The sequence below is a fragment of the Natrinema sp. H-ect1 genome, from assembly GCF_041821105.1.
Lineage (GTDB): Archaea > Halobacteriota > Halobacteria > Halobacteriales > Natrialbaceae > Natrinema > Natrinema thermotolerans.
Genome location: NZ_JBGUBA010000003.1, coordinates 109,537 through 165,094 on the forward strand (window position 1 = coordinate 109,537; position 55,558 = coordinate 165,094).

Consider the following 55,558-nt stretch of genomic DNA (forward strand, 5'->3'; position numbering starts at 1 on the left):
CGCTCGCGGCGACCGTGATCGGCTTCGCGAGTGCAACCGCCGTCTTCGCGCCGATCGTCGTGACGCTGTACTTCCGCATCGAGGGCGTCCTCGAGGCGGTCGAGGCCCTGCCGCGTGAGCTGTCGATCACGGCCTTCGGGGCGACCCAGACCATCGAGGCCGGTGAGGTTCAATCGATGGCGGTCGATTCCCTGAGCGGCGTCGCGACCGACTTCGCGCTTTCCCTCCCGGTCCTCGCGATCAAGTTCGCGCTGTTTCTCGTCCTCATTTTCGGCGTCCTGCTCAAAGGCGACGAGGCGGGCCGGGCCGCCGTCGCGCCGATCCCCTACGACTATCGCGACGTCGTCTACGCGCTCGCCACGCGGGCTCGAGAAACGCTGTACGCGATCTACGTCCTGCAGGTCGCGACCTCGCTCGCGACGTTTGCCGTTGCCTACCCGCTGTTTTGGGCGCTGGGATACGAGGGCGCACTGACGCTCGCGATCGTCGCCGCCGTGTTACAGTTCGTCCCGATCATCGGGCCGAGCATGCTGATCACGCCGATCGCGCTCTATCAGGCGGTCGCCGGCGACCTCGTCGCGGCAGCCCTGATCGGCGTTCTCGGCCTCGTCCTCGTTGGCTGGCTCCCCGACGTCGTCGTCCGGCCGCGGCTGGCGCGTCGCTCCGCCGGCCTCCCCGGCAGCCTCTACTTCGTCGGCTTCACCGGTGGGCTCTTTACTCTCGGCCCGATCGGCGTCGTCGTCGGCCCGCTGCTGGTCGCCGTCTTCGTCGAGGCCGTCGACCTGCTGGCCGACGAGGTCAACACCGACGCCACGTTCAGCGAGATCATCGAAGCCGATCTCGAGTCCGATTCCGAGGACACCGAGACGACCTTCGAGGAGTCGAGTCCGCGGACGGCCGACGACTGAGGCCGGGATATCGCTGGCGCGGCCGGTCGCTGCCGGAGCGGGGCGAACGACACTTTGATCGAGTTGGAAAAAGTACACGTACGCATGAACCGTCAGCCCCCGCTTCCCGTCGCCCTCCTGGTCATGGGGATCGCGATCGCCTGTACGCTCGTCATCGCGTCCGGCTTCCTCGATCCCGAGTGGATGCTCGAGACGCTCGGACTCGAGCTGTATCTCGGTGCGATCGTCGGGATGCTGGGCTGTGGCGTCCTCTCGTTCTGGTTCGACCTCGCCGGGCCCATTCGCCGAGCGCTGTAACGCTGCCTTCGGTTCCCCGCTAATCGATATCGTCACCGTGCCGATCGCCGTCTTTCTCCCCACAATTTTTAGGATCCCCGTCATCCGTTCGGTATGGTCACCACTCGGACGCTTCTCAACGCCGTCATCGGTGCCGTCGTCGGTGTCGTCCTCTCGTTCATCCCGTTCTCGACCGTCCTCGGCGGCCTCGTCGCCGGGTTCCTCGAGGGGCCGGACGGCCGCGAGGGCGCAATCGTCGGTGCGCTGGCCGGTGCGATCGCGTTCCTGCCGATCGCGGGGCTGGGACTGCTCCTGTTCGGGCTCCTCGGAATCGGCCTCGCCGGCGGGGTTCCGCTCGAGGGGTTCGCGGTGGTCTCGGTCGTGATCGTCGTCGCCGGGTTCTTCGCGCTCGCCTACACGGTCGGGCCGTCCTTGCTCGGCGGCTATCTAGGCGCGTATCTCGCCCGTGAGTATCCCGACCAACACCACCGGACGCGGGCCACCATCGGCTACGAAACGGAGTCGGGTGGGGCTCCCCCCACCGAGGGCGCGCCGACGCGGGACCGCGAGTACGACCGCGACTCGGGAACCGCGGACTCGAGGGAGTTCGGTGCCGATCGAATCGACGACGAACGGGACGACGATCACGAACGGAACCGCGACCGGTTCTGATCACTCGTAGCGCAGCGCGTCGATCGGGTCCGTCCGCGCGGCCCGCCACGCGGGGTACAGCCCCGCGAGGACCCCGACGAGTATCCCCACGACGATCGCGAGCGCGACGTACTCGAGGGGGTAGACCAGCGGCAGATCGACGTATTCGGCCCCGACGTAGCCACCGATCAGGCCGAGTCCGGTCCCCAGAATCGCGCCGATCACCCCGAGGATGACCGCCTCGGTCAGGAACAGGCCCAAGACGTCGCGGTTCTGCGCGCCGACGGCTTTCATGATGCCGATCTCGCGGGTTCGCTCGGTGACGCTGACCAGCATAATGTTGGCGATGCCGATCGAGCCGACCAGCAGGGAGATGGCCGCGATGCCGACGATGAAGTTCCGTAACAGATCCAGCACGTCCTGGAGCTGCTGGAGCAGCTCCGTACTCGTCCGGAACGTGACCGCGAGGTCGTCGCCGAGGAACTCGCTGGCGTCGGACCGATCGCTCTCGAGGTAGTCGGTCGCGCTCTCGCGGGCGGCGTCGATATCGGCCTCGTCGTCGGAGGGGGCTTCGACGATGATCGCGAGGAAGCGGGCCTCGCCGCTCTCGCCGGCGCTTTCGTTGTCGCCGCCGTCGTCACCGCCGCCGGCTCCGAGTCCCGACGCTTGTTCCGTGTAGTAGGGATCGGTCGGGACGTACACCCGCGGCGAGGACTCGAACCCCTCGAAGGGGCTCTGTCCCTCGCTGGTGTCGGTGATCCCGACCACTTCGACGGTCCGTCGTTCGCCGCCGAGGATCGTCACGGTCAGTTCGTCGCCGACGGTGACGTTCTCCTCGAACTGGTTGGCCGCCGCCGGGTTGAGGACCGCCTCGCGTTCGCCCTGCCGGAACTGTCTGCCCTCGGCCAACCGCTCTTCGCGGATGTACGACGGTCCCGAGGCGATCAGTCCGTTCCCCTGGGCGACCGTCTCCTCGCCGTTCGAGATCGCTTGCGTCTGAATCGTCGCGTAGCCGTAGGCCGCCTCGACCTCGTCTAAGTCCCCGACCGCCGCGAGGTCGTCGTCCGTAAACACCGGTTGGGCACCCGCCAGCGGCCCGCCCTCGGTGTCGGGGTCGGCGGCCCAGCCGTAGACGTTGCGCTGATCGTCGGGACTGATGTCGCCAATGATACCGGCCTGTAGGCTCGCACCCAGTGTGACGAACGCGATCACCGCCGCGATCCCGATCACGATCCCCAGCGTCGTCAGCGCTGACCGGAGCTTATGGCCCCGGATCGAACGCCACGCCAGCCGTAGACTCTCGAGTGGGTTCACTCGGAATCGGCCTCCGTCGGCTCCGACGAACCCGTTCGGGAGGCCGGTTCCGCCGCGCCGTCGCCCGCGAGTTCCTCGATCCGTTCGATCCGCCCGTCGAGCAGGTGGACGATCCGGTCGGCCCGCTCGGCGACGTGGCGCTCGTGGGTAACGACGATCATCGTCGTCCCGGCGTCGTGGAACTCGTCGAAGAGATCCAGGATCTCGGCCTCGGTGTCGGTATCGAGGTTGCCGGAGGGCTCGTCGGCCAGCACGATCGCCGGGTCGTTGACCAGCGCCCGGGCCAGCGCGACCCGTTGGCGCTGGCCGCCCGACAGTTCGTTGGGCAGGTGATCCCCGCGGTCGGCAAGCCCGACCCGCTCGAGCAGGTCACGCGCTCGCTCGCGCCGTTCCGTCCGGTCGATCCCCTGAAACAGCTGCGGGAGGGCGACGTTCTCGACGGCGTTCAGTCGGGGCATGAGGTTGAACGTCTGGAAGACGAAGCCGACCTCGGTGCCCCGGAGGCGGGTCCGCTCGCGGTCGTCCAGCGTGTCGACTGCTCGACCACCGACGACGACCTCGCCCTCCGTCGGGGTGTCCAGACAGCCCACGAGGTTCATCAGCGTCGACTTGCCCGAGCCGCTGGGGCCCATGATCGCCGTGTAGGACCCTTCCGGTACCTCGAGCGAGACGCCGTCTAACGCGTGGACGGGCTCGCCGATCCGATAGGTCTTGCGGACGTCCGAGAGGGAGACGGCCGTCTCCGCCGTTGCCATGAGCGTTGATCGACGGACGGCTCAAAAAAAGTTCGGCGTAACGATGTGTCCGCGACGGCGGCCGACTGCACGGGCGTCGGGTCTCGGAGTCGGCGACGATCCGGTGGCGCTACCACTCGCCGCTCGTCGCGTCGCCGCCCATCGACTCCGCTGCCGTCTCGTCGCCTCGGAGGAGGACGTACGCGATGACGGCGAGGATACCGATCGGGAAGACGACGAACAGCAACGCGCCGACGCCGACGGCCCACGCGAGTTCGTTGTTCTCGCGTTTCGCGGCGTCCTTGTATACCCAGTAGGCGACGCCGACCGTGATCGCGACGGCGATGACGAAGCCGATCACCATCGCGGCGAGCATCGTCGTCGAGTCGACGGGGAGTTCTTCACCGCCGGACTGGAGCGGAAGGAGGGCGAGTTGCAACATTATACCACCCGGCTCGAGCGGCGGGTCGGTCGTCGAGCGGGACCATGTTGCCGATCGGGACCGGCGTAATCGGCGGGGTGGAGAGCAGGGTCTCGCATACAAGTGATTGTGTCCCAACAGGTACTATAGCTCTTCCGATCCGATTCCGTAATTGACAATACGTCCTCGCTGCCGGGACGGATATCGTAGCCGCTGAAGCGATTGACACACTGATTGCAACGCTGTCGTACGATCAGGTTCGCAGTGAGTTTCAGTGGCGACTATCGTTCCGGCATGCAGAAAGTTATTTGTCATCCAAAATAGTAGTATAGTTAAACAGTGCCCTCCATCGATATATCCAACGTGACGAAACGGTACGGTACCGAGACGGCACTCGACGGGCTCTCGCTGTCCGTCGAGCGCGGCGAAATATACGGCTTTCTCGGTCCCAACGGGGCCGGGAAGTCGACAACGATCAACCTCCTGTTGGACTTCATTCGGCCGACTACCGGCGAGGTTCGGGTGTTCGACCTCGATGCGCAGGCGGACTCCCTCGAGATCCGCCAGCGAACCGGTATCCTTCCCGAGGGCGCCGAACTCTACGAGCGCCTGACCGGCCGCCAGCACGTCCAGTTCGCGATCGAGTCCAAGGGGGCCGACGACGACCCCGACGAACTCATCGAGCGGGTCGGTCTCTCGCCCGACGCGGCCGCGAAGAAGGCCGGCGGCTACTCGAAGGGGATGGCCCAGCGGCTCACCTTCGCGACGGCCCTGGTCGGCGAGCCCGACCTCCTGATCTTAGACGAGCCCTCCACCGGCCTCGACCCCAACGGGGCTCGCCGAATGCGCGAGATCATCCGCGAGGAAAACGAACGCGGCGCGACCGTCTTCTTCTCGAGTCACGTCCTCGGGCAGGTCGAGGCGGTCTGTGACCGCGTCGGCATCCTCCGGGACGGCGACCTGATCACCGAGGACACCGTCGAGGGACTGCGCGACTCGATGCCCGACCAGACCAGACTCCGCGTGACCCTCGATCGGATCCCCGACGACTCGGATGCTGCCCTCGCAGCGGTCGAGGCGATCGACGGCGTCTCCTCGGTGACCCCGGAGGGACGGTCCCTCGTCGTCGCCTGCGAGGACCGCGCCAAGACCGAGGTCCTCCACGTCGTCGAGGAGTACGGCGTCACTGTCGAGGACTTCGAGACCGACGAGTCCTCGCTGGAGGACCTGTTCGTCGCCTACACTACGGGGGCCGACGGCGGCCGGGAGGTGGTTCGATGAGCGCGATCACCGTCGCGAAGAAGGACTTTCGTGACGCGGTCCGGTCGCGCCTGCTGCTGGGACTGACCGCGCTCTTTGCCCTGTTTACCGTCGGCGGAGCCGCGCTGGCCTCGTGGGCTTCCGGGTTGTTTTCGGAGGGTGGCGGCGAGTCGACGATCGGACTGATCTTCGCGTTGCAGACGCCGGCGGGCTTTCTCGTGCCCGTGATCGCACTGATCGTCGGCTACGGTGCGATCGCGGGCGAACGCGAGACCGGGAGCCTGAAGTTCCTGCTCGGACTGCCCCACCGCCGTCGGGACGTCGTCCTCGGGAAGGTCCTCGGTCGAACGGGCGTCGTCGCAGTGTCGATCCTGATCGGCTTCGCCGTCGGCCTGATCGGGCTCGTCGCCTTCGTCGGCGAGGTTTCGCCCGTCGACTATCTCGCCTTTACGCTGGTGACGGTCGCTTTCGGGTTCGTCTACGTCTGTCTCGGCGTCGGCATCTCCGCGATGACCCGGTCGACGACCAAGGCTGCCGTCGGCGCGATCGCACTCGTGGTCCTGTTCAAAGCCCTCTGGGGAATACTCTCACAGGTCCTGCTCTACGCCATCGAGGGAACGTTCCTTCCCGAGACGTTCCCCGGCTGGTACCTCGTCTTCAACTCCATCACGCCGGATGCCGCCTACGGCTCCGCGATCGGGTTCGTCCTCCGCGAATCGCAGTTCACCTCGGCGGGTGCCTACGAGTCACAGGGACTGATCGAGAGCGTGCCGCTGGTGGCCGAGCCGTGGTTCGGTTTCGTGATCCTCGCCGTCTGGGCGCTCCTGCCGCTGGCACTGGGTCTCTGGGGGTTCGGACGAGCGGATCTCTGAGCGGCCGACCGCGAATTACAACGTTTTTGCCCTCGCCGCTCCCGTGAGGAGGTATGAAGACGGCAGGTGGCTCCGACGCGGCGAAACGACGGGCCGGCGAACGCGCGGCCGAGGACGTCGCCGACGGGTTCGTCGTCGGCCTCGGCACCGGCTCGACGACCGCCTATGCGATCCGCGCGCTCGGCCGGGCCGTCGACGACGGCCTCGAGATCCGGGGGGTCCCGACCTCCTTCCAGTCCCGCCAGTTGGCCCTCGAGGTCGGCATCGAACTGACCGACCTCGACGCGGTCGACGGCCTCGATCTGGCGATCGACGGGGCGGATCAGGTCGTCGACGACGCGGACGCGGCCGCACACGGCGCGTTGATCAAGGGTGGCGGCGCGGCACACGCCCGCGAGAAACTCGTGGACGCGGCGGCCGACCGGTTCGTCGTCGTCGCCGACCCCTCGAAGCTGACCACTCGCCTCGAGCGGTCGGTCCCGGTCGCCGTCCTTCCGGACGCCCATACCGTCGTCGCGGACCGAATTCGGGACCTCGGCGGCGAGCCGACGCTCCGAGATGCCGGCGAGAAGGACGGCCCGGTCGTGACCGACAACGGCAATCTCGTCCTCGACTGTGCGTTCGGCGCGATCGACGATCCCGACGAACTGGCGGCGCGGCTCTCGGCGATTCCGGGTGTGGTCGAACACGGGCTGTTCGTCGGTATGGCCGACGCGACCTACGTCGGCACCGACGACGGCGTCGAGGTCCGCCGGTACTGAAACGGTTTCGGGCCGGAGCCCCTTACCGCGCCGGGAGCGGGGGCCGACCCGACGACTCCGCGATCTCGGATTCCCCTTCCTCAATCGCCGACTCCTCGTTCGTACTCCGTGAGAGCAGCGTCACGGTCAGATAGAGGACGCCAAGCAGCCGCGCCGCGGGCTCGACCCACGGCTGCAACTCGAGGTCGTCGGTGTTGGCATAGACCAGGTGCTGACTGAGGTCGATGATCGGCCGCGGGACGAGGACGAGCGTCAGCCCGGCGAGCCCGAGCAGCCCGGAAACCAGCGTCGATCCCTGCCGGCCGCGGACGAGCAGCCAGACGAAGACCAGCCCCTCGAGCCGAGCGCCGGCGAGCGCGAGCGGCCGCGGTTGGGGCTCGCCGGGGTTTCGGAGGCCGATCCGTTCGCAGGCGGCGATCACCGGTTCCGGTTTCACGATCTCGAGGAGGCCGAAGCCGATCAGCAGTCTGCGCAACATATCCGTCCGTATCACGGCATCGGGCAAAAAACTCGAGCCGGCAACGTCGCCGGGTGTCGGCCGGCGACAGCTACCGCTATCGACCGTAGCGTCCGAAAAAATTGGGGTGGCGTCCCTTACAGGTCGCGGGGCTGGACCGTCTTCCGGTCGTTGGCTTCCGCGCGTCGGGCGGCGTCCTCGAGAAGCTCGTCGACTTCCTCGTCGAGTGCGTCGTAGAAGTCGGAGGCAACGTTTTTGTCATCGAGCGCTTCCTTTACGGCGGCTTTGACGATAAGATCTGCCATACGGTGTATCGGTTTCGCATAACTCCATATAAGAATTTTGGTTAGCAGCGGAAATACGGGGGTTGCAGCGGTTGATTCGCCCGTTTCGACCACCGATCTCACCGGAAAGTATATGGCATATGAGTGGCGGCCCCGCCGAACGGGGGTCGCGAATCGGCTGAGTTGCCTCGCGCGCGGTCCTCCGGGGCTCGCACGTACGTTACGAGATCACAAGACCCTCGACGGCGTCCGCGCCGTGACTCGTCCCGGACCGACCGCCAGCCGACGCATTCGAGTACGTCGACCCCGGAACGGCGGTATGCGCGAACTCCTCGAGGCCGTGGCCGACGGCGACCTGTCGCCGGCCGAGGCCGAAGCCGAACTCAGGGGGTACGTGGTCGGCGAGGCGGGCCGGTTCGACGCGGCCCGTCGACAGCGCCGCGGGATCCCGGAAGCGATCTTCGCGGAGGGGAAGTCGGCCGAACAGGTCGTCGCGCTCGCCGAAACCGCCCTCGAGACGACGGGCCGAGCGCTGCTGACGCGTCTGTCGGAGCCGCAGTTCGACGCGCTCAGGGATCACTTCGCAGCGACCGCCCCCGACGCGACGCTCGAGCGCCGGAGCGCGACGGCGCGAGTGCTGGCTCCCGACTACGAGCCACCGTCGCTCGATGCGACGGTGGGGATCGCCACCGGCGGGACGGTCGACGAAGCGGTCGCCGACGAGGCCGAAACCGTCCTGCTGGACGCGGGCGTGACGGTCGATCGCGTCGACGACATCGGCGTCGCCGCGCTGTCCCGAACCCTCGACCAACTCGACCGGCTCCGCGGGGCCGACGTGTTGATCGTCGTCGCCGGCCGGGAGGGTGCGTTGCCAACCGTCGTCGCCGGCCTCGTCGATACGCCGGTCATCGGTGTCCCCGTCGCGAGCGGCTACGGCTACGGTGGCGACGGTGAGGCGGCGCTTGCCGGGATGCTCCAGTCCTGTACCGTCCTCTCGGTCGTCAACGTCGATGCGGGCTTCGTCGCCGGGGCACAGGCGACCCTCATCGCCCGTTCGATCGCCGCCGGCCGCGACTGAGCCCTACCCCGTTCGGCAAAAATAGTTTCCACAACCCAAAAGCCAAACAGTGTTTGGAGAAGGCTATTTAACCGTACACCCGGTATACCCTGATACCGGCTCCGGCCGGTGTGACCAATGCCCAAGTGTGACCACTGCGGCGCGCACGTTTCCGAACGGTTCGCACGCGTCTTCGCCGACGAACGCGGCGAGATCCACGCGTGTGTCAGTTGTTCGGCCAACGCCGGCATCGCTGAAGCCGCGAAAGAGCGCGCTCGCGGCACCTGACCATCGCGATCGATCACGACTACCACGCGCCCCCACGGACGAGACGCTTTTTAGGCTGGTCTCCCTGCTCACGACCGATGGCCGATCACGTCGTCTACGTCCTCGAGTGTGCCGATGGCTCCCTCTATACCGGCTACACGACCGACCTCGAGCGACGCGTCGCCGAACACGATGCGGGCGAGGGCGCGAAGTACACCCGCGGTCGGACGCCGGTCGAACTCCGCTACCACGAGCGCTTCGACTCGAAATCGGCGGCGATGTCCCGCGAGTACGAGATCAAACAACTCTCACGAACTGAGAAGGAACGGCTCGTGGGCCTCGAGTAACGCCGGTCACGACGAATGCCTCGCCGGTCATTTCCCTCTGACACACGCCGAAAAATAGATATCCATCGGGAATGACAGTTCTCTCGAGATGCAAATCGACGTCGTCGACGAACTCAGACAACCGGAGTACACCGGCGACAACCGGTGTGAGCCCTGTACAGTCCTGAACCTGGTTATCGCGGCGATACTCGGTTCGATCGTCGCCCGCAAATCCCGTCTCGGCGGACTGGTCGCCGTCGGCGTTTCGATCGCGCTGATCTACCTCCGTGGGTATCTCGTCCCCGGGACGCCGACGCTGACCAAGCGGTACCTCCCGCCTGCAGTACTGCGCTGGTTCGGCAAGGATCCCGAACCCGCGGTCGCGAGCGGCCTCGGCGGCGGCCCGACGACCGAAACCGACCGCGATTCGACGGCGGACGACGCGGTCACGTTCGACGAGGACGCGGCCGTCGCGACCGACGACACGACGTCAGCCGCCGACGGCGACGGGACCGCCGCTGCCGGAGCTGACGCCGATCCTGTCGCCGATCTCGAGACGTTCTTCCTCGAGAACGACGTCCTCGAGCCCTGCGAGGATCGCGACGATCTCTGTCTCACCGACGAGTTCGAAGCCGTCTGGTTCGGCGAGATCGACCCGCTCGCTGAGTCGGGGGTCGACGTCGAGGCGGCCGTCGACGCCTTCGGGTTCGACGCCGACCCCGAGCGGTTCGAACTCAGCGAACACGGGGAGGCATACCGACTGCTCTCGCAGACCGGCGCGGCCGGCCGCTGGCCTTCCCACGCCGCCCTGCTCGCCGACGTTGCCGCCAGCCGCGCGCTCGCGTCGTGGACCGACGACTGGGACGCCTATGCGCCCGAGACGAAAGGCGGGGTCCTCAACGGACTCCGGATGTTCCTCGAGACCTGTCCCTCCGGCGGCGACGTCCGGATGGGCGAGGAGGTCGTCGAGTCCTGCTGTAGCTCCCACGAAGTGATCGCGGTCACCTGCGAGGATACCGGCGAGCGGCTCTTCGAGCAGCGACTCGCGGACGTCGACGCCTGATCGCTTCCGACCGGCCCCGTCGTCCCGTCGCTTTTTTCGCGCCGGCCCTCGACCACCGGTGCATGGAGTCGATCAGCTTCGGTACCGACGGCTGGCGGGCGACGCTCGAGGAGTTCACGTCGCCCCGCGTTCGGATGGTGGGGCAAGCGGTCGCGACGTATCTCACCGACGAGGGCCTCGAGGGGCCGGTCGCAGTAGGGTACGACGCCCGCGAGGGTTCGCGGGGGTTCGCGGAGGAACTGGCACGGGTGCTGTGTGCCAACGGGTTCGACGTCCTGCTCGCCGATCGGGACCGACCGACGCCGCTCGTCGCCTACGCCATCGCCGACCGTGACCTCGCCGGCGGGCTGGTGATCACCGCTTCGCACAACCCGCCGGAGTACAACGGCGTCAAGTTCATCCCCGGCGACGGCGCGCCGGCCCTCCCCGACGTTACCGACGCCATCGCCGACCGGCTCGCCGAGCCAGATCCGCTCCCCGAGGCCGACCACGGGGCCGTCACCGAGGTCGACTTCGCAGGGCCACACGCCGACGCCGCCCTCGAGCTGGTCGAATCGATGGCCGGCGATGTCGACCTCGCCGACCGCACCGTCGCCTACGACGCCATGCACGGCAGCGGCCGCGGGACCACCGACGCCCTGCTCGAGCGGGCCGGCGCGTCCCTGGAGTGTCTGCGCTGCGAGCCCGACCCCGAGTTCGGCGGCGGCGCGCCGGAACCGGCCGCCGAGAACCTCGAGACGCTGATCGACCTCGTCACCGCCGACGACACCGCGCCGGAGCTGGGAATCGCCAACGACGGCGACGCCGACCGCATCGCCGTCGTCACGCCCGAGCGGGGCTATCTCGACGAGAACCTCTTTTTCGCCGCGCTCTACGACTACCTGCTCGAGACGGACTCGGGGCCGGCGGTCCGGACCGTCTCCACGACCTACCTGATCGACCGGGTCGCCGAGGCTCACGGGGAGTCGGTTCACGAGGTCCCGGTCGGCTTCAAGTGGGTCGCGCAGGCGATCGGCGAACACGACGCCCTCGTCGGCGGCGAGGAGTCGGGCGGGTTCACCGTCCGGGGCCACGTCCGCGAGAAGGACGGCGTCCTCATGGCCCTGCTCGCGGCCGTGATGCACGCCGCGGAGCCGATCGACGACCGGGTGGATCGCCTGCTCGAGGAACACGGAACAGTCGTTCAGGACAAGACCAGCGTCGACTGTCCCGACGACGAGAAGGCGCGGGTGGTCTCCGAACTCGAGGACGAAATCCCCGAGACAGTGGCCGGGACCGCCGTCGAGGACGTCAACACCGCCGACGGGTTCAAACTGCTGCTGGCCGACGGCTCGTGGCTGCTGGTGCGTCCCAGCGGGACCGAGCCCGTGCTGCGGATCTACGCCGAGGCCGAAGACGAGGCGCGGGTGGGGGCGTTGCTCGAGGCGGGTCGGGAACTGGTCGAACCGCTGGTTTGAGACACGGCCGCTGAGGCCATTTCTGTCCGCTCTCTGGCGTGGTTTCGAGTTCCGACGGCTCGTCGGCTCGTGTCACTTCCGCCAGATCGTGTCGAGTAACTCTCCCGTTTCCGGGTCGAACCGATACTCGTAGCCGTCGGTCGCGTAGCCACAGAGGTTGCCGTTGTCGAGCCAGATGTCGGTAAACGGCGGTGCCGACGCTGGCGCATCACTGTGGAGGTGGTCACCGACCCACCAGCGTTCTGTCCCGTCGCGATCGAACACGTAGGGATTCCGCCCGTCCGAATCCGGGTGGCTCGAGGTCTCGAGCATGACGGCGACGAGATCGTCGTCGATGGGGGAGAACCTTCCCGACCCAGCCGCCGTCGAATTCGATCTTCTCGCTGCCGAGGTAGAGGACGTTCGCCGAGACGCTCTCGAGTAGTTCACCGGAGTCCGGGTCAACGCGGTAGGCGTGCTGGTTCTTGTTCTGGACTCAGAGGGACCCGTCGGTCTGCCAAAGGCTCATGTAATAGGGCTCCTCGTCCTCAGGCGGTTCGTGTGGTGCTTCAGGGAGTATCCATTGTGGGTTTGCATCGCCATCGAAGCCAACTACGTTCCGATATTTGTTCTCTAACTCGAAGTCAGCGCCGCCAGTTTTATGACTCATATCGACCCCGAGGTCTTCCCAAAACTCGATGTCGGGATGGCACCAGCCGGTACGCAACGCGATCGCTGTATTATCGACGACCGTACAGCTTTGCGCTCCGTGAGAGAGGGAAATCGTTCGGTTGTTGATCACGATCTCGGAGTGTCCCGTGTTGATTTGCAGGATCATCGGTGTCCCCCGAGCCAGTAGCTTGCCCGCAGAGAAATCTGTGAGACAGTCTGAGAACTCCAAGAGAACGATACACCTTGTATGACGAGTACCATTCGATTATTTCCTGAATTTCTCCTCGATCTGCTTGCCGTTTTGGAGATCGAGCTTGTACTCCATCCCCTTCCAATCACTCGCCCAGAGATCACTCCCCTCTCGTCGAATTTGCACGTACGTATTGGCGTCGTTCGATGGTTCGAATACTGGTTCAGCTTTCCATACGAGACTCCCGTCCATATCGAACGCCCAGACGTTATCTCGAGCCGGGGAACGCCCAGTGGTATCTAATAGGACTACCGCCAGACCATTGATTTCCAAGACCGTTTCGATCTGATTTGGGAGTTCGATAGTTTTTCCATCGATCGTTAGCTCACGTCCGTTTGTAGTTACAATACTCATGGCTGAATTTCACGTTGATTATCGAAATTCTCCGAGGGGATTTTCTCGCGCAGTTCGAACTGGGTCGCTCCGCGCTGTCCGCCGAAGTTGGATTCAACAACACCAGTCCGCATTCTGGTACCTGCTGGAACGCCTACGTCAGACACGTAGACTGGTTCCTCAGGTAACGAGAATTTTTCTTGTATTTCGACAGGTTCTAGTCCTTCTATCTGATGCCTCCGCATGGTCCACGATCGCACTTGATTACTCTCTCTGTGAACCCTTACGAACTTCTCTTCCGTTTCAGTCACATATTCAACAGCTATTGTTCCGGAGGCATACGGGTCGTCGTAATTAGAAGGATACTCTGCATTCACCTCATCGGCTGCCCGAAGACGCTCTATGGCGTGACCGTTTTGGTCGAGATTGGTTGCCTGCCCGAGCGCACGATGAATAGCCTCCTGATCGATATCACCCTCGTCAAGACCACGCGCAATCCGTTGGATGTCGTCTTCGTCAATTATACGCTGATCGTATGCACGTACTATCCGGTCCGTTGTCGCAGCGTCGAGCGTATCACTTGCGGCGATTTGTTGGAAAACCGGACCTCCTTCTGAGGCGATTTCTGCTCCCTCGTCACCGTACCTGTTGGTGAATTCCCCGACTTTCCGTTGCTCATCGGGTGAGTAGCGGTTCAGTTTTCCCCCATCGATATCGTGTCGGCTGAGCAGTTTCGACACCTGATACTGCTTCCCGACCGTCGGTACCGGACTGAGTATCCGCTCACCGGTTTTCTTAGTGACGCCGATTCCTGTAGAGAGCCCACGCGAGAACTGCAGTTTCCCGTATCGAATTGGCGCTTTCGTGGCGTGGTCTACTCGGCCAGCCATCCGGGCCGCTTGGCGAATGCGTGGCCCGCTGAGTCGATCAACGGTCTTCTGGATCCGTTTGGAACTCTTGACTGCAGACCCGGCTTTTCCGACCGGAATCGCGCTTTCGATGACGAACCAAGCGATGTAGCCCTCGTACCAGCCTTGGCGATATGACTCGTAGTAACGATCTTCTGGATCGTGTGGGTTGTTATCATGCTGTTCCTTTTCGATCGACTCTGGCATCGCCGCAATAACCTCGTCCAAATTGACGATGGCGGCAGGAATCTCTCGCAAGGCAGCGATACTCTCGACCGGACTTTCGTACAGGGCTTGGACGGATTCGGCCGATTCACCGGCACCGTATGTGACCCCCTGTAGCGTCCCCAAATTTCGCTCTATCCTAGCGTCAGAGACGCCCTGAGCGCGAATTTCTTCCGAGGCTGCAGCCCAGACACCGTTTACTTCGACGGCAGGCACTTCGGTACTGCCGACTCCGTTGATAACTTCGTGTTCATCCTCGGCCTCGACCGTCACTAGCGACCCAGTGAAGGCGTCGGTGAACGTATCGACCGTCCCGATATCGAACTTGACATCCCCGCTCCTTCGTCTATTTCCTAGGGGAACCGTCTCTTCGACGTCACCGTTGTAAATGACCCGTGCTTCTTCGGGATCAGCCAGGCCGTCCACGGTGAATTCGACCTCGTAACTTCCGGCTACTCGTGCCTCCCAATCACGGAGATCCAACCCGGATACGTCCACGTTCGGATCGTTGAAGTCAGCGTCTTCGATTATGATTTCCGGAGAACTAACGTCGAACAGCGTCGGATCGTACTCGCCGCCTCGGTACGCCCAGTCAGGAATCCCGTCACCGGTCGTATCACGTGATTCGGGATCCGTCCCTAGTCGTCTTTCTTTGGCGTCCGATACCCCGTCGATGTCAGTGTAATTGCTAAGCGGATCGGGAGATGCGGTTTCGGTCTCGAGGAAATCACTTTCCGAGGCCTCTAGCTCATCGATACTATCCGCGTCTTGCAGTTTGGAAAGCAGTTCGAGCGAATCTTCACGGGAAGACGTGTACGTTATTTCCCAGCCTTCGAGTTGTTCAGCGTCCGTCAGTCCGTCACCAGTCGTATCGATCCGTGCAGGGTGGGCCTCGGCGTCGACGGCCTCGCCCTCGAGCTGCCACTGACCGTTGGAACCGGCCGCATCGTATCCCCATTCGATATCGACGATTTCGCTGTCACGAAGGCCGTTGCCGCTCGTATCAGCCCGGTTCGGGTCCAAGTTCAGCGGGGTGTTACGGACGCCGTCCTCGCCGACTGGCATCCGCAGGTCCAACCGCTCGACCTCGTCCGGGAAGCCGCTCCCGGTCGAATCGACCAGAATGCCGACGTAGTCGACCCTGAGTTCGGCGGTCCCCTGAGTTTCGATCCGAACCGTCACTTCTTCGCCCTCGAACTCGGAGAGGTCGGCCTCTTCAGTGATCCAATCGTCTGACTGGACAAGATTCAGGTGGACGAGCTTCGAGTCGGATTCTCCCTCAACGATGATCGTCGCGTTTCCGTCCGTGGCGGAACTCTTGACACGCGTTTCGAACCAGACGCGCTCCGCTCCCGCCGGAATCTCGGCAGTTCGCGTGAGTCGCGCGTGTTCCTCGGGAGACTGCGTCGCGATGTCGTGCGACGACTGCTCTATGGCGGCGCTTCCTAACCCTCCCAATGGTAATGGGGGAAGTTCCACACAGCCGACAATCGGCAAACAGAGTTCCGGCGGATCGGTCACCTCGTTTCCGTCGTCGGCTCCGTCCTCGTCGTCACTGCCGTCGTCACCGCCGCCACCGATGCCGCCACCGCTGCCACCGTCGTTCTCGTCGTCTTCGGCCTGGCTTTCGAGGACTGCCGTCCCGTTGACCACCGACACGGAACCGGTCCGATCCCAGCCGTCTACGGATTGGAAGTCGTCCAACTGCGGCCACCCGGGCGACGCTCTGTCCTGATAGGACTGGCTGGCCCCGGCTTCGGCGACCGTGAAGTACGAGAACTCGGAAACGGTCGTCGTCGCAGTCAGATTGTCGGGATCGATATCGGTTTCGACCGCGTGCCACCGCTCGTCCGAACTCGGATCCCATTTGTAAATGGTCAGGTTCCCGTCAGTGTTCTCTAACACCGTCTCGTTGATCGGGACCCGTACTTCGGCTTGGTCGAACGACGTCTCGTTAACGATCCGAACCATCGGACCGGCGCGGTACTGACTCCCGGTCTCGGTCGATCGGTTCGCGACCGAAATCAGGCTCTTGTGAACGCCGTCTCCTTCGACATCGACGGTAACGTTGGACTCCGAATCGGTCACCGAGGCTCGAGCGTACTCGTCGGGAGCGGGCAGATCCCAGTGTATGTCTCGCTCCTCGATCCGAATTTCGAGCGTCTCTTCGACGCTTCGACCCGGATTGTCGCTCGACGTTACAGTAACCGTGACCGTCTGGTTCTCCGGACGAGGACCGAGATCGAGTTCCGTACTGCCAGTGGTTCTCGATATCGTCGCTTGCGATCCGAACTCGATCGGCTCCGTGGTCCCGTTCTCGAGTGTGACGTTCGCTTCGTCGAAGGCGTGGGCGCGAGCGTCGGTGACTACGGCCTCGAGACGAACGTGGATCGATTCGTTCTCCTCGAAGGCGTGTCCCTGCCGTAGCGTTAACCGAGGCTCGGTGTGTTTCGCGATCGTTTCGAGCGCTCGCTCGGCGTGTCGCCACGCCGTTCTGTGGTGCGTAATGCCGTTCGCGTGCGACTGAATCGTCTGCTCGAGCGAATCTCCCGGCGGTCCGCGCCGCGGTGTTCCCGGGGGAACCGCGCTGTCACCTCGTTCGAACGCCGCTCTGGCGTTGATAATCGCCTGATCCGTTTTGCGCTCCTGTCCGTGGTTCGGAAACGCGTCGCCGTATCGATCGAACGACAACTCGGCGTGATAGATCGCGCGTTTCGAATTGAGTGCGCTCGCCTCGTAGAGGAGGCGACTCGCGTTTTCGACCGCCGTCTCGTTGTCCGTTTCCTTCGCGACCGTTTTGAGGTCTTTCTGTGCGTCTTTCAGATGCTCGAACGACGCCTCGGAGTCGGCTCGACGAAACGATCGGGACTCCGATAGCGAGGCGTTGATCGACACGAGCGTGTCGTTGACGGCATCCGCTTCGGCTTGGCTGTCCGGTTCGAGTCGGTACAGGTGAGACGCCGCTCTGAGGAGCGCGCCCGTCGACGTGTTCGCAGTGAAGTTCTCATTGACCACCGGTCGGTTAGTGCCGTTGCCGTCCGCCCCGTCCGGTGGGCTATTGCCCGGGCCAGCGTGGTCCGGTGGACCTCTTTTCGATTTCGTCTGATTCGGCGGCCCGTTCGGACCTACTCGGTCGAACGGATCCGTTCCGTCGACGAACTCCGATCGAGTCGCTGTTGAGCCTGTACTTCCCCCGTTCGCCAGCACGGGCGTTACGACCATTGATGTCGCAATAAGTAGCGAAAATACTACCGCTGCCGCACGCTTGGTCTGACCCCCCATAGCTGAGAATTCTAAAGACCACGTATAATAGTTACTAACATCACTGGTAGGGATATTTACTGCATTCGAACGGCAAGATACAGTCGTGGGTGCCGACAGAGCGGGACCGCCTGTCTCGAACCGGACGGCCCTATAACGTAAAATCGAACTCCGTACCAGAAGCGCCGTCCTCGAGCCCTCAGTCGACCCGCTCTGCGGGAACCCCGACGACGGTCGCCCCTGCCGGCACGTCGCTCGTGACGACCGAGCCGGCGCCGACGGCCGCGTCCTCGCCGATCGTGATGTCGCCCAACAGCGTCGCGTTCGCGCCCAGTTGCGCGCCGTCCTCGACGGTCGGGTGGCGCTTGACCGGTTCGTTCGTGTCGCCGCCGAGCGTGACGCCGTGATACATGTGAACGTCGTCGCCGATTTCGGCCGTCTCTCCGACGACGACGCCCATCCCGTGGTCGATCGTCACCCGGCGGCCGAGTTCGGCGGCCGGATGGATCTCGACGCCGGTCAGCCAGCGCACCAGGTGGGAGAGCAGTCGGGCGAGCAACCGGAACCCGCCGCCGCGGTTCCAGCAACGGTGGGCGAGCCGATACCCCCAGACCGCGTGCAGCCCCGAGTAACACAACAGGACCTCGAGTCGCCCCTTCGCGGCGGGGTCGCGCTCGGCCATCGCCCGGACGTCCTCACGCACGCGCTCGAACATCGGTCTCCGTCGCGGCGGCGGTCTCGAGGCGACGCGTGCGGTACGGGGACGGCAAGCGACAACACCGGCCCACGGCGCGACGGGGTCGGTTCCGAGCGGGACGCGCGGTGTGGCCGATGGATACCATGTCCGGCAGTAGCAGCGGGGTGAGTGTAAAAGGGTTCGTTTCGGGGTGCCGACCGCGTCGCTCGAGTCCTATTTCCCGCGGGCCAGCCGGGTGCCGATGCGACTCGGCAGTCCGGCCTTCTCGACGGCCGCCTGGACCGCGTCGATATCGTACTCGACGCGGTGTGTCTCGACGGTCAGGGCGTCGAGATCGACTACCGCGTAGCCCGCTCGCGGGTCCCCGTCGCGGGGCTGGCCGACGCTGCCCGGGTTGACGACGATCCCCTCCCCGAACCGTTCGACGCCCTGCACGTGGGTGTGGCCGAGTACCAGCACGTCCTCGTCGCCGAGCATCCGTTCGGTGAACTCCTCCGGGTAGGTGTAGCGCGTGTAGCGGTCGGGATCGTCCGGGTGGCCGTGAACCAGCTTCACCCGGCCGTCGCACGCTAGCCGTTCCGCCGGCAGGTCGGCCAGCCACTCGAGCTGGTCGTCGGATAGTGTCGCCTTCGCGTGGTCGACGCCGGCCTTGGCCATGCCGTTGAACCGGAACGGGGTATCCCCGGCGACGGCAGCGTCGTGATTGCCCATCACCGTCGGCACGTCCCGCGCACGCAGTTCGTCGACGCAGTCGCCGGGCCAGGGGTTGTAGCCGACCACGTCGCCCGCACAGCACAGTACGTCGACCGCGGGCATGTCCGCGAGGACGGTCTCGAGCGCGACCCGGTTGCTGTGGACATCAGAGATGAGTCCGGCCTTCATGGACGAGGATAGCGCCGCGAGGGGCTTGTAGGTTGGCCGACCGGTCGCCGGCAGCGAGCATCTCGAACGGGGACCGCCGCTCAGGAACGGCCAACAGACACGACAACTGTGGTGACGCTGCTGCTGTCAGTCCGGCCCGATCCGGAGCAGGAACTTCCCGGCGACGCTCCCCCAGACTACCGCAAGGACGCCGAGTTCGACCGCAACTGGCAACCCGTCCGGGACAACGATTGTACCCAGAACGAATCCGCCCCCGACGACGGCGACGGCCACGCGGAGTCCCCGCCGCCATGCACCGGTACGGACCGTCCGTCGGTCGTCGAGGACGGCGGCCATACCGCCCAGCGCGAGTCCGCTCCCGACGGCTATCAGCAGCACCACTGTGTCCGGAAGCGGCGGGACCGCCCCGTCCCACCATTCGACGTAGACGACGGTCCCCACGAAGAGCGCGAAGAGGAACTCGAAGACGAGCCCTGCGGACTCAAACCGTCGGCTATCCCGGTCGGTCGCCATAAATGTCGATCATATAGGTGTTGATAAAAAGACACCGACGATTCTCACGTCCGCCGATCAATTCCGTCCGCAAGCGGCGTCACTTGCCGTTCTCGATCGCCGTCTCGAACCCGTCGTCGGTCCGAGCGACGCCGGCCGCACAGACCGCGTGTTCGAACTCGAGGTCGTAGGCCTCGCTCGCGGCCGCCGCGGCCCCGTCGGCGTCGAACTCGAACGCCTCGGGCGCGTTCTTCTCGTAGGTCGCGACCAGCGTTGGCTCGTCGACGGTCTCGATCAGCAGGGCGTCCTTGCGAACGGTCCCGATCAGGGCCTCGCCGTCGCCGCCGATCGTCGCTGCGATCCGGGGCGTGTCGTAGTCGTCTTTCTCGTAGTCAAGCGCCAGCAGGCTCTCGGCGAGGGCGTCGCGGGCGGGATACCCCAACTCGAGTTTCTCCGCGATCGGATCGACGTGCGAGCCGTTGCCGAAGGCGGCCGTCTCACCGGTCGGCGTCTCGACGACCCGCAGGCAGTTGTAGGAGACGTAGGGGTTGTCCGTCTCGGGAGCGTCCGCCGTGGGTCCGACGGTCAGGGCCTCGTCTCGAGCGGTGAGCTTGCGGTTCGGGAACGATCGCGAGGAGACGCGATAGGCGCCGACCTCGGGACCGACGACGACGAATCGTCCGACGTACATACTCGAGCGTGCGCGCGACTGGGGAAAAGGAATGTCGGTTCGCGCCCGCTCTCTCGCCAGGCTTCGGATCGGAGCGCCGGCGAGGGTTTATATGGAATGCCGCGGCCAACGGCGATATGGTTTCCGAGGCGGAGTGCCTCGAGGCGCTGCGGGAGGCCGCCGAGCGACTGGGTGAGTCGCCGACGAAGGCGCAGTACGAGGAGCTGAGACTGACGCCGGCTTCCGCGACGATAATTCGGACCTGTGGTGGTTGGAACGATGCGAAGGAGAGAGCGGGGCTCGAGACGGCTCCGTCTACCGGATCCCGCGTGGAGCCGAAGCCGGCTGATGTCGAATTGCCGCCCGGACTCGTCTGGGAGGAACTCTCGGTCGACCAGCGGTGGCACTACCGAAACGTCGACTGGAATACGGAACGATCGTTACGCCGTCGTTCGCGGCTTCGTTCGTGGCTCAATGAGATCAAACAAGAGCGTGGCTGTTCCAGATGTGCGGTCGACAGCGTCGCGTGCCTCGATTTCCACCACCTCGAGACAGCGACGAAGGAAATGGCAATCGGGAAGATGGTGACCTACGGCTACGGAAAAGACCGGCTCCGTGACGAGATCGAGAAGTGTGAGGTCCTCTGTGCGAACTGCCACCGAAAAATCCATTACTCGCAGCCGACTCGGGAGCGCCGTCAGTGGGTTCACGACCGGAAACGAGAGCGGGGGTGTAACCGCTGTGGAGAGTCCGATCCCGGGTGTCTGGATTACCATCACGACGCCCCTCCGAAGGCGGCGAGTGTCACGAAATTGGTCGCGGACGATCGGCCGAAAACGCGGATACGAGCCGAAATCGAGCGGTGTAGCGTCCTCTGTGCGAACTGCCATCGAGCGGAGCATTACGAACCGCCGACGGTCGACACGTCATGAACGGCAGCGTCGACTCGATACGCACCCCGTCATCGTCCCAGTTCGTAACACTCTAATATGCACCTCCACTACTATCTGGTACCTCGTCGGAAGTCGAAGACCGACGAAACATGTCAAGTCCATTAGGGTAGTGGCCAATCCTGAAGCCTTCTGGGGGCTTCGACCCTGGTTCGAATCCAGGATGGACTACTTCTCCGCCGTTTCGACTCGAGCAATCTTCCAGCCACGTCTGTCGGTCTCCAGTTGAAACGAAGGGGTCGGTGGTGACGTGAGAGTCACCAGAAACCATATCTCCCTCTCGTCGCTAGACGAACCTATGAACCGACGGAGATTCCTCGCTCTCGGGGGGACGGTATCGCTCGGGGCGGTCGCCGGCTGTCTCGGCGACGACAATGGAACGCCGGCCAACGAGTTCGACTACGAGACGACGACGACCGACGGAACCGAGGTCCCCCTCGCGCCGGTCACGGACGTCTACGAGTGGTACGACAACGATAAGGCACGGTTCGCGGACGCACGGGGCCGCGATCAGTACGAAGAACTCCGCATCGCGGGTGCCGTGTTCTCGCCGGCTCCGGACGGAACCGAGAACGACCCGGTCGAGGAGTGGTCGACGGACACGCGGATCGTTACCTATTGTCGGTGTCCCCATCACCTGTCCTCTCAGCGCGCCGCGTCGCTGATCGATGCGGGCTACGAACACACGTACGCGATCGACGAGGGACTGGGCGGCTGGGAAATGCAGGGATATCCGGTCGAGGGGTCGAACGTTCAGGCAGACTTCCAGCGCTACGAGATCAGCGGGACGACCAGTCGCGAGTACGCCGACGAGATGATCGCACTCGAGCAGGTCGGTGCGGACCGGAAGGAAGCGGCGCCGATCGCCGACGACGGCTCGTACACCCTGCAGCTTCACTATGCGGGCCCGACCGACTCGCGGTTCAGAGTCGGCGTCGACGACACTTGGACCGAGGGGACGCTCGCGGAGCTGACCAGCGACACCGTGACGCTGTAAGGCGCTACGACCGGTCGTAGGCACCGTTTCGCTCGAGTTCGCCCCGTTTTCGCACCACTGTGGGCGTCCGGCAGATCCCCGGCGCGCCGGTCGCTTGCGGTACCGTACAGTTGTTGCAGCTCTCACAGAGGACACGTACGGAGTCGTCGTCCTCGGCGGACCCGTTACTGCCGGTCTCGAGCAGCCGTGCGCCAAGTCGCGGCTCGGCGTAGAACGGTCGAGCCATGCCGACCATGTCACAGGCCGGGTCGGCGTTGCTCGCACCGCCCCGATCCCCGCTCGAGTCGCCCAGCAACCGATCCATCTGCGCTCGCTCGCGAATCCCTCCCTCCGCCAGCACCGGGATCGACACCTGCTCGCGAACCCGGCGACAGAACGTCTCGTTCCACGCGGGTTCGAAGTCGTACTGCAGCGATTGGAGCCGGTTCGCCAGCGCGACGAGTCGCTTTCGGGCCGGGCCGCCGAACGCCGCGTCGTACTCCGCCTGCAGCCCCTCGTTGTCCCACGCCCGCTCGGGGTACTCTCCGCGGACGATGCTCATGTCCCAGACGACGGACGTCTGTACCGGCACGACCGCGTCGTAGCCGATCCGCTCGAGTCGACGCGCGATCTCGACGCCGTCCCGAAGCGAGAGTTTGCGACGGACGATCGGCGCGGGCGGGGCGGGCGTTTCGGCCGGCACCTTCGTCAGCAGCGGCACGTCGCCGGCCCGCTCGCGGATCTCGTCGTGAACGACCGCGAGGAACTCGAGTCGCGCTTCGGGCGAGCCGCCGAACTCGTCGTCCCGGCAGTTGTAGAAGGGCGAGCAGAACTGCTGGACGATCCCCATGTTCGCGCCGGCGAGGTGGACGGCGTCGTAGCCGGCGTCGACGGCACGGGCCGCCGCCCGGCCGAAATCCGCCGCGAGTTCGTACACTTCTTCGGTCGTGAGGACGTGCGGGTCGTACGCGAGAAAGCCCAGCGGATCGAGGGCGCGTAACTGCCACGGGGGTCGCGAGACGGCGAGTTGCTCCAGGTCCGGATGCTCGTCGCGGTATTCGGCGTGCCAGGTCTCCATGCTCCGGAGGCCGCCGTGTTCGAGCTGGATGGCGATCCGGCTCCCGTGGTCGTGGATCCGGTCGGTCAGCCGCGACAGTCGCGAGACGAACTCGGGGTCGTGGACGCGGGTCATCCCCGGCGCGGCACAGCCGCCCTCGCCGCGGACGATCGTCGCGCCCTGACAGACGAGCCCGACCCCCGACTCGGCCGCGGGCTCGAGGTCCGCGATCAGCGCGTCGACTGCGTCGGGGCCGTTGCCCGCACACTCGAGCAGCGGCGCGCGGTAGAGCCGGTTCGGGATCGTGAGACCGCCGATCTCGACGGGATCCTCGAGGGTGGCCATGGCGGATGTATCTCGTGCCGACACAAGAGCGTAGTGTCGATTCGGGACTGTCGACGCCGGCCTACTTCTCGACCTCGAGCAGCGCGACCCGCTCGCGGACCAGCGCCGCCAGCCCCGCATCGGTCGCCGCCCGCTCGGCGTCGGGAACCCCGAAGAAGTCACACAGCGTTTCGTCGTCCCGCGACTCGAGCGTCTCGGTCCGCCCGCGGAACGCGGCCAGGTCCTCGACCGCCTCGAGCGCGGCGCGTTCGTCCCCGTCGCCGTCGACGAGTACGACGGCCGGGGTCTCGCCCTCGTCGACGCCCATCTCGAGGGCCCGATCGATCTGCCGGCGGCCCGCGGCGTACAGCAGGATCTCGACGGCGCGGTCCCGAGCGACGTTCTCGTCGCGGTCGATGGCTCGATCGGCCAGTTCGACGGCGCGCTCGAGGTGTCGTCGATCGGCCACGTACCGCGAATCGAAGGCCTGGACTGTCACACCGTGACGGTCGCCGAGTTCGCCGAGCGCGGCAACGAATTCGTCCAGATCGTCGATCACAAGGGTACACTCGAGTAGCTCCATCAGAAATCACCCAGGCTCGCTTGACTGTCGTCTGGCTCCGCCTCCGTCGCTTCCACGGTGCCGTCGTCCGTTCCATCGCTTCCGGCCGTCCCGTCAGCGGCGTCGCTCGCGCTCGGCTCGACGCCGTCCATCGAGGGGTCCTCGCGGCCGGCGTTCTCGAGGATGTTCTCCGCCGTCTTTTTCCCCTTCAAGGCCCCGAGGACGACGCTCTTGTCGGCAGTCCGGAGGTCCGCGGGTTCCTCGATCCCCGCGTCGTGGAGCCGCCGGGCGCGCTTGCGGCCCACGCCGCCGACCGAGACGAGTTCGAGCAGGTCCTCACCGACCCCGTGTTCGACCCGGGCGCGGGCCTCCCGGACCGCGACGGTCCACTCGCTGTCGATCTCGGCGGCCAGCGATTCGGCCGCGCCCAGCAGCCACTCGGCGGTGTCGACCTTCCCGCGGAGGTCGCCGGGGCCGATCTGGTACCGGTCCGTGATCCGCTCTTCGTCGGTCTCGTCGGCCCAGTCCTCGAGCAGCTTGCCCGTCTTGAGCGCGGCCAGCCAGTCCTCGAAGCGTTCCTCCTCGAACTCGCTGGGGGCGGCACCCAGCAGTTCGGCCTCGCGCTCGTAGAACAGTTCGCCGTACTGCTCGTCCTCGCCCGACCGGAGGTAGAGTTCGTACATGTCCGGCGTCCGCGAGACGAGTTGGTAGAGCCCCAGCGCGGTCGGACGCTCGTCGGCGTCCTCGAGCCCGTGGACGATCTTGGCGGCGCTCATCGGATCCAGATAGAGCCGCGAGACGGTGTGGCCGAGGCTGGTCGCCTCGAGGTCCTCGTCGCGGCCGCCGCCCTCGAGGGCGGCCGCGGTGGTGAACGCGCCGTCGTCGTCGCACTCTCGCGGTGAACCGCTCGAGGATTCCGAGGCGCTACGGGCCTCGCGCTCGATGAAGTCGTTCGACTCGAGGTACTCCAAGACGGTGTCGGTGACCGTCTCGAGCCGGCCGGCTTCGCTCGACTGGCTGGCATAGAGGGTGGCCTCGAGGAACTCGAGCAGGCCCTCGCGGGTGCGGGCGAAGCCCGAGGCGATGGTCGCGAGGACGTGGGTCCGCAGCGCGGGCTCGGCCGCCAGTTTCGACCGGACGGGCTCGGGATCGGCCCAGATATAGCGGTCGAACAGCTCCTCGCTCTCGTCGTGGCTCTTGGCGAGTAACACGGCCTCGCCGTAGGGGTCGAGCCCGGGACGCCCCGCTCGCCCCATCATCTGGTGGACTTCGAGGACGTCGAGCGGGGACATCCCGCCCGCACTGGGGTCGAACCGCCGCCAGTCGCGGACGATCACGCGGCGGGCGGGCGTGTTGACCCCCGCGGCGAGCGTCGGCGTCGCCGAGATCACCTTCAGGAGGCGGTCGCGGAAGGCGTCCTCGACGATCGAGCGCTGGGTACTCGAGAGGCCGGCGTGGTGGAAGGCCGCGCCCCGTTCGACGCAGTCGGCCAAGTCCTTGCTCGTCTCGGTGTCGCTGTCGTCGCGGATCTCGTCGGCCAACTCGGCGAGTTCGGCCCGTTCGTCGCCGGTCAGCTCCGGTTTCACGACCCCGCCCAGCCGGCCCGCAGCGGCCTCGGCGTTCCGGCGGGAGTTGACGAACACCAGCGACGAGCCGCCCTCCCGGACGATGTCGCGGACGAGCGCGGCCTCCTGCTTTTCGCTGCCCTGGACCGGCACCTCCCGGGTCGAGCCGTCGTCGAAGTTCAGGGCGTTGCCGTAGTGGACGCCCATCCGCAGGTCGATCGGCCGCCAGTCGGTGTCGATCAGGGCCGCGTCGAGCCAGTCGGCGATCTCGTCGGCGTTGCCGACCGTCGCCGACAGCGCGACCTGTTGCATCCCCGGGTTGAGCTTCCGGAGTTTCGCGAGGGTCACCTCGAGGGTCGGTCCCCGATTGCGGTCGTCGATCAGGTGGACCTCGTCGCTGACGACACAGGTCAGCTCCGAGAGCCAGTCCGCGCCGTTGCGCACGAGCGAGTCGACCTTTTCGCTGGTGGCGACGACGATATCCTTCGTCGCGAGCCAGTCGCTGGTACTCTCGTAGTTGCCCGTCGTAACCCCGACCGTGACGCCGAACTCCTCGTAGGCCTCGAATTCCTCTTTCTTCTCGCTGGCGAGCGCCCGCAGGGGGACGATATAGAGCGCTTTCCCGCCGCGTTCGATCGCCGACAGCATCGAGAGCGCGGCGATCATCGTCTTCCCGCTGGCGGTCGGGACGGCGGCCACGAGGTTCTCCCCGTCGGTCGCCCCGGCCTCGACGGCCTCGGCCTGGGGCGGGTAGAGTTCCTCGATGCCCTCGCGCCGGAAGTGGTCGACGGCACCGGCCGGGAGCCCCGACAGCTCCTCGATATTCATTACGCGTCCTTGGCGCGTCCCGTGGTTTAAACTGTCGTCTCGCGCTACGCTGGACGCTCGACTGCCCCGTCACGTCTCGCCCGCCATCGGCCGAACGGTCTGCGGTGGCGCGCGCTGTCGACTGCCTGAGCGTCAGCGAGGGCAGTCGATGATGTCGTGCGAGGGATGAGTGAGGGAGTGAAACGACTGAACGAATCGGTTGGGGAGGGCGTGGCCACTCACTGTTGCCACGATAGCAGGGCACTTCGTTTTCTCGATACCATCGGAACCCACCGTTCTAATACCTCCCTAGAGAGCGATCGGTCGACGGCGATAGACCGATGCGACTGGCTCCCGAAGCGCAACGCATGTCCGACCCCGATCACGTCCTCGTCCCTACGCTCGGTCGCCCCCGCGAGGACGAGGCGCTTGCCTACGCCCTCGAGACGTTTTCCGACGCCGAGATCACCCTACTCGCCGTTGTCACCCCGCTCGATGCCCCCCTCAGCGAGGGCGGCGTCCTCGAGCGCGACGACGAGCGAACGGCGGCCGCCCGGGAGAGCGCGACCGAGTTGCTCGAGTCGGTCGCCGACACCCGGCCGGAGCGGGTTCGGATCGAGACGGCCGAGGGCCGACCCGGGACCGTCGTCCCGCGCTATGCGTCCGACGAGGGGATCGACCACGTCGTGCTGTACGGCTCGGAGACCGGCTCGACGGGCTTTTTCAGGCGGTTTCTGGGTCGCGGGATCGCCGCCACGGTCGTCGAACGCACCGCGGAGCCGGTGACGGTGCTGGAGTGACGGCCCGGGGTCGCTCTCGAGCCGCCGCGGATACTCATCATCCGCCGATCATCGCCGCGAACAGCCGGTACAGCCCGTAGCTGACGACGACGGAACTCGAGAGCGTGATCAGCCAGAAGGTGATCGTGACGGCGATCTTCCGTCGGGAGACGCCGGCCGAGCCGCCGGCCAGCCCGCCGCCGATGACCCCCGAGAGGACGATGTTGTTCAACGAGATCGGGATGCCAAGCGCGATGGCGAGCTGGGCGATGATAAAGCCGGGTACCAGCGCAGCGATCGACCGTCGCACGCCCAGCTGGGCGTACTCCCGAGAAGTCGCCTGCAACAGTCGCGGTGCGCCCATCCACGCGCCGGCGAGGATGCCCGTCGCACCGATCGCCAGCAGGAGAATCCCCGGCAGCCCGAGTTCGACGCGGAAGAGGTTCTCGAGCGGCCCGGTCGCGAGCCCGACCTGCGAGCCGCCCGAGGAAAAGGCGACGATGCCGCCCAGCACGAGCAGGAACGAGCGGATGCCGTCCTCGACGGAGACACGGACGCGCTCGCGGACCAGGAAGAACGCGAGGAGACCGGCTCCGACCGTCACGAGGCCGGTGCCGAGGTCGATCCCGGCGGCAAGCGTGGGACCGCCGCCGAACTGCCGGGAAACGAAGCCGGCCAGCGTTCCCTGCGCGGCGGTCGGATCGGGGATCACCCCGAGCCGGACGTTGGCGACGATCGCGCCGACGATGCCGGCCAGCAGGGGGACCCCGACCGTTTCGGGAACGTCGTCGCGTCGCAGGATCGTCGCTGTCGCGTACGCCAGTCCGCCGGACATGACCGGCACCAGTGCCCAGAAGATCCCGAGGCGGCGGTAGGTCGCTATCGCGGGATCGCCACCGAGCGAGAGGCCGACGCCGATCATCGCGCCCGTGGTCGCGAACGCCGCGGGGATCGGGTACCGCGTGTAGATGCCGATCGCCATAAAGCCCGCCGCGGTCAGCAGCCCCGCGGTGGCCGCAAGCGGCGTGATCGTCACGCCGTCGATCAGGTCCGCGCCGACGGTCTCGGAGATACTGCCGCCTTGCATGAGCGCCCCTGCGGCCGCAAGCAGGCCGATGACGAACGCCGCCTGCATTGTCGAGATGGCGTTCGCGCCGATCGCCGGGGCAAAGGGCGGCGAGTTGCTGTTGGCCCCCAGGACCCACGCCATAAACAGGCAGGTGCTGACGGACGCGACGACGAGAACCGCGAAGGAGAACGCGACCATTTCGTCTCGTATCCTGTCGTTGTACGACCCGGTGCAAAAGCGTTGGCTCGGCAGTCGTGTCGCGGACCCCGGGCCGTCGCTATTTCGTCTGGCCGTCGCGGGTCTCCTTTCGTAACTCGAGGCTGTAATGACCGCCCTCGTCAGTCCGAGAGACGCGGGCCGTCGTCCACGGCGTTCCGACCGTCGCCTCGCGAAGCCGTCCGGGCGAACACAGCAGGAACTGCAGGGTGGGTCCGACCTCGCGTCGCTGCTCGCCGTTTGCCTCGCGAACGAACTCGAGGTGGAAACAGCGATGGGCGATGCCCTCGCGGGGATCTGTCCGGTAGCCGAGGAAGTCGTCGTCCAGTCGCGCCGGGTCGTAGTTGTCCACGACGGCCACGCCCGCGTCGTCGGTCACGCGGGCGAACTCGCGGAGCAGGTCGCGGATTCCGGCCAGCGACCGCCCGAGGCCGACCTGCGTCCCGACGGCGTGGACCGCGCCTACTGCGCCGGTCGCGACGGGCAGGTCGAACATGTCGCCAGCCAGAACGCCCCCGATGCCGCGCTCCGCGGCTTCGCCGCTTCGCCTCGTGGGACTGCGGACCTCGCACCGCTCGCGGGCCGTTCGCACGGCGGTCGGACTCACGTCGACGCCGACGGCCTCGACGCCACGCTCGTCCCACCACAGGAGGTGTTCGCCCGCGCCACAGCCCACGTCGAGGATCGGTTCGTGTTCGGCAACTCGCTCGAGAACCGCGACCGTCGCCGGTGCCCACGACTCCGGGCTCGAGAAGTAGAACTCGGCGACGTTGCCATCCCGTACGTCCGTCCCGTCGCGGTAGACGAGTCGTCCCGGCTCGTCGCGGTGGTGTGCGAGCATCGCCAGTCCGAGCGGGTCGGCCGCGGCCGTCGATTCGGACGGCCCGGATCGGTCCGCAGTCATGCTCGGAGTGACGACCCGCCGAGTAATAAAGACACACTGACATGTGGTCTCTGGTATCACGACCCATGAGCAGGGACCGCTACCGATTTACGCCGATCGATCCAACGCCATCGCATGAAGGTCGAATTCGACGAGGACGTCTGTATCGGGATGTTCCAGTGTGTCGCCGAATGGGACGCCTTCGAGGAGGACAAATCGAAGGGGAAGGCGATCCTCGCGGACAGCGAGGAAGTCGAGGAGGGTGTCTTCGTCCGCGAGGTACCCGACGACGCGGAACTGGACGCGAAGTTCGCCGCCCGCTCCTGTCCGGTCGACGCGATCACGATTTACGACGACGACGGCGAGCAGGTGATCCCGTAGCGAGCAGGGACGGGGTCCGTCCGTCGACGGTCAGCACGTTCGGTCCGTCGAGACACACTGCTGACGGCGAGGACGAAACTGTGCGAAAACGGACCGCAAGCGAGGACCGCGTTAGCTGATCTTGTCGTACTGTTCCGAGAGCTTCTCGGCGGCCTCGCCGAGCTGGTTGCGCTCGTACTCGGTCAGGTCCCACTCGACGATCTCCTCGACGCCGTCCGAGCCCAGCTTGACGGGGACGCCGAAAGCGGCGTCCTCGTGGCCGTACTCGCCCTCGAGCCTGACGCTCGCGGGCAGCACTTCGCCCGTGTCCCGGAGGATGGCCTCGACCATGTGGCCGACGCCGGTGGCCGGCCCCCACTCGGTCGCGCCTTTCTTCTCGATGACGTTCATCGCCGAGGTTTGGAGTTCCTCTAAGAGTTCCTCCTTCTCGTCCTCGTCGAACGCGACGTCTCGCCCGTCGACCCGCACTTTGGAGAAGACGGGGACCTGGGCGTCGCCGTGTTCGCCGAGGATGGTCGCGTCGACGTTCTGGACGGGGACGTCGAAGCGCTCCGAGATCACGTAGCGAAAGCGGGCGGAGTCGAGCCGGCCGCCGAAGCCGATCACTTTCTCGCGGGCGCGGTCGCCCGTCTCGTAGAGGTGTCGGTTCAGCAGGTCGACCGGGTTCGACGTGGTGACGGTGACGAAGTCGTCGTTGTGTTCGGCGATCGAGGAGCCGATATCCTCCATGATCGGCGCGTTGTCGCCGGCCAGATCGATCCGGGTCTGGCCCGGCTGGCGCGGAATACCGGCCGTGATGACGACGACGTCCGAGCCGGCGGTGTCCGCGTAGTCCCCCTGCCGGATCGTCGTGTTCGAGTCGTAGGCGACACCGTGGTTCGTGTCGGCGGCCTGCCCGATCGTGTCGTCTTCCTTGTCCGGAATGTCCACGAAGACGATCTCGTCCGCGACCTCCCGAAGCGCGATGTTGTAGCCCGCAGCGGCCCCGACGGTTCCGGCCGCGCCGACCACGCTAACTTTCGTCATACCGCGTAATGCTTCCCCATCACACACGTTAAATCCGTCGAAACCTCCCACTTCTAACGGATTGTCCGATACGTATTTCGTCGATCGTCGTACCGAATTCTCGGCCCGTTGATCGGCAGTCGGCTCGAGACCGAACCGATCATGGTGGCCGCTCGCGCCCACTCACGTATGCGCGTCAGCGTCATCGGCGGCGGGACGATCACGGACGAACAGGCGGCCCGCGCCGAACGGGTGGGACGTGAACTCGCCGCGCGCGGCCACACGGTCGTCTGTGGCGGTCGCGGCGGAACGATGGCTGCGGTCTGTCGCGGCGCGAAAGCCGAGGGTGGGACCACGATCGGCATCCTCCCCGGCGAGCGTCGTGACGCCGCCAACGACGACGTCGATCTCCCGATCGCGACCGGGCTGGGCCACGCCCGGAACGCGCTCGTCCCGCTGAACGGCGATGCGGTGATCGCGCTGGCCGGCGGCGTCGGCACCCTCTCGGAGTTCGGCTTCGCCGGAATCTACGATCGGCCCGTCGTCGGCCTCGAGACCCACGACGTCGACGCGGCCGGCCTCGACCTCGAGACCGTCGACACCCCCGCGGCGGCCGTCGACGCCGTCGAAGCGGCCCTCGAGTCCTGCTAGCCGGCTCGAGCCGTCGCTGTCGCAGCTTTTTCGACGCCCCGTCACTTCTAGACGGACATGAGCGACTTCGATAAGGAAGCCGAGCGCGAGAAACTCCGCGAGAAGTACGAACAGGACCAGAAAGAGCGCGAGGCGACCCAGCGGATGAGCGACCTGCTGCTCAAGGGTGCGACGATGACCAACGCCCACTGTGGCACCTGTGGCGATCCGCTGTTCCAGCAGAACGGGACCACGTTCTGTCCCAGCTGTCACGGCAACCCGGATGCCGTCGAGGGGACCGATCTCGAGGCCCAGCCGGCCGAGGGAGCTGCCCCCGAGGGAAGCGACGACGAACGGGCCGAATCGGCGTCGACCGACACCGCCGCACCGGGCGCTGCTGGGACCGAATCCACGACGGGCGACGGTGTGGCCCCGACCGACCAGCGACATGATGACCGAACCCCGACCACCGACGACGCGACTCCCCCGAGCGCCACCGACCGCACGCGGTCGACTCCGACCGAACCCGAGCGCCAGCCATCGACGGCCGACGCCGCCGGCCGCGACGCCTCGCGTTCGCCGACCGACGACCGCTCGAGCGACCCCGCCCCGTCGCGACGCACTCCCGCGGCGACCCCGTCGTCGGTCGACGGCGACCTCGAGGCGGCCCGCGACGCGCTGGTCCGGTCGCTCGAACGGTTCGCCGAGGAGGCGGCCGCAACCGACGACCCGCGGTACGCGCGGGACTGTCTCGCGGCGGCTCGCGAGGCTGGTGAAGCGCTGTCGACGCTTCGGTAACCGGTTCGACGCGCCGGTGTCGTCTTTCCTGCCATGGCACCACGGTTCCCGCTGTCGCCCCGGCTCGAGGTGATTGACGTACCAATAGATATATATTTGATATAGGTGTATGCTATCGTGAGTTTCCAACAGATGGATAGATCGACCGGCGCGTGTGTCCCGTCCGGTCAGTACCGCCCTCCCCGGGCGACCGACGTCTCGCCCGGCCCCGTCAATCGGTCCACGATCACCTACTAATCCCCACCCATGGCACTCGGATTCGTCGTACTGCTTACGGTACTCGTCGTCTGCATCGGACTCGTCGCGACCTGCGTGGCGTGTCTCGATCGAACCATGCTCGGCCGGACGATGGCCGACTACGATCGCCGATTCGTCGAGATCGTCCCCTATCTCGGTGTCACGGCGCTGTTCTTCGTGGCAAAACGTGCGACACACGGCCACACGCTCCGCATCTCGAAGGCGCTTGACTGGGACCTTACCGCCGAGATCTACGCCGTCGAAGGGGAGTTCGTCGCGTGGCTCCAGGCGATCACGCCCCAGCACACGCTCGAGTTCTTCTCGGCGATGTACATGTTCGGGTTCCCGTACCTGCTGGTGACCGCGCCGATCCTGTACTTCCTGCTGTCGTCCCAGCGGTATTTCAAGGAACTCCTCGTCTCGTATCTGCTGAACTACGTGATCGGGGCGCTTTTCTACACGCTGTTTATCGTCTACGGGCCGCGCAATCACCTGTCGTCCGTCGACGGACTGATGTACTCCTTTTACCCCCAGACACAGGAGGTGACCGCGGCCGTGTCGGCGAATACGAACGTCTTCCCGTCGCTGCATACGTCGCTGACCGTCGTCGTCGTGTTGCTCGCGTGGCGCTCCCGACGGGAATATCCGCGGTGGTTCCCGATCGCGTCGTTCGTCGGCGCGTGCGTCGTCTTCTCGACGATGTATCTGGGCATCCACTGGCTGATCGACGTCGTCGCCGGCGTCGTCCTCGGCGTCGGGGCCGTCGTCGCCGCCGAACGAATCGTCGCCCGAGCGGAGGGCGACGCCGGTCCGGTTCCCGCGTCCGACGAGCGCGAGGACGGGATCGCGTCCGACCCCAGCGACTGACCTACCCCGTGTAGTCGCTCCCGACGACCTCTCGAATTCGCTCGGCGGTCACCTGCCCGACGCCGTCGGCGTCCTGTAACTCGTCTTCGGTCGCGATCATCACGCCCTCGACGGTCCCGAACTCCTCGAGCAGCGAGCGCGCCGTCACGGGGCCGATCTCGGCGATCGAGGCGACGACGTACTCCTGCTGTTCGGACAGCGTTTTGGACTGTTTCTCGCCGTGGACCGATACCTCCCGGTCCGACACGTCCTGTTCGCGGCCGGCGATCACGGCGAGCAGTTCCGTCGTCTCGTCCTCGCCGCCGGTCCGCAGGACGCTCGCGCCGAAGTCGACCGCCAGACTCGAGAGCGCCCCCCGGATGGCGTTGGGGGCGACGTTGCGCTGTTCGTACAGCCCTTCGCCCTCGACGATCACGATCGGCCGGGAGTAATGGCGCGCCATCGCCCCGACCTGCTCGAAGACCGAGCGGTCGCCCCCGACCAGCGAGTCGACGAAGTCCGCGACCGACTTGCGCTCGACGACGACGCGATCCGACAGGACGTAGTCGCCAACGTCGAGCGTCTCGAGTTGGACCTCGATCGCCTCGCGCCGCGAGAGGTCCCGCGCGATGTTGGCGTCCATCTCGCGCTGGTCGGCGACGATCTCGACGGCCTCGCCCTCGGCGTGGGGTTCGTGCGTTTCGACCTCGTCGTCGGCCGGGTCATCATCGCTCGAGCCGGCGGCGTCGGCGGCGAAGTCCTGCAGTCCGGGCCGGTCCGTGACCCCCTCGCTTCCGTTGGAAGAATCGCCGACGGCGTCGGGATCTCCATCGTCGTTGTTCACTTCCGCCGTACGCTTCCCGTCGCCGAAGTCGGCGAGTGACTGCTGGGAGTCGTCGAGTTCCTCGGCCAACTCGTCGGCCATCCCCTTCAGCTCGCGCAGTTCCGACTCCATCTCCTTCTCGCGCCGCCGGGAGATCCAGAAGTAGGCCTCGTCGCGGGTGTCCTCGGCCATGAGGACGACGACCCGCCCCTCCGACTGGCGGCCGGTTCGGCCCTTCCGCTGGATCGACCGGATCGCCGTCGGCACGGGCTCGTAGAAGAGGACGAGATCGACCTCGGGGACGTCCAACCCCTCCTCGGCGACCGACGTCGAGACCAGCACCTCGAACTCCCCGGCGCGGAACTCGTCTAACACCTCCTGTTGCTCTTTTTGGGTCATCCCGTCGGAGCCCTCGCGGTCGCCCTGCCCGACGAACCGCTTGGCGTCGAAACTGTCCGAGAGGAAGTCGGTCAACGCCTCGGCCGTGTCCCGCGATTCGGTGAAGACGATGACGCGCTCGCCGCCCTCGAGCCCCAACGTCTCGGCGAGCAACATCCGGGTCTTGCGGTATTTCGGGTGGATCTCGTCGAAGCTCTCGGCCTTGCGCATGGCCTCGCGGACCCGCGGGTCCGAGACCATCCGCTGGCTGGCCTTCGAGGCTCCCGACGAGCGGGCCTGATTGCGCTGGCGGTCGAAGTACCGCCGGACCGCCTCGACGCTTTGGGTCTCGACTAAGGTGACGGCCTGCCGGAGTTTCATCACCTCCGCGTGGATCGACATCCCCTCGAACCCCTCCGACTGGTCGTTATTGATCAGTTCCTGCAGTTCGGCCCGCATCCGATTGAGGTCCTTCTGGGACTGGTCGGGCTGGGTCGAGGACGCCACACCGAGTTCCTTGAGCTTCTCGAGGCGCTCTGTGATGACCTCGTTCAGCGCGTCCCGGATCTCGAGGACGTCCTCGGGGAGGTCGATCCGCTCCCACTCGACGTCGGTCTCGTGGGTGAACTCGTCGACGTCGGCGTCCTCCTCGGTCATCACCTCGACCTCGTCGATGCCGAGGTTCTCACAGACCGCGAGGATGGCCTCCTCGTCGCCGCCCGGCGACGCCGACATCCCCGTCACGAGCGGGTGCCGGGCGTCGGCGTGGTAGCGCTCGGCGATGTAGTTGTAGGCGTAGTCGCCGGTCGCGCGGTGACACTCGTCGAAGGTAATGTGGGTCACGTCGGCGAGCGAGATCCGGCTCCCGACGAGGTCGTTCTCGATCACCTGCGGGGTCGCCATCACGACCGTCGCCGACTCCCACGTTTCGGCGCGGTCGTCGGGACTCACGTCGCCGGTGAAGACGACGATCTCGTCGTCGGGTATCTGTAACGCCTCCCGGTAAAAATCCGCGTGCTGCTGGACGAGGGGCTTGGTGGGGGCGAGCATCAGCGCCTTCCCGCCGACCTCCTCGAGCCGTCGGGCGGTCACCAGCAGGCTCACCGTCGTCTTCCCCAGCCCCGTGGGGAGACAGACGAGGGTATGGTGGTTCGCGGCCGTTCCGGCGAGTTTCAACTGGTAGAGTCTGCGCTCGAGAAAATCGGGCTCGAGGAGCGGGTGCTCGATAGAAGCCGGTTCCTCGTCTGCCGTAGCCATTGGCGTCGATTCGATACGGGCCCGGTTAAGCATTGAGATAGCATGGTGAAAGTAGAACCTCCGTGTATTTGCATTGTGATTGTCCTTCAGTGAGGTGGAAGCGATGGTCTACGATACGCTCGTCTCTGCGGCCGGAACCAAAGGCATGCTTGGATCGAGGGTGATACTGTGCCGTCGACTGTTGCTCCGGAAGCACCCCCATCGAGCCGCCGGTCGATTCTTAGACACACATTTATCCACGCCTGAACGAAACGAAGGCTCTCGGTGATTCACTGACCCGTTAGCGCGTCGTACCGTTCGAGAACGATCGTGTGTCCATCGGCTTGCTATCTATTTCGGTACGAGAAGAGCTGCAGTTCGGGTTCTACGATTACTTATAAAGCTTGTATAATGTGACTATAGCCCCAGATGCGTGCAAGGCGACGGCACCGGGTCGTAGTGACTCTTGCATAAAGGCAATTGTTAGTGCAGCCACCCACACTAATGCCAACGGAAGTTCGAACAGTGGACGCCCCTTCACGACACCAAGAGCAGTACTCAATACTCCCCCAACCCCAATGCTGACGAGAATGACTGCCCAACTTATAGAGAATCCCTGCACAAAACAAACGATACCCGACATTACCGTTAATAATGCGAAAATAAAAAAATATTGGTGTCTATCGCGACGCGTTACAGCCTTGCTATCCATGGTTCATTTCTTCTATGTGGGTTGAAAAATATTCTGGTGGGAAGGTCCTTAGACTGGCAGATGAACGTTATAATCAAATTCCTTGCTGACTCCCATCTCGTCCCAATCCTTGTAGTACCCACCCGCGACCCCCATCATTATCGTCGGACTGGTGTTTATACCGCCGGGATACTCTTCGTCTTTATCCCAGTACGACACCGTCATGGAAGCCTTGTTTGGAATCATGTCGATGTCGATAAGCTGGTCCACCGCAGCAGCGAACCCTCCACAGCCGACTGCGGCGGCCGCTCCGCTCCATCCACCCGTGGGGATGGAACCGGCAGCACCAGCCACGTAACAGACCAGGGCCGAAAGGCCTGAGACTCCGATGCTGCTAAACGCACCCCCACCCTGAAGGTGGAATTCGACCGCGCTGTGGTGATTGAACGCTATATCTCCACAGGAGTCGGAGATTTGCTTGGTATCGACATCGTAATCCTCAATGAAGTTCTCCGGCGTGAAGTCAACCCCTTGTGCTTCTACGTCCCCGGCAGTGCTGATGTCGCTCGTGGTGGCCGCCGGATCAATCTCGCCGAACTCCAGCGGATGGCCACTCCTCGTGGCTTTGTACGTCGATTGCGTTGACGGGCCGCTCGAGTGCCTGTATTTCTCGGCTTCTCTGAATAGATATTTCTTGCCAGACACTTCGACGATAACCGCTATAGCATTATCTTCAGTTTCGACTCGCTTTCTGCTGATGTTTTCTCCACTGCAATTGAACTCGTCACCGCGGCCTTGGTCAGAGCCACTCTCCTTTGCACTGGCGGTCCCAGTCGCACCGAGGATCAGGCCGCTGCCAATCGTTGCACCGGTGGTTCGAAGGATATTTCGACGATGGAGTTTATCTTGATTATTATTGTCTTGCATTCACTGTATAATTATACCATCATAATATAAGTCTTTCCTACAATACGAATTATATTGATGTCTATATCATTGATAGTGGCTACGATATATGTTATAATGATATAGTGATATAACGAAATAATTGGCCAGGCCATCGCTCGAGCAGTGTGGGATCCTGAACGCAACGCTTCGATCACGGGATGCGGTGAATTGGTAATCCGGATCGACGAACGGCTCCTCGGTCGACTCCGATTTCGACGTTGCGAGGATCGCCGACGTTATCAGCGTCGATTCTCCGACGATATTCGCCACGCTGTCGGCGCGGCTCGATCGATGGATCGAGCTGTCACTCCTCCGCAAGCGGCGGGAGCCACCCCGTCAGCCCGACTGCGACGGCGACTAGCCCGGCCAGCGCGAGATACGCCTCGTCGAAGTGGCCCCGATCCGCGAGCGCGCCGAACGCGACCGGACTGACTGCCCCGATCGTCATGTAGACGGTCCGCAGGAACCCCAGCCCGGTCCCCTGCATGTCCGACGGGAACGCCGAGGTCATGTACGGCAGGGTGATCGTCCCGTAGCCCAGAATGCTCGAGAGGAAGACCGTCCCGACGACGAGCGGCCAAAAGCCCTCGAGGAACGGGAGCGCGACGAGCGAGACCACGACGACACCCAGGACCGGTGGCAGCGATTTCCGGATGCCGAACCGGTCGTACAGCCGGCCGGTCAGCGGCTGGACCACGATTCCGGCCGCGAAGAAGGCGCTGAAGAGCCCGGTCGCGACGCTCTCCGAGAACCCCTTGATCTCGATCAGATAGTGGGGTAAAACCCCGTAAAGGCCTGCCAGACGCAGTAGGTCAGGATCTGGATCGCGGTCACGGTGACGATCTCGGGCCGGCGCAGTTCCGAGCGGACGTATCGGACCGTCTCGAGCGAGACGCTGTCGACGGCGCTGTCCGCGCCGGAGGTGTGGGCCGGCACGACCAGCCGGAGGCCGACGGCGACGAGCGCGAAGGCGGGGACGACGAGGCCGAAGCCGTACTGCCAGGCGAAGGCCGAGGCGATCCCGCCGGCGGCAAGCGGCAGGAGGGTGTTGCCGGCCTGGCCGGCCGCCATCGTGACGCCGATCGCCGTGCCGTCGTTGTCGGGGTAGACGTCCGACAGCGTCGTGAAGCGGGCGACGCCGTACAGTGCGGTCCCGAAGCCGAAGGCTCCGGTCGCGAGGTAGACGACCGGCGCGGAGCCGGCGACGGCGACGACGCCGAGGGTCACCGCCGAGACGAGCGTACTCGCGACGAGGACGTTCCCCTCGCCGAACCGGTCGGCGAGCAGTCCGCCGGGAAGTTGGCCCAGTGCGTAACAGAGCCAGAGAGCGGTCAGCAGGAAGCCGGCCGTCGTCAGATCGAGGCCGTAGGCCCGCCGGAGGTAGGGCAGCAAGACGGGGTAGGCGAGTCGAACGCCGATCGAGAGGAACCAGCCGGCGGCGACGGCAACCAGAATCTCGCCGCGGCCGTCCGTCAGGAACGACCCCACGTTCGACAGCTTCGTCCGCGCGCTTGACAGCGACACTGTTGCCCCTCTTTCGCTGTCGATCGCCTTGAGGGACCCAGAACGGTGTGCGTTTGCCGGTATCGGAACCACGGTCCTGTGGCGCTGCCCTTGAGGCCGCTACAGCGGCGCGAACTCGAGGGCCGCCCACGCTAGACAGGCCGCGTAGATCGGGATCGTCAGGTTGTCGTCGACGATGTAGGTCCGGACCTCGAGGGTGACGCCGTCGGCCAGTGTCGCGCCCACCGCGGCGATCAGCGCCGCGGTGATCGGCAGGAACGGGATCGCGATGAGCGTCGAGACGAGAAACATCGTCCCGAGTACCTTCGGCGGCTTGACTCGCTTGAGGGTGTTGTCCGAGACCGCGCCGCTGATCGGGTCCCCCAGTGCGAGCATCAACATCGCCGGCAGCGCGATATCGGGCTCGAAGACGACCACGACCGCCGCCATACTGATCAGATAGAGCGCGTAGGCGGCGGGGTTGTCCTGTTCGTACTCGCGGGTGAGAACGTCGTAGAGCCGCCAGTCGAGTCCGATCCGAAGTCGGAGGAACTCGAGGACGAGTGCGCCGGTCGCCAGCATGACCATGAGGAGCCGGAAGCCGGTCCAGGTCAGCCCGGCATCGAGGGCGTCGGCCAGCAGCCAGAGGGCGACCAGTCCCGAACCGCTGGCGTGAACCAGGCGGCGCTTCAGTTCGTCGGCCATCACGTCGTGCCTCGGGAGAGGTGACCTTCAGTCCGTCGGTTAGTTCTCCGGACACCTATATAGTATATAAAGGCTCGCGGGACGGGCCCCGTCTCGAATCGAGGGCCGGGTCCACGAGATGACTCGGCGGGTGCCGTCGATCGCCGTCAGCGGTTCCCGCGGACGTAGCCGCCGAGTCCGCCGAACCCGACGGTGAACAACGCGCCGAAAAAGAGGAGTCCGAGCCCGAGTTCCGGCCCCGCGACGATCTCCGGATCCTCGACGGAGAGGACGAACGTACCGAGAACGAACAACGGGAGATAGCCGACGGCGACGCTCGCCCCGGCGGCGGCACTGCTCTCGGCCGACAGCGAGGATCCCGCCCGTCCAGCGATCACGTATCCCGTGAGAAACAGAATCGCGGCCGGAATCGCGTTGAACACCAGCGGATTGAACTCGGGCGCACCGACGGCAGTGAGCTGGTTGAACAGGTCGAAATAGCCGTCGGCGACCGTCTGCGAGCCGAGGCCACCGCCCGCGTTGAACTCGATCGGCGTGTTCACCCGGTGTGCGTTGTAGAACGGGTACCCGACGAACTCCGGCACCGGAAACACCTCCTCGAGATCGGGCTCCGTTTCGGCCGCATCGAAGATCCGGTAGGTGAAATAGCCAGTCGTAATTATGAATACTGCGATGAATGATAGGACGCCATAGATTATCCCGCCGATCGGACGGATACCTTCCGTTATTGGCTGGCTAGACGACCGTGGCTCCGTATTCGTCTCTTGTAAGGACACACATCAATCACGTAATTTGTAAAGAATAAAATTTGTGGCGGACGTTCCCGGACACGAGCGACGACTCACCTGCGCTCGGCGGCGTCGGCCGCCGATTCGCGGGGCAGTCGTCGTCCACGGGCGCGTCCTCTCCGGCCAGTCCCGTCTCCAACCGCGAAACGGTCGCTTACAGCTCGTCGAACGCCAACTCGCCGGCACGGATCGCCGCCAGCGTCTCGGCGAGGTCGTCGACCGGCAGCCGTTTCTGCTCGGTCGTGTCGCGTTCGCGGACGGTGACGGTCGTCTCCTCGTCCTCAACGGTCTCGAAGTCGACGGTCACACAAAACGGCGTGCCGACCTCGTCCTGCCGGCGGTAGCGACGGCCGATGTTCCCCGAGTCGTCGTACGTGACCGAGAGGCCGGCCGCGCGCAGATCGTCGACGATCTCGTTCGCTTCTGTCTCGAGTGCGTCGTCGCTTTGCAGCGGGAAGACACCGACGAAGGTGGGTGCGACCTCTGGCTCGAGTTCGAGGTAGGTCCGCTCCTCGCCGTCGACTTCGTCCTCGCGGTAGGCGTGGTGGAGAACGGTATAGACCAGCCGGTCCACGCCGAAGGAGGGTTCGACGACGTGGGGCGTGATGTGTTCGCCGGCCTCGGTCTGTTCCTCGACCGCGAAGCCGGTCTTTTCGACGGGGATCTCGTGGGTCTCGCCCTCGAGGTCGATCTCGACGCTGTCACCCTCGAATGCCGAGCGGTCGCGGGCGGCGAGGTCCTCGAGTGTCCCGACGACGGCCTGGGCGTCACCGCCGAACTCCGGACCCAGATAACTCATGTCGGGGTCGACGGTGGCGCGCTCGACCGTCTTGGGCTCGTCGTACTGTTTGAAGATGGTAAAGCGGTCGTCGGAGTACTCGTCGTGTTTCGAGAGGTCGTAGTCGCCGCGGTAGGCGAAGCCGGCCATCTCGATCCAGTTGCCGTCGACCTCGCTCTCGGCGTCCCAGCAGTCGCTGGCGTAGTGGGCCCGCTCACCCGAGAGATGCTGGCGGAACCGGAACCGGTCCATGTCGACGCCGACCGCCTCGTACCACGGCTTGGCGACCCCGAGGAAGTACGCGACCCACGGGCTCGAGACGATCCCCTCCTCGACCGCCGCGCCGATCGTCGTCTCGATCTCCTCGCCGCCCTCCTCGTTCTGCTCGCTGGCCGGGTAGAGCGTGACCTCGACATCGGCGACGCTCTCGAGGTCGGGCTCGTCGGTCTCGGGGTCGATGAAGTACTCGAGTTCGGCCTGGGTGAACTCGCGGGTCCGGATGATCGAGCGCCGGGGGCTGATCTCGTTGCGGTAGGCGCGGCCGATCTGGGTGACGCCGAACGGCAGTTGGTTGCGCGCGTACTCCTTCAGGCGGGGGAACTCGACGAAGATGCCCTGTGCGGTCTCGGGACGGAGGTAGCCGGGGTCGGAGTCGCCGGGACCGATGTTCGTCTCGAACATGAGGTTGAAGGTCTCGACGGCCTGTCCCGCGAGTCCCGCCCCGCAACTCGGACAGACGAGTTCGTACTCGGCGATGACCTCCTCGACGTCCGGAATGGGGAGGCTCTCGGCGTCCTCGTACTCCGTGTTGTCCTCGACGACGTGGTCCGCGCGGTGGCTCTCGCCACACTCCGGACACTCGACGAGCATGTCGTCGAAGCCGTCCAGATGGCCGGAGGCCTCGAAGACGGGCTCGGGCATGATGGTGGGCGCGTCGATCTCCATGTTGCCCTCCGCGACGGCAAAGCGGTCGCGCCAGGCGTCCTCGACGTTGCCCTTCAGGGCCGCACCCTGCGGCCCGAAGGTGTAGAAGCCGCCGACGCCGCCGTAGGCGCCCGACGACTGGAAGAAGTAGCCCCGCCGCTTGGCGAGTTCGACCAGTTTCTCGCTCGTTACCGCCGTCTCCTCGGTGTCGTCGTCACTCATAGAGCGCCTCCAACAGATCGATGTCGCGAGCGATACCGACGAGGTCCTCGCCCGTGACTATCGGGATCTGTTCGATATCGTTGCTGATCATTCGCTGTGCGGCCTCCTGGACCGACGTGTCCGCCGCGACCGTCACCACGTCGTCGCTCATGAACTCCCGGATCGAGCCCGCGGGGATCTCGATGTCCCGCGTCGGGAGATAGCGGCTCCCGACGGCCTTGATCCCCTCCCAGGACCAGTCGTCGTCCTGGTCGCCGAAGTTGTCGCCCGTCTCCTCCTCGCCCTCGACGATCCGGGCGACCTCGAGGATGTCGACCTCAGTCAACACGCCGCTCATTCGTCCCTCGTCGTCCAGCGCGACGGTGTAGGGGACGTTGGCGTAGGAGAGTTCCCGCTCGGCGACGGGCAAGGGCGTTCCCTCGTAGGTCGTGTTCACGTCCTGGCTGGCGTAGGCGTCGACGGTGCCCTCGGTCGCCTGATCGCCGGCCGCGATCGCGTGGATCACGTCGGTCACGGTAACGATCCCCTCGAACTCGCCGTCGACGACCGGCACGCGGCGCGCGCCTTCCTCGACCATCGTCCGCGCGACGTCCGCGAGCCCGGTTTCGGCGGTCGTCGTCGGTACCTCCTCCATCAACATGACGAGCTGGTCCTCGTCGGGCTCCTCGATGAGTCGCTCTCGGGAGATCAGACCGCGGTACTCCGGCCCGTTGTCGGTCGGTTTGACGACCGGGACCGACGAGAACGATTGCTCTTGCAGGTACTCGAGGACGTCCGAGCGGGTCCCGGGCAGGTCGGCGGTAACCACGTCTTCACGGGGCGTCATCGCGTCGGCTACGTTCATATCCCGTCGGTACGGCGAAAATGAGTATAAACCCAGTGTTTCACGGACCGACGTTCGATCGGCGACCGGTCATTTGGCTGGACAGTCCGATTCGATGCGTTTATATGTGAGTGGTTGTCACTCACTCACATGGCGACGAACCCCCACGCCATGGCGTCCGACGAGACGATCGTCGGTTCGATCGATTCGACGGCCACGAGCGATGAGTACGTCATCGCGGACATCTCGGCCGACGGTGCCTGGCTGTCCATGCGGGCCGATGACGCGCTTGCGCTTCCGGCCTGGCGATAACTGGGGGTGGGATGGGATCGATTGTCGCGTCCGGTCGCGACTGCGCTGTTTTCCGTTGTCCGCGTTCCGACGCGAGATGGCCCCGATCGGACGGTTGCTGCGATGTCGACGTTCTCGCCGTTTTCAGCACGTCTCGAGCGGCCATACCGTTTAGTGGATTCGGATGGTCGCTACGGCCATGAGACGCTCTCGGCCGCGACGCGACGCGGAACCCGACCCGAGCGACGGCGACGAGTTCGGCCTCGAGCGCGCGCGCTCTCGTCCGTCCGTCGTCACGGCCCTCTCGCGGTTCGTCCCGGCGGCGCTCGCGCGGCGAGCGATCGCCGTCTCCGTCGCGACCGACCGCGAGGTCTACGCGCGTGACGACCCGGTCGAGATCACCGTCGACTTCGAAAACCGGCTCCCGGTCCCCGTCGAACTCCGGACGCCCCGCCAGCGCCGCTGGGGCTGGACGATCGACGGCCACCTCGAGGCCACCGACGAACGCCGGTACACGCCGGACCGACCCGCTACGTTCGACTTCCGCGCCGGCGAACGAAAGCGCGCGTCGGTGACCTGGAACGGCCGCCTCGAGCGGACCGACGGCGACCGCCACGAGTCGGTCGTCCCCGACGCCGGCGAGTACGAGATCCGGGCGTTCGTTGCGACCGCTGCGGGGACGACTCGGCCGGCCGACGCGACGACGATTACGATCAACTGACTGGCCGAGGCGTGGCTACGAGAGGAGGATATCGACCGGGAACGACGGCGCGTCGCTCCCGATCGGAAAAACCGCGTGTCGTCCGTGACTCGCCGGTATCGGTTCGGCCCCGTCGTCGGGGCGACTCGAGCGGTGCATGCTCAGTCAACTCCTTCGGCTTAGCCGGTGAGGAACCCGCCGGGCGAGACCTGCGTCGCCGGCCGGCCGTCGTCGGTCGTCTGGACGCCCGTGAACGAGGGCGAGTGTTCGATCGTTCGCTGTACCTTCGCGCCGGTTTTCGTGTGCGTTGCCAGGATGGCGAGCATCTTACTCATGTATGAGTAAATAGTGGCGGCCCACTCATAAGTATTATTGCGATGATCGACCGTGTTGGATGATCGTCGCCGGCACTATTAGTGAATGATTCTCACAGCTTCGGTGCTATCGGCGCGCCGGCGGTCGCGGTCGTCTCGGGGCCACGTCTCCGTTATCGGTGGAGGTGACAGGCGGCGAACCGCTCTCCGTCGCCGGACTCGAGTTCGTAGGACGGCCGCTCGCGGGCACAGACACTCGCTTCGGCGAAGGACTCGAGCAACAGGTCGGTCGCCGCCGCCCAGCGGTCGGCTTCGTCGCCGTCCGCCTCGCCGTCGGTGGCGACCAGCTCGATCGCCTCCGCGACGATCGAGCCCGCCTCGCCACGGGGCAGCGTTCCGTCGAAGAACTCGGCTTCGATCCGCGCCGCCGGCATCGGTTCGAACGTCCGCCGTTTGACCGCTCGCATGAACGCCCGCGTCCGTGGCCACTCCTCGCCGGTCCAGTCGTACGCGTCGGGGGCGATCAGGCGCGGACACCGCGTCCGGAACCGACACCCCGAGGGCGGATCGACCGGGCTCGGGACCTCGCCCTCGAGGACGCCCCGGGAGCCGTTCTCGCGAGGATCCGGGACGGGAATCGACTCGAGCAGGGCACGGGTGTAGGGATGCTGTGGGTTCTCGAACAGTTCCTCTTTCCCCGCCAACTCGATGATGTGGCCCAGATACATCACCGCCACGCGGTCGGAGATATGGCGGATGACTGAGAGGTCGTGGGCGATAAAGAGGTACGTGAGACCGAACTCCCGCTGCAGTTGCTCCATCGTGTTCAGCACCTGCGCCTGAATCGAGACGTCCAGCGCGGAGACGGGTTCGTCACAGACCACGAAGTCGGGATCGACCGACAGCGCCCGTGCGAGGTTGATCCGCTGGCGCTGCCCGCCGGAGAAGGCGTGGGGATAGCGGTTGTAGTGGCGTGGGTCGAGCCCCACCTTCTCGAGCAGTTCCTTCGCGCGGGCCTCCCGCTTCTCGTCGTCTAACATGTCGTGGGCCCGCATCGGCTCCTCGATGATCTGCCCGACCTTCATCCGCGGATCGAGCGATGACTGGGGATCCTGGAAGATCATCTGCATGTCCGAGCGCGTCTGCCGGAGTTCCTCACCACCGAGGTCGGCCAGGTTCTCCCCTTTGAAGTAGATGTCTCCCTCGGTCGGCTCGAGCAGGCGCAGGATCGTCCGCCCGAGCGTACTCTTGCCACAGCCGGACTCCCCGACCAGTCCCAGCGTCTCGCCGGGTCGAACCTCGAGCGAGACGTCGTCGACCGCTCGCACCCGCTCTTGCTCGACGCTGAACGGCGGGAACTCGCTCGCGTCGAACTGCAGGCCCGCGAACAGTCCGGACTCCTGCCCGAAGTGTTTCGAGACGCCGTCCAGTTCGAGCAGCGGCCCCTCGCTGTCGTACTCGCGGTCCTCGTCCAACCGGAGCCCGCTACTCACGACCCTCACCCCCGTCGTCGGCCGGGTTCGGCGCGAGTTCCGACGCAGTGTCCTCGGCCACCCCGTCTCCGGTTTCCCTCGTCGCGCCCGCAAGCGGCGGACTGCCCTCGTAGTCGACATCGAAGGCGTCGTGTTTCACGCAGGCCGCCCGGTGGGGCTCGCCGTCGGCGTCCGCGACCACCGTCGGCTCGGGATGGACGCGCTTGCACACCTCGCGCGCGTCGGGACAGCGCGGGTGGAACCGACAGCCCGACGGCGGCTCGATCGCCTCGGGCATCACCCCCTCGATCGCCTCGAGTTCCGTGACGGTGCGGTCGGGTCGGGGGATCGAGTCCAGCAGGGCGTCGGTGTAGGGGTGTTTCGTCTCGTAAAACAGCTCGTCGACCGGCGCTTGCTCGACGATCTCGCCGAGGTACATCACGTTGACCCGGTCACAGATCTCGGCGACCACACCCAGGTCGTGGGTGACCCAGACGAAGCTCGTGCCGTATTTCGACTGTAGCTCGTCGACCAACTCGAGGATCTGGCCCTCGACGGTGACGTCCAGTGCCGTCGTCGGCTCGTCGGCGATGATCAGACTGGGTTCGCAGGCCAGCGCCATCGCGATCAGCACGCGCTGGCGCATCCCGCCGGAGAACTGGTGGGGGTACTCCTCGTAGCGCTCCTCGGGGTCCGGAATGCCGACCTCGCGGAGCATGTCGATCGCTTCTGCGCGAGCCTCGTCGGCCTCGAGGCCGCGGTTGAGTTCGATGAACTCCCGCAGCTGGCCGCCGACAGTGAACACGGGGTTGAGCGACTCCATCGGGTCCTGGAAGATCACCGCGATCTCGTTGCCCCGGATGCGGGTCCGAATCTCCTCGTCGGAGAGGGCGTCGTCTCGCTTTCGCAACTCGCCGTCGGGGCCCTCCTCGAGGCCGAAGATCGTCTCGCCCTTGTAGGTGATCTCGCCGCCGACGATCTCGCCGGGGGCCTCGACGAGTCCCATGATGCTCATCGAGGCGACCGACTTCCCGGCGCCGCTCTCGCCGACGAGGCCGACGATTTCGCCCTCGCGGACCTCGAAGGAGATGCCGTCGACGGCGCGTACTGTGCCTGCTTCGGTGAAGAACTGGGTCTTCAGGTTCTCGACGCGGAGTAGTGGTTCGGAACTCATTGTCAGTCGTCGATTCGGGGGTCGAGGGCGTCCTGCAGGCCGTCGCCGAACAGGTTAAAGCCCATAATGGTGATCATGATCGCGATACCCGGCCAGATCGAGAGCCAGACGTTCGAGTGCATGTAGCCGTGGGCGATGTTGAGCATCTGCCCCCAGTCCGGCGTCGGCGGCTGTGCGCCGTAGCCAAGGAAGGAGAGCCCGGCGACGATGAGGATCGTCACGCCGATCTGGAGCGTCGCGTAGACCAGCACCGGCGCGAAGCTGTTGGGAACGACGTGACGCAGGATGATCTCCCGATCCCTGACGCCGGCCGCCCGCGCCGCTTCGATGTAGTCCATCTCGCGGACGCTCAGCACGCGACTCCGGATGATGCGGGCGAAGACGGGGACGAACGCGATCCCGACGCCGAGGACGGCGTACCAGATGTTCGCGCCGCCGACGAAGACCGTGAAGACGATGATGAGGATCAGCGGGGGGATCGCGTACACCGTCTCGACGATCCGCATGAGGACGTCGTCGACCCGGCCGCCGTAGTAGCCGGCGACGGCACCGACGACCGTCCCGCCGGTGAGTCCGATGAACGTCGAGACGATCCCGACGAACACCGACACCTGCGTCCCGTAGACGATCCGCGTAAAGTAGTCCCGGCCGGTGTGGTCGGTCCCCAGCGGATGCTCGAGCGTGCCGCCGGCCGGCAGCGGGTTCCACGGCTGCTCGGCCAGCGGGAAGTACGGCGGCATGTGTTGGGTTCCCTCCCCCGGCGACGGGATGTAGGTCGGGTGATCGAAGATCGGCAACAGCCGCGCGAAGGTGTAGTCCGACAGGACGCCGAACGTGAGCAGGGAGAGGTTGCTGTCGATCGCGGCGTAGATCGCGACGAACAGGACGACCGTGACGACGTACAGTCCCCAGCGGGCCGTCGTGTCCGCTTTGATCCGTGCGGCCGTGTAGCGCCAGCCGACGCGGGCCTCGACGTCGTCTTCGCTTTCCGTCTCTCGATTGTCTTCGAACTGTGATTCACTGACTGCCATGCTTATTCTCGCTCACCGTAGGTGACTCGCGGATCGACGTATGCGTACGAGATGTCGGTGATGATGACGCCGACGACGAACAGGACGCCGAGCATCATCGTCACGCCCATCACGAGCTGGTAGTCGTTTCGCTGGATCGCGCCGACGAACAGCTGTCCCATTCCGTTGATGTTGAACACCGTCTCGACCAACACCGCGCCGCCGATCGCCGTCGACAGGTTGAGTCCGACGATCGTGATGATCGGTAGCTGTGCGACCTGGAACGCGTGCTTTCGCAGGACCGTCCGCTCGGGCACGCCGTAGGCACGGGCCAGCTTGACGTACTCGCCCTGCAGCGACTCGATCATCTGGGTCCGCTCGACGCGCATGATCGTCGCCATCTGCAAGGTCCCCAGCGCGATCATCGGCAACAGCAGGTGTCTGGCCGACTGATAGTACAGCTCGAGGTGGCCATCGATTCCCCGATAGGCGCTCGGCGGTCGCCACGGGTAGTAGAGCCCGCTCGAGGGGAGCCAGCCGAGCTTGACGGCGAAGACGAGGATCAGGACGATCCCGATCCAGAACGAGGGGGTGCTGACGCCGACGAGCGCGGCGATGCGGGAGACGTGGTCGGTCGGTTCGTTGCGTCGGTCGGCGGCCACGACGCCGAGCGGGATCGCGGTCGCCAGCGCGAACACGTACGCCGAGACGACCAGCAACAGCGTCGGTCCGAGCCGGTCCAGTATCAGGTCGGTGACCGGCCGCTCGTAGTAGATGCTCTGTCCGAGGTCTCCCTGTAGCAGCCCCGCCATGTACGTCAGGTAGCGTTCGTGTAACGGCCTGTCGAGCCCGTACCGCCGTTCGATCGCCCTGACCAGTTCTTCGCTGTGTTCCTGGCCCTGAAGCATGAGGCTAACCGGATCGCCCGGTCCCAGGTTCGCCAGCAGGAACGTGATGACGGAGATCCCGATCAGGACCGGGACCGCCTGTGCCAGCCTGTATACCGTGTACTTGAGTAGCTTCATTGCTCAGCGAGTCGATCGCGTTGGTCGTCGGACGATGCGACGCGGTCGAGGGGAGTCGACGGCCCGCCGACCGCGACGGGATCGCCGTTCGTCAGTTCACTCCATCGAGACGTTCGTGTACTCCGCGACGAGGGTCGGATTCCTCGTCACCTCCGGATGCGCCTGGAGGTCCTCGACGTAGTCGCGGGACGCCATCGTGTTGTCCTGCGTAAACGCCGGTAAGACGGGTAATTGCTCGACGATTTCCCGGATGACGGGTTCGTAGATGTCGTAGCGGTTCTCCTGACCCGCCGAGTTACGCCCCTCGGCGATCGCCTCGTGGAACCCGTCGCTACCCCCGTAGTAGTGGCCCTGATTGGTTCCCGCCTGGCTCTCGTGGAACAGCGGGTAGAGGTAGTAATCGGGGTCGGGACCGCCGGTCCAGCCGAGCAGGTACATCTGGTAGTCGTCGGCGTTCCCGCTGGTGTAGGTATCGACCAGCGTCGCGAAATCCAGGACCTGTACGTCCGCGCCGTACCCGATCTCGTCCAGTCGGGTCGCGATCCGCTCGGCCAACTGGGCACGGATCCCCTCGGGCGTGATGATCGTCGGGGTGAAGTCGTCGGGCGCGTGTTCATCGAGCAGCGACTGGGCCTGATCCGGATCGTACTCCGGCAGCATCTCCTGATACTCCTCTTCGGGGAATTCCCAGACCTCGTTGACGACCGGCGGGATCGGGCTGTACATCGGCGAACTCACGTTGCCCGCGTTCGACTCGATGAAGTCCTGCATCGAGAACGAGTGGGCGATGGCCTGTCGCACCTCGGGGGTGGTCGTCGGCCCCTCGTTGCAATTAAAGGCCATGTACATGAACGTCGGGCTCTCGGCCGAGTGGAGAGTCACGCCGTCCTCGTTCTCGAGGACGTCCCAGTCGTCGTTTGGAATGCCCGCGATGACGTCGGTGTTGCCCGCCCTGATGTCGGAGACGCGACCGGCGGGATCACCGTGGGCGACGAACCGAACCTCCTCTAAATTCGGCTCGAGGTCGCCCCAGTAGTCGTCGTTGCGCTCTAAGTCGACGTATTCGTTTTCTTGCAGGTCGGCGAACTCGAACGGGCCGGAGCCGACCGGGTCCGTGTTGAACGCCTCGCGGTCTTCGGTCCGGACGCTCTCCGGAACGACCGTCACGCCCATGGTCGCGAGTTCGAACGGGCCGTAGGGCTCCTCGCCGAGGTCGACCTGCAGCTGGTAGTCGTCGATGACCTCCGTACTCTCGATCATGTCGTACTCGGAGGCGTTCTCCGTCTCCTCTTCGACGGGTGCGGTAAAGGAGTGGGCGACGTCCCCCGCGGTCACCTCGTCGCCGTTGTGGAACGTCGCCCCTTCCACCAGTTCGAAGATGTAGCGCGTGCCGTCGCGCTCGACCGTCGGCTCGCCGGCCGCGAGTTTCGGCTGTAACTCGAGGCCCTCGTCGTACTCGTAGAGCCCGTCGAAGACGAGCTGAATGACCTGAAAGCTGTACGCGTCGTTCGAGACGACCGGATCGAACTGCTCCTCGCGCGATTGTTCCTGCGTGAAGTGGAACCGATCGCCGTCTCCGGAGCCGCCCCCACCGATACAACCCGCAAGCGCCGCCGCGGAGACGGCGGCGCCCGAGGCGAGTAGCCGTCGTCGCGTTGGGTAGTCCAGCACCATCCTGTGGAGAGTTATCACCCAACCCATTTTGGTATCGACCGAGTACGGCGTGCAATCAGCTCTTACTAACGGAGAATACGTCTACTACCGGTTCCATCAGTGAGACGATTCGGCCAGCGATGAACCCACCTGTGCATCGATGTCGGTTCGCGAAGTCGGGGCCGTCGCCGTCACGAGTCGGGCCACGACGCGGGGTCACGCTTGTGGAGTGAACGGCCGCTATCGACGGTCGGCGCGGCCAACGCCGACGGACCCGTGGTATTTTTCTTCAGCCGGACACAGAACACGTGTATGAACTATCGCGCCGTCGAGACCACCGAAGAGTACGTCGCCCGACTCGAGACGGGTGCCGACTGGCGGGCCGAGATCGAGTCGCTGGCGGACGCGGTCGAGGCCGAGGCCGGCTGGTTCACCGCGCTCGGCGCGGTCCAAGACGCCGAACTCTGGTTCTACGATCAGGACACCTGCGAGTACGCCCCGATCGAGTTCGACGAGCCGCTCGAGGTCGCCAGCTGCGTCGGCAACGTCTCGTGGCTCGATGATGAGCGGTTCGCACATACTCACGCCGTCCTCTCCGACGACGAGGGTCGGACCTACGCGGGCCACTTGAACGAGGCGACCGTCTGGGCCGGCGAGGTCCACCTGCGCGTCTTCGAGGAGTCCCTCGAACGCGAGTACGACGAGCCCACCGAACTGGATCTCTGGCTCTGACATGCGCGAAGAAGACGAACAGTACTTCGAGCGACTCGAGGACCAACTCGAGTCGGCCTTCGACGTGGCCGAACGCGCCAAGGAACGGGGCGGCGATCCGAAACCCGAAGTCGAGATCCCGACCGCGCGGGACATGGCCGACCGCGTCGAGAACATCCTCGGTATCGACGGCGTCGCCGAACGCGTCCGCGAACTCGAGGGGAAGATGAGCCGCGAGGAAGCGGCGCTCGAACTCGCCGAGGACTTCGCCGAGGGACGGGTCGGCGACTACGAGACGAAAGCCGGCAAGGTCGAGGGGGCCGTTCGCACGGCGGTCGCCCTGCTGACCGAGGGCGTCGTCGCGGCACCGATCGAGGGGATCGACAAAGTCGAAATCCTCGAGAACGACGACGGGACGGAGTTCGTCAACGTCTACTACGCCGGCCCCATCCGCTCGGCGGGCGGGACCGCACAGGCACTGTCCGTCCTCGTGGCCGACTACACCCGCGCGCTCGTCGGTATCGATCAATACGGCCCTCGAGAGGAGGAGATCGAACGCTACGCCGAGGAGATCGCCCTCTACGACAAGGAGACCGGCCTCCAGTACTGCCCGAAGGCGAAGGAGGCCAAGTTCATCGCCAAACACCTTCCGATCATGTTGGACGGGGAGGCCACCGGCGACGAGGAGGTCTCGGGCTTTCGCGACCTCGAACGGGTCGACACCAACAGTGCCCGCGGCGGGATGTGTCTCGTCCTCGGGGAAGGGATCGCGCTGAAGGCCCCGAAGATCCAGCGCTACACCCGCAACCTGGACGAGATCGACTGGCCGTGGCTGCAGGACTTAATCGACGGCAACTACTCCGACGACGGCGACGAGGACGACGCCGCCGACGAGGCCGATAGCGACGACGACGCGGACGAGACGGCCGCCGAGGAGAGCGAGGACGGTGACGACACCGCCGACGAACCCGAGGGACCGCCCCGCGTCGACACCTCCGAGAAGTTCCTCCGGGACCTGATCGCCGGCCGGCCGGTCTTCTCCCATCCCTGTGCCGAGGGCGGCTTCCGGCTGCGCTACGGTCGCGCGCGCAATCACGGCTTTGCGACCGCCGGCGTCCACCCCGCCGCGATGCATCTGGTCGACGACTTCCTCGCGACGGGCACCCAGATCAAGACCGAACGGCCCGGGAAGGCCGCCGGCGTCGTCCCCGTCGACTCCATCGAGGGACCGACGGTCAAACTGGCAAACGGTGACGTCCGCCGGATCGACGACCCCGAGGACGCCCTCGAGATCAGAAACGGCGTCGAGAAGATCCTCGACCTCGGCGAGTACCTGGTTAACTACGGCGAGTTCGTCGAGAACAACCACCCGCTGGCCCCCGCCTCCTACACCTACGAGTGGTGGGTCCAAGACCTCGCGGCCGCCGGTGCCGACGTCCAGGCCCTCGAGGACGATCCCCGAATCGACCTCGAGTTCCCCGACCCCGAGGAGGCCCTCGAGTGGGCCACGGAGTACGACGCTCCCCTCCATCCCGAGTACACCTACCTCTGGCACGACATCTCCGTCGATGCCTTTCGCGACCTCGCGGCGTCGGTCGCCGAGGGTCGGATCGAGCGCGACGGCGACGGCAGCGTCAACGGGAACGGGGACGACAGCATCCTCGTCCTCGCGTCCGACGACGGCGTCGCCGACGCCCTCGAGACGATCGTCATCGAACACCGCCAGCGCCCCGACGACGACCGCATCGAGATCGACGACTGGCGGCCGTTCGTCCGCTCGGTCGGCTGCGAGCCCCGGCAGGCCGTCGCCGACGGCGCGGCGCTCGAGCCCGACCAGCGTCCCGAGATCGAACTCGAGCGCACCTGGACCGACGGCGACCTCTCCGAGCGCGCCCGTACCTGGGGCCACGAGACCGAGGGCGACAACGCCATCGAGGCGGTCAACGAGGTCGCGCCGTTCCGGGTTCGCGAGCGCGCCCCCACGCGGATCGGCAATCGAATGGGCCGGCCGGAGAAATCCGAGAGTCGCGATCTGAGCCCGGCGGTCCACACGCTGTTCCCGATCGGCGAGGCCGGCGGCACGCAGCGCAACGTCGCCGACGCCGCCAAACACGCCGAGACGATGTCGGATACCCCCGGCGTCGTCGAACTCGAGGTCGGCCGCAAGCGCTGTGACTCCTGTGGCACGGAGACGTTCAAGAACCGCTGTCCCGACTGCGACGAACGCACCACGCCGGACTACCGCTGTCCCGACTGTGACCAACGGCTCGAGCCCGACGAGGCCGGCCGCGTCGAGTGCGATCACTGCGAACGCGAGGGCTCCTGCGTCGAGACCCGCGAGATCGACGTCAACGACGAGTTCCGCAGCGCCCTCGAGTCGGTCGGCGAACGCGAGAACGCCTTCGAGATCCTCAAAGGCGTCAAGGGACTCTCCTCGCAGAACAAGGTCCCCGAACCGATCGAGAAGGGAATCTTGCGGGCCAAACACGACGTCTCGGCGTTCAAGGACGGCACCGTCCGCTACGACATGACCGACCTCCCCGTGACCTCGGTCCGGGCCAGCGAACTCGACGTCGACGTCGGTCAGCTCCAGGCGCTGGGCTACGAGGTGGACATCCACGGCGAACCCCTGACCCACGAGGACCAACTGGTCGAGCTCAAGGTCCAAGACATCGTCCTCTCGGACGGCGCGGCCGAACACATGCTCCAGACGGCCGACTTCATCGACGACCTCTTGGAGCAGTACTACGGGCTCGAGTCCTTCTACGAGTTCGAGGACCGCCAGGACTTGGTGGGCGAACTCGTCTTCGGGATGGCTCCCCACACGAGCGCAGCAACTGTCGGGAGAGTGATTGGTTTCACGAGCGCGGCCGTTGGATACGCTCATCCGTACTTCCACGCCGCGAAACGCCGGAATTGCGACGGTGACGAGGACTGCGTGATGCTGCTACTTGACGGGTTACTTAACTTTAGTAAGACGTTTCTGCCCGACCAGCGCGGCGGGAAGATGGACGCCCCGCTGGTGATGTCCTCCCGGATCGATCCCTCCGAGATCGACGACGAGGCCCACAACATGGACGTCGTTTCGCAGTACCCCCGCGAGTTCTACCTCGCGACCCGCGAGCAGGCCGATCCCGAGGACGTCGACATCGAGATCGCCGAGAAGAACCTCGGCACCGACCTCGAGTACACCGGCTTCGACCACACCCACGACACCACCGACATCGCGATGGGGCCCGACCTCTCGGCGTACAAGACCCTGGGCTCGATGATGGACAAGATGGACGCCCAGCTCGAGCTATCGCGCAAGCTCGAGGCGGTCGACGAGACCGACGTCGCCGAGCGGGTCATCGAGTACCACTTCCTGCCAGACCTCATCGGGAACCTACGCGCGTTCTCCCGGCAGGAAACGCGGTGTCTCGACTGCGGCGAGAAGTTCCGACGGATGCCCCTGACCGGCGACTGCCGCGAATGCGGCGGTCGGGTCAACCTCACCGTCCACAAGGGCTCGGTCAACAAGTACATGCAGACCGCGATTCAGGTCGCCGACGAGTACGACTGCCGGCCCTACACGAAACAGCGGTTAGAGGTGCTGGAACGATCGCTCGAGAGCATCTTCGAGAACGACAAGAATAAGCCCACGACTATTGCGGATTTCATGGGATAGATGGAGGATAGAACGTAGCTACGCTTCTTCGTCAGGACTTTCTTCACTTTCTCTATCGACCTTTGTCCATCCAGGCATCCCACCCATTCCGCTACCGGGAGCAGTATCTTCAGCTAGCTCTAAAAATTCTTCTGGGGTGAGTTCGCCCGCTTCTAACATT

Annotated in this window: 54 protein-coding genes, 1 tRNA gene and 1 pseudogene (2 of these 56 running past the window's edge); 23 read left to right on the top strand and 33 right to left on the bottom strand. The window is 65.4% G+C overall.

Annotated features, from left to right (window positions below):
* From ACERIM_RS08875 to ACERIM_RS08885, 3 genes are all read left to right on the top strand, one after another.
* Window positions 1-908: the 3' portion of an AI-2E family transporter gene (locus ACERIM_RS08875; RefSeq protein WP_373632159.1), read on the top strand. 205 nt of this gene lie to the left of the window's left edge; 908 of the gene's 1,113 nt are visible here — the last part of the coding sequence; its start codon lies off the left edge, out of view; its stop codon occupies window positions 906-908.
* Between the two features lie 84 nt (window positions 909-992).
* The gene (locus tag ACERIM_RS08880; protein WP_373632160.1) at window positions 993-1,205 is read left to right on the top strand and encodes a hypothetical protein; all 213 of its coding nucleotides are present in this window, start codon (window positions 993-995) and stop codon (window positions 1,203-1,205) included.
* 93 nt (window positions 1,206-1,298) lie between these two features.
* Window positions 1,299-1,856, top strand: coding sequence for a DUF5518 domain-containing protein (locus tag ACERIM_RS08885; protein WP_373632161.1), 558 nt, complete (start codon window positions 1,299-1,301; stop codon window positions 1,854-1,856).
* Here ACERIM_RS08885 and ACERIM_RS08890 read toward each other — a convergent pair whose 3' ends face one another.
* The 3 genes from ACERIM_RS08890 to ACERIM_RS08900 all read right to left on the bottom strand — a co-directional run bounded on the left by ACERIM_RS08890 (window position 1,857) and on the right by ACERIM_RS08900 (window position 4,325).
* Complete coding sequence (locus ACERIM_RS08890; RefSeq protein WP_006648445.1) at window positions 1,857-3,149, bottom strand: ABC transporter permease; 1,293 nt, start codon at window positions 3,147-3,149, stop codon at window positions 1,857-1,859. It abuts the gene before it with no gap.
* Window positions 3,146-3,904, bottom strand: a complete 759-nt coding sequence (locus tag ACERIM_RS08895) for an ABC transporter ATP-binding protein (RefSeq protein WP_373632163.1) — start codon at window positions 3,902-3,904, stop codon at window positions 3,146-3,148. Before ACERIM_RS08895 ends, ACERIM_RS08890 begins: the two co-directional genes overlap by 4 nt.
* 109 nt (window positions 3,905-4,013) lie before the next feature.
* On the bottom strand, window positions 4,014-4,325 hold the full coding sequence (locus ACERIM_RS08900; RefSeq protein ID WP_373632165.1) for a hypothetical protein: 312 nt from the start codon (window positions 4,323-4,325) through the stop codon (window positions 4,014-4,016).
* Between the two features lie 318 nt (window positions 4,326-4,643).
* On the opposite strand from ACERIM_RS08900, the gene ACERIM_RS08905 reads away from it, so the two are divergent.
* From ACERIM_RS08905 to rpiA, 3 genes are read left to right on the top strand one after another with little or no spacing between them, the layout of a single operon-like run.
* Entirely contained in the window at window positions 4,644-5,585 is a 942-nt protein-coding gene (locus ACERIM_RS08905) for an ABC transporter ATP-binding protein (RefSeq protein ID WP_373632166.1), read from the top strand.
* Window positions 5,582-6,436, top strand: a complete 855-nt coding sequence (locus ACERIM_RS08910; protein ID WP_006648441.1) for an ABC transporter permease — start codon at window positions 5,582-5,584, stop codon at window positions 6,434-6,436. The genes ACERIM_RS08905 and ACERIM_RS08910 overlap by 4 nt, the downstream gene beginning before the upstream one ends.
* Window positions 6,437-6,489: 53 nt before the next feature.
* On the top strand, window positions 6,490-7,197 hold the full coding sequence (gene rpiA, locus ACERIM_RS08915) for a ribose-5-phosphate isomerase RpiA (protein ID WP_006648440.1): 708 nt from the start codon (window positions 6,490-6,492) through the stop codon (window positions 7,195-7,197).
* Between the two features lie 22 nt (window positions 7,198-7,219).
* On the opposite strand, the gene ACERIM_RS08920 is transcribed toward rpiA, so the two are convergent.
* Together ACERIM_RS08920 and ACERIM_RS08925 are read right to left on the bottom strand one after the other, a co-directional pair.
* A complete protein-coding gene (locus ACERIM_RS08920) occupies window positions 7,220-7,675 on the bottom strand; it encodes a hypothetical protein (protein ID WP_006648439.1) in 456 nt (151 codons plus the stop codon).
* Window positions 7,676-7,791: 116 nt separating this feature from the next.
* A complete protein-coding gene (locus tag ACERIM_RS08925) occupies window positions 7,792-7,959 on the bottom strand; it encodes a DUF1931 family protein (protein ID WP_004267503.1) in 168 nt (55 codons plus the stop codon).
* Window positions 7,960-8,257: 298 nt separating this feature from the next.
* On the opposite strand from ACERIM_RS08925, the gene larB reads away from it, so the two are divergent.
* The 5 genes from larB to ACERIM_RS08950 all read left to right on the top strand — a co-directional run bounded on the left by larB (window position 8,258) and on the right by ACERIM_RS08950 (window position 12,108).
* On the top strand, window positions 8,258-9,016 hold the full coding sequence (gene larB / locus ACERIM_RS08930; RefSeq protein WP_006648438.1) for a nickel pincer cofactor biosynthesis protein LarB: 759 nt from the start codon (window positions 8,258-8,260) through the stop codon (window positions 9,014-9,016).
* A 117-nt stretch (window positions 9,017-9,133) separates the two neighbouring features.
* Window positions 9,134-9,283: a hypothetical protein gene (locus ACERIM_RS08935; protein ID WP_006183067.1), complete on the top strand. Its 150-nt coding sequence runs from the start codon at window positions 9,134-9,136 to the stop codon at window positions 9,281-9,283.
* Between the two features lie 77 nt (window positions 9,284-9,360).
* The gene (locus tag ACERIM_RS08940; protein ID WP_006183066.1) at window positions 9,361-9,609 is read left to right on the top strand and encodes a GIY-YIG nuclease family protein; all 249 of its coding nucleotides are present in this window, start codon (window positions 9,361-9,363) and stop codon (window positions 9,607-9,609) included.
* An 88-nt stretch (window positions 9,610-9,697) separates the two neighbouring features.
* Window positions 9,698-10,651 (top strand): hypothetical protein, encoded by a 954-nt coding sequence (locus tag ACERIM_RS08945; RefSeq protein WP_373632169.1) that lies wholly within the window; start codon window positions 9,698-9,700, stop codon window positions 10,649-10,651.
* Between the two features lie 62 nt (window positions 10,652-10,713).
* Entirely contained in the window at window positions 10,714-12,108 is a 1,395-nt protein-coding gene (locus tag ACERIM_RS08950; protein ID WP_373632170.1) for a phosphoglucomutase/phosphomannomutase family protein, read from the top strand.
* 72 nt (window positions 12,109-12,180) lie between these two features.
* Here the strand turns inward: ACERIM_RS08950 and ACERIM_RS08955 are convergent, their stop codons facing one another.
* From ACERIM_RS08955 to ACERIM_RS08990, 8 genes are all read right to left on the bottom strand, one after another.
* A complete protein-coding gene (locus ACERIM_RS08955) occupies window positions 12,181-12,420 on the bottom strand; it encodes a hypothetical protein (RefSeq protein ID WP_373632172.1) in 240 nt (79 codons plus the stop codon).
* Window positions 12,421-12,583: 163 nt separating this feature from the next.
* Window positions 12,584-12,925 (bottom strand): hypothetical protein, encoded by a 342-nt coding sequence (locus ACERIM_RS08960; RefSeq protein WP_006648434.1) that lies wholly within the window; start codon window positions 12,923-12,925, stop codon window positions 12,584-12,586.
* 99 nt (window positions 12,926-13,024) lie between these two features.
* Complete coding sequence (locus tag ACERIM_RS08965) at window positions 13,025-13,363, bottom strand: hypothetical protein (protein WP_006648433.1); 339 nt, start codon at window positions 13,361-13,363, stop codon at window positions 13,025-13,027.
* Window positions 13,360-17,757, bottom strand: coding sequence for a VWA domain-containing protein (locus tag ACERIM_RS08970; RefSeq protein WP_373632173.1), 4,398 nt, complete (start codon window positions 17,755-17,757; stop codon window positions 13,360-13,362). The genes ACERIM_RS08965 and ACERIM_RS08970 overlap by 4 nt, the downstream gene beginning before the upstream one ends.
* Window positions 17,758-17,935: 178 nt before the next feature.
* A complete protein-coding gene (gene cysE / locus ACERIM_RS08975; RefSeq protein WP_006648431.1) occupies window positions 17,936-18,451 on the bottom strand; it encodes a serine O-acetyltransferase in 516 nt (171 codons plus the stop codon).
* Between the two features lie 195 nt (window positions 18,452-18,646).
* Window positions 18,647-19,315 carry a metallophosphoesterase gene (locus tag ACERIM_RS08980; RefSeq protein WP_006648430.1) on the bottom strand — a complete coding sequence of 223 codons (669 nt, stop codon included), beginning with the start codon at window positions 19,313-19,315 and terminating at the stop codon, window positions 18,647-18,649.
* Between the two features lie 126 nt (window positions 19,316-19,441).
* On the bottom strand, window positions 19,442-19,828 hold the full coding sequence (locus tag ACERIM_RS08985; protein ID WP_006648429.1) for a hypothetical protein: 387 nt from the start codon (window positions 19,826-19,828) through the stop codon (window positions 19,442-19,444).
* A gap of 79 nt (window positions 19,829-19,907) precedes the next feature.
* On the bottom strand, window positions 19,908-20,498 hold the full coding sequence (locus ACERIM_RS08990; protein ID WP_006648428.1) for an IMP cyclohydrolase: 591 nt from the start codon (window positions 20,496-20,498) through the stop codon (window positions 19,908-19,910).
* A 116-nt stretch (window positions 20,499-20,614) separates the two neighbouring features.
* On the opposite strand from ACERIM_RS08990, the gene ACERIM_RS08995 reads away from it, so the two are divergent.
* The 3 genes from ACERIM_RS08995 (at window position 20,615) to ACERIM_RS09005 (ending at window position 22,424) form a co-directional block, all read left to right on the top strand.
* Window positions 20,615-21,409, top strand: a complete 795-nt coding sequence (locus ACERIM_RS08995; RefSeq protein ID WP_006648427.1) for a homing endonuclease associated repeat-containing protein — start codon at window positions 20,615-20,617, stop codon at window positions 21,407-21,409.
* Window positions 21,410-21,525: 116 nt separating this feature from the next.
* Window positions 21,526-21,598: transfer RNA gene (locus tag ACERIM_RS09000), tRNA-Gln, on the top strand.
* A 127-nt stretch (window positions 21,599-21,725) separates the two neighbouring features.
* On the top strand, window positions 21,726-22,424 hold the full coding sequence (locus ACERIM_RS09005; protein WP_373632175.1) for a rhodanese-like domain-containing protein: 699 nt from the start codon (window positions 21,726-21,728) through the stop codon (window positions 22,422-22,424).
* A 4-nt stretch (window positions 22,425-22,428) separates the two neighbouring features.
* Here ACERIM_RS09005 and ACERIM_RS09010 read toward each other — a convergent pair whose 3' ends face one another.
* The 3 genes from ACERIM_RS09010 to ACERIM_RS09020 form a co-directional block, all read right to left on the bottom strand.
* Entirely contained in the window at window positions 22,429-23,805 is a 1,377-nt protein-coding gene (locus ACERIM_RS09010; RefSeq protein ID WP_373632177.1) for an NADH:flavin oxidoreductase, read from the bottom strand.
* Between the two features lie 61 nt (window positions 23,806-23,866).
* Window positions 23,867-24,367 (bottom strand): KEOPS complex subunit Cgi121, encoded by a 501-nt coding sequence (gene cgi121, locus ACERIM_RS09015; RefSeq protein WP_373632179.1) that lies wholly within the window; start codon window positions 24,365-24,367, stop codon window positions 23,867-23,869.
* The gene (locus ACERIM_RS09020; protein WP_373632181.1) at window positions 24,367-26,739 is read right to left on the bottom strand and encodes an ATP-dependent DNA helicase; all 2,373 of its coding nucleotides are present in this window, start codon (window positions 26,737-26,739) and stop codon (window positions 24,367-24,369) included. Before ACERIM_RS09020 ends, cgi121 begins: the two co-directional genes overlap by 1 nt.
* 320 nt (window positions 26,740-27,059) lie before the next feature.
* Between ACERIM_RS09020 and ACERIM_RS09025 the strand changes: the two genes are divergently transcribed.
* A complete protein-coding gene (locus ACERIM_RS09025; protein WP_373632182.1) occupies window positions 27,060-27,518 on the top strand; it encodes a universal stress protein in 459 nt (152 codons plus the stop codon).
* A 37-nt stretch (window positions 27,519-27,555) separates the two neighbouring features.
* Here the strand turns inward: ACERIM_RS09025 and ACERIM_RS09030 are convergent, their stop codons facing one another.
* The gene (locus ACERIM_RS09030) at window positions 27,556-28,764 is read right to left on the bottom strand and encodes an anion permease (RefSeq protein WP_373632183.1); all 1,209 of its coding nucleotides are present in this window, start codon (window positions 28,762-28,764) and stop codon (window positions 27,556-27,558) included.
* Between the two features lie 79 nt (window positions 28,765-28,843).
* A complete protein-coding gene (locus ACERIM_RS09035) occupies window positions 28,844-29,686 on the bottom strand; it encodes a cyclopropane-fatty-acyl-phospholipid synthase family protein (protein ID WP_373632185.1) in 843 nt (280 codons plus the stop codon).
* A 114-nt stretch (window positions 29,687-29,800) separates the two neighbouring features.
* Here ACERIM_RS09035 and ACERIM_RS09040 point away from each other — a divergent pair, with 114 nt between their 5' ends.
* Window positions 29,801-30,046, top strand: a complete 246-nt coding sequence (locus tag ACERIM_RS09040) for a ferredoxin (protein WP_006648419.1) — start codon at window positions 29,801-29,803, stop codon at window positions 30,044-30,046.
* 111 nt (window positions 30,047-30,157) lie between these two features.
* Here the strand turns inward: ACERIM_RS09040 and mdh are convergent, their stop codons facing one another.
* Window positions 30,158-31,072, bottom strand: a complete 915-nt coding sequence (mdh, locus tag ACERIM_RS09045; protein WP_049905473.1) for a malate dehydrogenase — start codon at window positions 31,070-31,072, stop codon at window positions 30,158-30,160.
* A 168-nt stretch (window positions 31,073-31,240) separates the two neighbouring features.
* On the opposite strand from mdh, the gene ACERIM_RS09050 reads away from it, so the two are divergent.
* The 3 genes from ACERIM_RS09050 (at window position 31,241) to ACERIM_RS09060 (ending at window position 33,583) form a co-directional block, all read left to right on the top strand.
* The gene (locus tag ACERIM_RS09050) at window positions 31,241-31,702 is read left to right on the top strand and encodes a TIGR00725 family protein (RefSeq protein ID WP_373632187.1); all 462 of its coding nucleotides are present in this window, start codon (window positions 31,241-31,243) and stop codon (window positions 31,700-31,702) included.
* A gap of 57 nt (window positions 31,703-31,759) precedes the next feature.
* Window positions 31,760-32,479: an Sjogren's syndrome/scleroderma autoantigen 1 family protein gene (locus tag ACERIM_RS09055; protein WP_373632188.1), complete on the top strand. Its 720-nt coding sequence runs from the start codon at window positions 31,760-31,762 to the stop codon at window positions 32,477-32,479.
* 246 nt (window positions 32,480-32,725) lie between these two features.
* Entirely contained in the window at window positions 32,726-33,583 is an 858-nt protein-coding gene (locus tag ACERIM_RS09060; RefSeq protein WP_373632191.1) for a phosphatase PAP2 family protein, read from the top strand.
* Window position 33,584: 1 nt separating this feature from the next.
* Here ACERIM_RS09060 and ACERIM_RS09065 read toward each other — a convergent pair whose 3' ends face one another.
* The 7 genes and pseudogenes from ACERIM_RS09065 to ACERIM_RS09095 form a co-directional block, all read right to left on the bottom strand.
* Window positions 33,585-36,020 carry a DEAD/DEAH box helicase gene (locus ACERIM_RS09065; protein WP_373632193.1) on the bottom strand — a complete coding sequence of 812 codons (2,436 nt, stop codon included), beginning with the start codon at window positions 36,018-36,020 and terminating at the stop codon, window positions 33,585-33,587.
* A gap of 739 nt (window positions 36,021-36,759) precedes the next feature.
* On the bottom strand, window positions 36,760-37,617 hold the full coding sequence (locus tag ACERIM_RS09070) for a hypothetical protein (protein ID WP_373632194.1): 858 nt from the start codon (window positions 37,615-37,617) through the stop codon (window positions 36,760-36,762).
* A gap of 325 nt (window positions 37,618-37,942) precedes the next feature.
* Window positions 37,943-39,162 (bottom strand): annotated as a pseudogene (locus ACERIM_RS09075) (MFS transporter).
* A 99-nt stretch (window positions 39,163-39,261) separates the two neighbouring features.
* The gene (locus tag ACERIM_RS09080) at window positions 39,262-39,846 is read right to left on the bottom strand and encodes a dolichol kinase (RefSeq protein WP_373632196.1); all 585 of its coding nucleotides are present in this window, start codon (window positions 39,844-39,846) and stop codon (window positions 39,262-39,264) included.
* 146 nt (window positions 39,847-39,992) lie between these two features.
* Complete coding sequence (locus tag ACERIM_RS09085) at window positions 39,993-40,622, bottom strand: hypothetical protein (protein ID WP_373632198.1); 630 nt, start codon at window positions 40,620-40,622, stop codon at window positions 39,993-39,995.
* A 166-nt stretch (window positions 40,623-40,788) separates the two neighbouring features.
* Window positions 40,789-42,558, bottom strand: a complete 1,770-nt coding sequence (gene glyS / locus ACERIM_RS09090) for a glycine--tRNA ligase (protein ID WP_373632200.1) — start codon at window positions 42,556-42,558, stop codon at window positions 40,789-40,791.
* Complete coding sequence (locus ACERIM_RS09095; RefSeq protein WP_006648408.1) at window positions 42,551-43,402, bottom strand: CBS domain-containing protein; 852 nt, start codon at window positions 43,400-43,402, stop codon at window positions 42,551-42,553. The genes glyS and ACERIM_RS09095 overlap by 8 nt, the downstream gene beginning before the upstream one ends.
* Before the next feature lie 129 nt (window positions 43,403-43,531).
* Here ACERIM_RS09095 and ACERIM_RS09100 point away from each other — a divergent pair, with 129 nt between their 5' ends.
* Window positions 43,532-43,693, top strand: coding sequence for a hypothetical protein (locus ACERIM_RS09100; RefSeq protein ID WP_162834891.1), 162 nt, complete (start codon window positions 43,532-43,534; stop codon window positions 43,691-43,693).
* A gap of 178 nt (window positions 43,694-43,871) precedes the next feature.
* Window positions 43,872-44,393, top strand: a complete 522-nt coding sequence (locus ACERIM_RS09105; RefSeq protein WP_373632202.1) for a hypothetical protein — start codon at window positions 43,872-43,874, stop codon at window positions 44,391-44,393.
* A gap of 158 nt (window positions 44,394-44,551) precedes the next feature.
* Here ACERIM_RS09105 and ACERIM_RS09110 read toward each other — a convergent pair whose 3' ends face one another.
* The 6 genes from ACERIM_RS09110 to ACERIM_RS09135 form a co-directional block, all read right to left on the bottom strand.
* Window positions 44,552-44,707: a hypothetical protein gene (locus ACERIM_RS09110; protein WP_162834892.1), complete on the bottom strand. Its 156-nt coding sequence runs from the start codon at window positions 44,705-44,707 to the stop codon at window positions 44,552-44,554.
* 152 nt (window positions 44,708-44,859) lie between these two features.
* Window positions 44,860-46,179, bottom strand: coding sequence for an ABC transporter ATP-binding protein (locus tag ACERIM_RS09115; RefSeq protein ID WP_373632203.1), 1,320 nt, complete (start codon window positions 46,177-46,179; stop codon window positions 44,860-44,862).
* Window positions 46,172-47,332 (bottom strand): ABC transporter ATP-binding protein, encoded by a 1,161-nt coding sequence (locus tag ACERIM_RS09120; protein WP_373632204.1) that lies wholly within the window; start codon window positions 47,330-47,332, stop codon window positions 46,172-46,174. The genes ACERIM_RS09115 and ACERIM_RS09120 overlap by 8 nt, the downstream gene beginning before the upstream one ends.
* A gap of 2 nt (window positions 47,333-47,334) precedes the next feature.
* Window positions 47,335-48,363: an ABC transporter permease gene (locus ACERIM_RS09125; protein ID WP_373632206.1), complete on the bottom strand. Its 1,029-nt coding sequence runs from the start codon at window positions 48,361-48,363 to the stop codon at window positions 47,335-47,337.
* Between the two features lie 2 nt (window positions 48,364-48,365).
* The gene (locus ACERIM_RS09130; protein WP_006648401.1) at window positions 48,366-49,367 is read right to left on the bottom strand and encodes an ABC transporter permease; all 1,002 of its coding nucleotides are present in this window, start codon (window positions 49,365-49,367) and stop codon (window positions 48,366-48,368) included.
* Between the two features lie 96 nt (window positions 49,368-49,463).
* Window positions 49,464-51,041 (bottom strand): ABC transporter substrate-binding protein, encoded by a 1,578-nt coding sequence (locus ACERIM_RS09135; protein WP_373632208.1) that lies wholly within the window; start codon window positions 51,039-51,041, stop codon window positions 49,464-49,466.
* Window positions 51,042-51,332: 291 nt separating this feature from the next.
* Here ACERIM_RS09135 and ACERIM_RS09140 point away from each other — a divergent pair, with 291 nt between their 5' ends.
* On the top strand, window positions 51,333-51,752 hold the full coding sequence (locus ACERIM_RS09140) for a PPC domain-containing DNA-binding protein (protein ID WP_006648399.1): 420 nt from the start codon (window positions 51,333-51,335) through the stop codon (window positions 51,750-51,752).
* Between the two features lies 1 nt (window position 51,753).
* The gene (locus ACERIM_RS09145; RefSeq protein WP_373632211.1) at window positions 51,754-55,398 is read left to right on the top strand and encodes a DNA polymerase II large subunit; all 3,645 of its coding nucleotides are present in this window, start codon (window positions 51,754-51,756) and stop codon (window positions 55,396-55,398) included.
* A gap of 18 nt (window positions 55,399-55,416) precedes the next feature.
* Here the strand turns inward: ACERIM_RS09145 and ACERIM_RS09150 are convergent, their stop codons facing one another.
* Window positions 55,417-55,558, bottom strand: partial view of a hypothetical protein gene (locus ACERIM_RS09150; RefSeq protein WP_373632213.1) — the final stretch only. Its footprint extends 170 nt past the window's final position; the window shows 142 of its 312 coding nt (coding positions 171-312); the start codon falls outside the window, past its right edge; it ends in the stop codon at window positions 55,417-55,419.

Bases quoted from the DNA above. Each gene is read 5' to 3' on its own strand.
- ACERIM_RS08940 (WP_006183066.1), top strand. From the start codon at position 9,361: ATGGCCGATCACGTCGTCTACGTCCTCGAGTGTGCCGATGGCTCCCTC.
- ACERIM_RS09110 (WP_162834892.1), bottom strand. From the start codon at position 44,707: ATGAGTAAGATGCTCGCCATCCTGGCAACGCACACGAAAACCGGCGCG.
- mdh (WP_049905473.1), bottom strand. From the start codon at position 31,072: ATGACGAAAGTTAGCGTGGTCGGCGCGGCCGGAACCGTCGGGGCCGCT.
- ACERIM_RS09025 (WP_373632182.1), top strand. From the start codon at position 27,060: ATGCGACTGGCTCCCGAAGCGCAACGCATGTCCGACCCCGATCACGTC.
- ACERIM_RS08965 (WP_006648433.1), bottom strand. From the start codon at position 13,363: ATGAGTATTGTAACTACAAACGGACGTGAGCTAACGATCGATGGAAAA.
- ACERIM_RS08995 (WP_006648427.1), top strand. From the start codon at position 20,615: ATGGTTTCCGAGGCGGAGTGCCTCGAGGCGCTGCGGGAGGCCGCCGAG.
- ACERIM_RS09065 (WP_373632193.1), bottom strand. From the start codon at position 36,020: ATGGCTACGGCAGACGAGGAACCGGCTTCTATCGAGCACCCGCTCCTC.
- ACERIM_RS09105 (WP_373632202.1), top strand. From the start codon at position 43,872: ATGAGACGCTCTCGGCCGCGACGCGACGCGGAACCCGACCCGAGCGAC.
- rpiA (WP_006648440.1), top strand. From the start codon at position 6,490: ATGAAGACGGCAGGTGGCTCCGACGCGGCGAAACGACGGGCCGGCGAA.
- larB (WP_006648438.1), top strand. From the start codon at position 8,258: ATGCGCGAACTCCTCGAGGCCGTGGCCGACGGCGACCTGTCGCCGGCC.
- ACERIM_RS08955 (WP_373632172.1), bottom strand. From the start codon at position 12,420: ATGCTCGAGACCTCGAGCCACCCGGATTCGGACGGGCGGAATCCCTAC.
- cgi121 (WP_373632179.1), bottom strand. From the start codon at position 24,367: ATGGAGCTACTCGAGTGTACCCTTGTGATCGACGATCTGGACGAATTC.
- ACERIM_RS09095 (WP_006648408.1), bottom strand. From the start codon at position 43,402: ATGAACGTAGCCGACGCGATGACGCCCCGTGAAGACGTGGTTACCGCC.
- ACERIM_RS09080 (WP_373632196.1), bottom strand. From the start codon at position 39,846: ATGGCCGACGAACTGAAGCGCCGCCTGGTTCACGCCAGCGGTTCGGGA.
- ACERIM_RS08950 (WP_373632170.1), top strand. From the start codon at position 10,714: ATGGAGTCGATCAGCTTCGGTACCGACGGCTGGCGGGCGACGCTCGAG.
- ACERIM_RS09140 (WP_006648399.1), top strand. From the start codon at position 51,333: ATGAACTATCGCGCCGTCGAGACCACCGAAGAGTACGTCGCCCGACTC.
- ACERIM_RS09050 (WP_373632187.1), top strand. From the start codon at position 31,241: ATGCGCGTCAGCGTCATCGGCGGCGGGACGATCACGGACGAACAGGCG.
- ACERIM_RS09125 (WP_373632206.1), bottom strand. From the start codon at position 48,363: ATGGCAGTCAGTGAATCACAGTTCGAAGACAATCGAGAGACGGAAAGC.
- ACERIM_RS09070 (WP_373632194.1), bottom strand. From the start codon at position 37,617: ATGCAAGACAATAATAATCAAGATAAACTCCATCGTCGAAATATCCTT.
- ACERIM_RS08985 (WP_006648429.1), bottom strand. From the start codon at position 19,828: ATGGCGACCGACCGGGATAGCCGACGGTTTGAGTCCGCAGGGCTCGTC.
- ACERIM_RS08960 (WP_006648434.1), bottom strand. From the start codon at position 12,925: ATGATCCTGCAAATCAACACGGGACACTCCGAGATCGTGATCAACAAC.
- ACERIM_RS08920 (WP_006648439.1), bottom strand. From the start codon at position 7,675: ATGTTGCGCAGACTGCTGATCGGCTTCGGCCTCCTCGAGATCGTGAAA.
- ACERIM_RS09060 (WP_373632191.1), top strand. From the start codon at position 32,726: ATGGCACTCGGATTCGTCGTACTGCTTACGGTACTCGTCGTCTGCATC.
- ACERIM_RS08895 (WP_373632163.1), bottom strand. From the start codon at position 3,904: ATGGCAACGGCGGAGACGGCCGTCTCCCTCTCGGACGTCCGCAAGACC.
- ACERIM_RS09035 (WP_373632185.1), bottom strand. From the start codon at position 29,686: ATGACTGCGGACCGATCCGGGCCGTCCGAATCGACGGCCGCGGCCGAC.
- ACERIM_RS09120 (WP_373632204.1), bottom strand. From the start codon at position 47,332: ATGAGTTCCGAACCACTACTCCGCGTCGAGAACCTGAAGACCCAGTTC.
- ACERIM_RS08990 (WP_006648428.1), bottom strand. From the start codon at position 20,498: ATGTACGTCGGACGATTCGTCGTCGTCGGTCCCGAGGTCGGCGCCTAT.
- ACERIM_RS09100 (WP_162834891.1), top strand. From the start codon at position 43,532: ATGGCGACGAACCCCCACGCCATGGCGTCCGACGAGACGATCGTCGGT.
- ACERIM_RS08925 (WP_004267503.1), bottom strand. From the start codon at position 7,959: ATGGCAGATCTTATCGTCAAAGCCGCCGTAAAGGAAGCGCTCGATGAC.
- ACERIM_RS08910 (WP_006648441.1), top strand. From the start codon at position 5,582: ATGAGCGCGATCACCGTCGCGAAGAAGGACTTTCGTGACGCGGTCCGG.
- ACERIM_RS08980 (WP_006648430.1), bottom strand. From the start codon at position 19,315: ATGAAGGCCGGACTCATCTCTGATGTCCACAGCAACCGGGTCGCGCTC.
- ACERIM_RS09040 (WP_006648419.1), top strand. From the start codon at position 29,801: ATGAAGGTCGAATTCGACGAGGACGTCTGTATCGGGATGTTCCAGTGT.
- ACERIM_RS09055 (WP_373632188.1), top strand. From the start codon at position 31,760: ATGAGCGACTTCGATAAGGAAGCCGAGCGCGAGAAACTCCGCGAGAAG.
- ACERIM_RS08885 (WP_373632161.1), top strand. From the start codon at position 1,299: ATGGTCACCACTCGGACGCTTCTCAACGCCGTCATCGGTGCCGTCGTC.
- ACERIM_RS09030 (WP_373632183.1), bottom strand. From the start codon at position 28,764: ATGGTCGCGTTCTCCTTCGCGGTTCTCGTCGTCGCGTCCGTCAGCACC.
- ACERIM_RS09135 (WP_373632208.1), bottom strand. From the start codon at position 51,041: ATGGTGCTGGACTACCCAACGCGACGACGGCTACTCGCCTCGGGCGCC.
- glyS (WP_373632200.1), bottom strand. From the start codon at position 42,558: ATGAGTGACGACGACACCGAGGAGACGGCGGTAACGAGCGAGAAACTG.
- ACERIM_RS08945 (WP_373632169.1), top strand. From the start codon at position 9,698: ATGCAAATCGACGTCGTCGACGAACTCAGACAACCGGAGTACACCGGC.
- ACERIM_RS09010 (WP_373632177.1), bottom strand. From the start codon at position 23,805: ATGGCCACCCTCGAGGATCCCGTCGAGATCGGCGGTCTCACGATCCCG.
- ACERIM_RS09130 (WP_006648401.1), bottom strand. From the start codon at position 49,367: ATGAAGCTACTCAAGTACACGGTATACAGGCTGGCACAGGCGGTCCCG.
- ACERIM_RS08935 (WP_006183067.1), top strand. From the start codon at position 9,134: ATGCCCAAGTGTGACCACTGCGGCGCGCACGTTTCCGAACGGTTCGCA.
- ACERIM_RS08970 (WP_373632173.1), bottom strand. From the start codon at position 17,757: ATGGGGGGTCAGACCAAGCGTGCGGCAGCGGTAGTATTTTCGCTACTT.
- ACERIM_RS08900 (WP_373632165.1), bottom strand. From the start codon at position 4,325: ATGTTGCAACTCGCCCTCCTTCCGCTCCAGTCCGGCGGTGAAGAACTC.
- ACERIM_RS09020 (WP_373632181.1), bottom strand. From the start codon at position 26,739: ATGAATATCGAGGAGCTGTCGGGGCTCCCGGCCGGTGCCGTCGACCAC.
- ACERIM_RS09005 (WP_373632175.1), top strand. From the start codon at position 21,726: ATGAACCGACGGAGATTCCTCGCTCTCGGGGGGACGGTATCGCTCGGG.
- ACERIM_RS08880 (WP_373632160.1), top strand. From the start codon at position 993: ATGAACCGTCAGCCCCCGCTTCCCGTCGCCCTCCTGGTCATGGGGATC.
- ACERIM_RS09145 (WP_373632211.1), top strand. From the start codon at position 51,754: ATGCGCGAAGAAGACGAACAGTACTTCGAGCGACTCGAGGACCAACTC.
- cysE (WP_006648431.1), bottom strand. From the start codon at position 18,451: ATGTTCGAGCGCGTGCGTGAGGACGTCCGGGCGATGGCCGAGCGCGAC.